Annotated in this window: 49 protein-coding genes (1 of these 49 only partly in view); 18 read left to right on the top strand and 31 right to left on the bottom strand. The window is 69.5% G+C overall.

Annotation, left to right across the window (positions count from 1 at the left end; translation table 11 throughout):
• The first annotated feature begins 145 nt into the window (after window positions 1-145).
• Genes asnB through nadE form a run of 4 tightly spaced genes read left to right on the top strand, consistent with a single transcriptional unit; the run spans window position 146 to window position 4,885 of the window.
• On the top strand, window positions 146-2,086 hold the full coding sequence (gene asnB, locus AC1Q9M_RS07745; RefSeq protein ID WP_382323546.1) for an asparagine synthase (glutamine-hydrolyzing): 1,941 nt from the start codon (window positions 146-148) through the stop codon (window positions 2,084-2,086).
• Complete coding sequence (locus AC1Q9M_RS07740) at window positions 2,083-3,612, top strand: class I adenylate-forming enzyme family protein (protein ID WP_492433167.1); 1,530 nt, start codon at window positions 2,083-2,085, stop codon at window positions 3,610-3,612. The genes asnB and AC1Q9M_RS07740 overlap by 4 nt, the downstream gene beginning before the upstream one ends.
• 44 nt (window positions 3,613-3,656) lie before the next feature.
• The gene (locus AC1Q9M_RS07735) at window positions 3,657-3,914 is read left to right on the top strand and encodes an acyl carrier protein (protein ID WP_492433165.1); all 258 of its coding nucleotides are present in this window, start codon (window positions 3,657-3,659) and stop codon (window positions 3,912-3,914) included.
• Entirely contained in the window at window positions 3,914-4,885 is a 972-nt protein-coding gene (gene nadE, locus AC1Q9M_RS07730) for an NAD(+) synthase (RefSeq protein WP_492433163.1), read from the top strand. Before AC1Q9M_RS07735 ends, nadE begins: the two co-directional genes overlap by 1 nt.
• Window positions 4,886-4,894: 9 nt before the next feature.
• On the opposite strand, the gene AC1Q9M_RS07725 is transcribed toward nadE, so the two are convergent.
• Window positions 4,895-5,989, bottom strand: a complete 1,095-nt coding sequence (locus AC1Q9M_RS07725) for a PA0069 family radical SAM protein (RefSeq protein ID WP_382327225.1) — start codon at window positions 5,987-5,989, stop codon at window positions 4,895-4,897.
• A 55-nt stretch (window positions 5,990-6,044) separates the two neighbouring features.
• On the opposite strand from AC1Q9M_RS07725, the gene AC1Q9M_RS07720 reads away from it, so the two are divergent.
• The 3 genes from AC1Q9M_RS07720 to AC1Q9M_RS07710 are packed head-to-tail and all read left to right on the top strand — an operon-like array spanning window position 6,045 to window position 8,229.
• On the top strand, window positions 6,045-7,013 hold the full coding sequence (locus AC1Q9M_RS07720) for an ABC transporter ATP-binding protein (protein ID WP_382160600.1): 969 nt from the start codon (window positions 6,045-6,047) through the stop codon (window positions 7,011-7,013).
• Between the two features lie 2 nt (window positions 7,014-7,015).
• Window positions 7,016-7,777: an ABC transporter permease gene (locus AC1Q9M_RS07715; protein ID WP_291116570.1), complete on the top strand. Its 762-nt coding sequence runs from the start codon at window positions 7,016-7,018 to the stop codon at window positions 7,775-7,777.
• A gap of 14 nt (window positions 7,778-7,791) precedes the next feature.
• Window positions 7,792-8,229, top strand: a complete 438-nt coding sequence (locus tag AC1Q9M_RS07710) for a VOC family protein (protein ID WP_492433160.1) — start codon at window positions 7,792-7,794, stop codon at window positions 8,227-8,229.
• 10 nt (window positions 8,230-8,239) lie between these two features.
• Here AC1Q9M_RS07710 and AC1Q9M_RS07705 read toward each other — a convergent pair whose 3' ends face one another.
• Together AC1Q9M_RS07705 and AC1Q9M_RS07700 are read right to left on the bottom strand one after the other, a co-directional pair.
• Window positions 8,240-8,887 (bottom strand): hypothetical protein, encoded by a 648-nt coding sequence (locus AC1Q9M_RS07705; protein ID WP_492433158.1) that lies wholly within the window; start codon window positions 8,885-8,887, stop codon window positions 8,240-8,242.
• Window positions 8,888-8,946: 59 nt separating this feature from the next.
• On the bottom strand, window positions 8,947-9,837 hold the full coding sequence (locus AC1Q9M_RS07700) for a LysR family transcriptional regulator (protein WP_382323538.1): 891 nt from the start codon (window positions 9,835-9,837) through the stop codon (window positions 8,947-8,949).
• 65 nt (window positions 9,838-9,902) lie between these two features.
• Here AC1Q9M_RS07700 and AC1Q9M_RS07695 point away from each other — a divergent pair, with 65 nt between their 5' ends.
• From AC1Q9M_RS07695 to AC1Q9M_RS07685, 3 genes are all read left to right on the top strand, one after another.
• Window positions 9,903-11,270, top strand: coding sequence for an acyclic terpene utilization AtuA family protein (locus tag AC1Q9M_RS07695; protein WP_492433156.1), 1,368 nt, complete (start codon window positions 9,903-9,905; stop codon window positions 11,268-11,270).
• A gap of 62 nt (window positions 11,271-11,332) precedes the next feature.
• Entirely contained in the window at window positions 11,333-11,698 is a 366-nt protein-coding gene (locus AC1Q9M_RS07690; RefSeq protein ID WP_492433154.1) for an AtuA-related protein, read from the top strand.
• A 38-nt stretch (window positions 11,699-11,736) separates the two neighbouring features.
• Window positions 11,737-12,714: a Bug family tripartite tricarboxylate transporter substrate binding protein gene (locus AC1Q9M_RS07685; RefSeq protein ID WP_492433152.1), complete on the top strand. Its 978-nt coding sequence runs from the start codon at window positions 11,737-11,739 to the stop codon at window positions 12,712-12,714.
• A 17-nt stretch (window positions 12,715-12,731) separates the two neighbouring features.
• On the opposite strand, the gene AC1Q9M_RS07680 is transcribed toward AC1Q9M_RS07685, so the two are convergent.
• A complete protein-coding gene (locus AC1Q9M_RS07680; RefSeq protein WP_444688322.1) occupies window positions 12,732-13,478 on the bottom strand; it encodes an SDR family oxidoreductase in 747 nt (248 codons plus the stop codon).
• Between the two features lie 103 nt (window positions 13,479-13,581).
• Between AC1Q9M_RS07680 and AC1Q9M_RS07675 the strand changes: the two genes are divergently transcribed.
• Window positions 13,582-14,532: an AraC family transcriptional regulator gene (locus AC1Q9M_RS07675; RefSeq protein ID WP_444688323.1), complete on the top strand. Its 951-nt coding sequence runs from the start codon at window positions 13,582-13,584 to the stop codon at window positions 14,530-14,532.
• Here AC1Q9M_RS07675 and serA read toward each other — a convergent pair.
• The 9 genes from serA to AC1Q9M_RS07630 form a co-directional block, all read right to left on the bottom strand.
• Window positions 14,463-15,725, bottom strand: coding sequence for a phosphoglycerate dehydrogenase (gene serA / locus AC1Q9M_RS07670; protein WP_492433149.1), 1,263 nt, complete (start codon window positions 15,723-15,725; stop codon window positions 14,463-14,465). The genes AC1Q9M_RS07675 and serA overlap by 70 nt on opposite strands.
• A 45-nt stretch (window positions 15,726-15,770) precedes the next feature.
• Window positions 15,771-16,565, bottom strand: coding sequence for an AadA family aminoglycoside 3''-O-nucleotidyltransferase (locus tag AC1Q9M_RS07665; protein ID WP_382323533.1), 795 nt, complete (start codon window positions 16,563-16,565; stop codon window positions 15,771-15,773).
• Between the two features lie 5 nt (window positions 16,566-16,570).
• Window positions 16,571-17,113 carry a DUF2894 domain-containing protein gene (locus AC1Q9M_RS07660; RefSeq protein WP_382328797.1) on the bottom strand — a complete coding sequence of 181 codons (543 nt, stop codon included), beginning with the start codon at window positions 17,111-17,113 and terminating at the stop codon, window positions 16,571-16,573.
• 1 nt (window position 17,114) lies between these two features.
• Complete coding sequence (locus tag AC1Q9M_RS07655; protein WP_291115632.1) at window positions 17,115-17,777, bottom strand: OmpA family protein; 663 nt, start codon at window positions 17,775-17,777, stop codon at window positions 17,115-17,117.
• Window positions 17,777-20,023 (bottom strand): DUF802 domain-containing protein, encoded by a 2,247-nt coding sequence (locus AC1Q9M_RS07650; protein WP_492433146.1) that lies wholly within the window; start codon window positions 20,021-20,023, stop codon window positions 17,777-17,779. Before AC1Q9M_RS07650 ends, AC1Q9M_RS07655 begins: the two co-directional genes overlap by 1 nt.
• A gap of 9 nt (window positions 20,024-20,032) precedes the next feature.
• Window positions 20,033-20,686: a DUF3348 family protein gene (locus AC1Q9M_RS07645; protein ID WP_382323530.1), complete on the bottom strand. Its 654-nt coding sequence runs from the start codon at window positions 20,684-20,686 to the stop codon at window positions 20,033-20,035.
• A gap of 97 nt (window positions 20,687-20,783) precedes the next feature.
• Window positions 20,784-22,109: a glycerate kinase type-2 family protein gene (locus AC1Q9M_RS07640; RefSeq protein ID WP_382160639.1), complete on the bottom strand. Its 1,326-nt coding sequence runs from the start codon at window positions 22,107-22,109 to the stop codon at window positions 20,784-20,786.
• Window positions 22,110-22,179: 70 nt separating this feature from the next.
• Entirely contained in the window at window positions 22,180-23,175 is a 996-nt protein-coding gene (locus AC1Q9M_RS07635; RefSeq protein ID WP_492433143.1) for a Bug family tripartite tricarboxylate transporter substrate binding protein, read from the bottom strand.
• Between the two features lie 46 nt (window positions 23,176-23,221).
• A complete protein-coding gene (locus AC1Q9M_RS07630) occupies window positions 23,222-24,439 on the bottom strand; it encodes a M20 aminoacylase family protein (protein WP_382160644.1) in 1,218 nt (405 codons plus the stop codon).
• A gap of 92 nt (window positions 24,440-24,531) precedes the next feature.
• Between AC1Q9M_RS07630 and AC1Q9M_RS07625 the strand changes: the two genes are divergently transcribed.
• Window positions 24,532-25,512, top strand: coding sequence for a LysR family transcriptional regulator (locus tag AC1Q9M_RS07625; RefSeq protein ID WP_492433140.1), 981 nt, complete (start codon window positions 24,532-24,534; stop codon window positions 25,510-25,512).
• Between the two features lie 2 nt (window positions 25,513-25,514).
• Here the strand turns inward: AC1Q9M_RS07625 and AC1Q9M_RS07620 are convergent, their stop codons facing one another.
• The 3 genes from AC1Q9M_RS07620 to gcl are packed head-to-tail and all read right to left on the bottom strand — an operon-like array spanning window position 25,515 to window position 29,056.
• On the bottom strand, window positions 25,515-26,423 hold the full coding sequence (locus AC1Q9M_RS07620; protein ID WP_382160650.1) for a 2-hydroxy-3-oxopropionate reductase: 909 nt from the start codon (window positions 26,421-26,423) through the stop codon (window positions 25,515-25,517).
• Window positions 26,420-27,238 carry a hydroxypyruvate isomerase gene (gene hyi / locus AC1Q9M_RS07615; RefSeq protein WP_492433138.1) on the bottom strand — a complete coding sequence of 273 codons (819 nt, stop codon included), beginning with the start codon at window positions 27,236-27,238 and terminating at the stop codon, window positions 26,420-26,422. The genes AC1Q9M_RS07620 and hyi overlap by 4 nt, the downstream gene beginning before the upstream one ends.
• 30 nt (window positions 27,239-27,268) lie before the next feature.
• Window positions 27,269-29,056 (bottom strand): glyoxylate carboligase, encoded by a 1,788-nt coding sequence (gcl, locus tag AC1Q9M_RS07610; RefSeq protein ID WP_382160656.1) that lies wholly within the window; start codon window positions 29,054-29,056, stop codon window positions 27,269-27,271.
• Between the two features lie 136 nt (window positions 29,057-29,192).
• Between gcl and AC1Q9M_RS07605 the strand changes: the two genes are divergently transcribed.
• Entirely contained in the window at window positions 29,193-30,107 is a 915-nt protein-coding gene (locus AC1Q9M_RS07605; RefSeq protein WP_492433136.1) for a LysR family transcriptional regulator, read from the top strand.
• Between the two features lie 6 nt (window positions 30,108-30,113).
• Here the strand turns inward: AC1Q9M_RS07605 and AC1Q9M_RS07600 are convergent, their stop codons facing one another.
• Complete coding sequence (locus AC1Q9M_RS07600) at window positions 30,114-30,593, bottom strand: Lrp/AsnC family transcriptional regulator (protein WP_382160664.1); 480 nt, start codon at window positions 30,591-30,593, stop codon at window positions 30,114-30,116.
• Between the two features lie 70 nt (window positions 30,594-30,663).
• On the opposite strand from AC1Q9M_RS07600, the gene AC1Q9M_RS07595 reads away from it, so the two are divergent.
• Complete coding sequence (locus AC1Q9M_RS07595) at window positions 30,664-31,623, top strand: EamA family transporter (RefSeq protein WP_382323523.1); 960 nt, start codon at window positions 30,664-30,666, stop codon at window positions 31,621-31,623.
• On the opposite strand, the gene AC1Q9M_RS07590 is transcribed toward AC1Q9M_RS07595, so the two are convergent.
• From AC1Q9M_RS07590 to AC1Q9M_RS07565, 6 genes are read right to left on the bottom strand one after another with little or no spacing between them, the layout of a single operon-like run.
• The gene (locus AC1Q9M_RS07590; protein ID WP_382323522.1) at window positions 31,586-32,287 is read right to left on the bottom strand and encodes an alpha/beta hydrolase; all 702 of its coding nucleotides are present in this window, start codon (window positions 32,285-32,287) and stop codon (window positions 31,586-31,588) included. The two genes, AC1Q9M_RS07595 and AC1Q9M_RS07590, sit on opposite strands and share 38 nt — an antisense overlap.
• Window positions 32,288-32,322: 35 nt before the next feature.
• A complete protein-coding gene (locus AC1Q9M_RS07585; protein ID WP_382323521.1) occupies window positions 32,323-33,624 on the bottom strand; it encodes a TRAP transporter large permease in 1,302 nt (433 codons plus the stop codon).
• On the bottom strand, window positions 33,614-34,120 hold the full coding sequence (locus AC1Q9M_RS07580) for a TRAP transporter small permease (protein WP_492433132.1): 507 nt from the start codon (window positions 34,118-34,120) through the stop codon (window positions 33,614-33,616). Before AC1Q9M_RS07580 ends, AC1Q9M_RS07585 begins: the two co-directional genes overlap by 11 nt.
• Window positions 34,120-35,151, bottom strand: a complete 1,032-nt coding sequence (locus tag AC1Q9M_RS07575) for a TRAP transporter substrate-binding protein (RefSeq protein ID WP_382160680.1) — start codon at window positions 35,149-35,151, stop codon at window positions 34,120-34,122. The genes AC1Q9M_RS07580 and AC1Q9M_RS07575 overlap by 1 nt, the downstream gene beginning before the upstream one ends.
• A gap of 53 nt (window positions 35,152-35,204) precedes the next feature.
• Window positions 35,205-36,785 carry an indolepyruvate oxidoreductase subunit beta family protein gene (locus AC1Q9M_RS07570; RefSeq protein WP_382323518.1) on the bottom strand — a complete coding sequence of 527 codons (1,581 nt, stop codon included), beginning with the start codon at window positions 36,783-36,785 and terminating at the stop codon, window positions 35,205-35,207.
• Window positions 36,786-36,788: 3 nt separating this feature from the next.
• Window positions 36,789-38,936, bottom strand: coding sequence for a thiamine pyrophosphate-dependent enzyme (locus AC1Q9M_RS07565; RefSeq protein WP_492433130.1), 2,148 nt, complete (start codon window positions 38,934-38,936; stop codon window positions 36,789-36,791).
• 122 nt (window positions 38,937-39,058) lie between these two features.
• On the opposite strand from AC1Q9M_RS07565, the gene AC1Q9M_RS07560 reads away from it, so the two are divergent.
• Both AC1Q9M_RS07560 and AC1Q9M_RS07555 read left to right on the top strand, forming a co-directional pair.
• On the top strand, window positions 39,059-39,991 hold the full coding sequence (locus AC1Q9M_RS07560) for a LysR substrate-binding domain-containing protein (RefSeq protein ID WP_382160689.1): 933 nt from the start codon (window positions 39,059-39,061) through the stop codon (window positions 39,989-39,991).
• A gap of 13 nt (window positions 39,992-40,004) precedes the next feature.
• The gene (locus AC1Q9M_RS07555) at window positions 40,005-40,805 is read left to right on the top strand and encodes a 2-keto-4-pentenoate hydratase (protein WP_492433127.1); all 801 of its coding nucleotides are present in this window, start codon (window positions 40,005-40,007) and stop codon (window positions 40,803-40,805) included.
• On the opposite strand, the gene AC1Q9M_RS07550 is transcribed toward AC1Q9M_RS07555, so the two are convergent.
• Genes AC1Q9M_RS07550 through xdhA form a run of 8 tightly spaced genes read right to left on the bottom strand, consistent with a single transcriptional unit; the run spans window position 40,802 to window position 51,085 of the window.
• Entirely contained in the window at window positions 40,802-41,305 is a 504-nt protein-coding gene (locus AC1Q9M_RS07550) for a nucleoside deaminase (RefSeq protein ID WP_492433125.1), read from the bottom strand. The genes AC1Q9M_RS07555 and AC1Q9M_RS07550 overlap by 4 nt on opposite strands.
• The gene (locus tag AC1Q9M_RS07545; RefSeq protein WP_492433406.1) at window positions 41,302-42,222 is read right to left on the bottom strand and encodes an ABC transporter permease; all 921 of its coding nucleotides are present in this window, start codon (window positions 42,220-42,222) and stop codon (window positions 41,302-41,304) included. Before AC1Q9M_RS07545 ends, AC1Q9M_RS07550 begins: the two co-directional genes overlap by 4 nt.
• The gene (locus tag AC1Q9M_RS07540; protein ID WP_492433123.1) at window positions 42,222-43,325 is read right to left on the bottom strand and encodes an ABC transporter permease; all 1,104 of its coding nucleotides are present in this window, start codon (window positions 43,323-43,325) and stop codon (window positions 42,222-42,224) included. Before AC1Q9M_RS07540 ends, AC1Q9M_RS07545 begins: the two co-directional genes overlap by 1 nt.
• Entirely contained in the window at window positions 43,315-44,904 is a 1,590-nt protein-coding gene (locus tag AC1Q9M_RS07535; protein ID WP_382323513.1) for an ABC transporter ATP-binding protein, read from the bottom strand. The genes AC1Q9M_RS07540 and AC1Q9M_RS07535 overlap by 11 nt, the downstream gene beginning before the upstream one ends.
• Before the next feature lie 36 nt (window positions 44,905-44,940).
• Entirely contained in the window at window positions 44,941-46,026 is a 1,086-nt protein-coding gene (locus AC1Q9M_RS07530) for a BMP family ABC transporter substrate-binding protein (protein ID WP_382327235.1), read from the bottom strand.
• 48 nt (window positions 46,027-46,074) lie between these two features.
• Complete coding sequence (xdhC, locus tag AC1Q9M_RS07525; protein WP_492433119.1) at window positions 46,075-47,196, bottom strand: xanthine dehydrogenase accessory protein XdhC; 1,122 nt, start codon at window positions 47,194-47,196, stop codon at window positions 46,075-46,077.
• Window positions 47,193-49,553: a xanthine dehydrogenase molybdopterin binding subunit gene (gene xdhB, locus AC1Q9M_RS07520; RefSeq protein ID WP_492433117.1), complete on the bottom strand. Its 2,361-nt coding sequence runs from the start codon at window positions 49,551-49,553 to the stop codon at window positions 47,193-47,195. The genes xdhC and xdhB overlap by 4 nt, the downstream gene beginning before the upstream one ends.
• Complete coding sequence (gene xdhA / locus AC1Q9M_RS07515) at window positions 49,550-51,085, bottom strand: xanthine dehydrogenase small subunit (RefSeq protein ID WP_492433115.1); 1,536 nt, start codon at window positions 51,083-51,085, stop codon at window positions 49,550-49,552. Before xdhA ends, xdhB begins: the two co-directional genes overlap by 4 nt.
• A 111-nt stretch (window positions 51,086-51,196) precedes the next feature.
• On the opposite strand from xdhA, the gene AC1Q9M_RS07510 reads away from it, so the two are divergent.
• Both AC1Q9M_RS07510 and AC1Q9M_RS07505 read left to right on the top strand, forming a co-directional pair.
• A complete protein-coding gene (locus AC1Q9M_RS07510; RefSeq protein ID WP_444688340.1) occupies window positions 51,197-51,988 on the top strand; it encodes a GntR family transcriptional regulator in 792 nt (263 codons plus the stop codon).
• Between the two features lie 107 nt (window positions 51,989-52,095).
• On the top strand, window positions 52,096-52,114 hold the 5' portion of the coding sequence (locus tag AC1Q9M_RS07505) for an AMP-binding protein (protein WP_492433113.1). It continues 1,676 nt past the right edge of the window; only the first 19 of its 1,695 coding nucleotides appear in the window; the start codon lies at window positions 52,096-52,098; its stop codon lies off the right edge, out of view.

The following is a 52,114-nucleotide window of genomic DNA, read 5'->3' as shown; positions in this document are numbered from 1 at the left end:
TCCCCCCCCCCTCTCCCCCCCCCCCCCCCCCCCCCCCCCCCCCCCCCCCCCCCCCCCCCCCCCCCAGGCCCGCTGGGGCCTGACCGACGCGAGCGACGACAGCGATGCGCTCTGACCCGCCACACCGCGCTGCGAGGGCCTGAACATGTGCGGCATCGCAGGCCTCTTCAGCCCCCGGCGCCCGCCCGCGCGGGCCGAGCTGGACGCCATGATCGGCACGCTGGGCCACCGCGGCCCGGACGGACGGGGCACCTGGGTCGATGGCCCGATCGGCCTGGCCCATGCGCGGCTGGCCATCATCGACCCTGAAGGCGGCGCCCAGCCCATGGGCAGCGCGGACGGCCGCGTGCAGCTGGTCTTCAACGGTGAGATCTTCAACTACATCGAGCTGCGCGAAGAGCTGCGCCAGGCCGGCCACCGCTTCGCCACCGACTCCGACACCGAGGTGCTGCTGCACGCCTATCAGGCCTGGGGCGATGCCTTTCTCTCGCGCCTGAACGGGCAGTTCGCCCTCGGCCTGTGGGACGGCCCGCGCCAGCGCCTGCTGCTGGCGCGCGACGGCGTGGGCATCCGCCCGCTGTTCTGGACGCGCGTGGGCCCGCGGCTGGCCTTCGCCTCCGAAGCCAAGGCCCTGTTCGCGCTGCCTGAGGTGCCGCGCGGGCTGGACCCCGCCGGCCTGGCCGCCAGCTTCGGCTGGTGGGCGCCGCTCGCGCCGCGCTCGGCCTTCGAAGGCATCCACTGCCTGCCGCCCGGCCACTGCCTGGTGGTGGACGCGCAGGGCGAAACGCTCACGCGCTGGTGGGACTGGGACTTCCCCGTCACCGACCCCTTCGCGCCGGTGGACGAAGACGCGCTGGCCGACGAACTGCACGCCCTGCTGGTGGACGCGGTGCGCCTGCAGCTGCGCGCCGATGTGCCGGTGGGCGCCTACCTCAGCGGCGGGCTGGACTCGTCCATCCTCACCACCATCATCCGCCGCCACACCGACACACCGCTGCGCAGCTTCTCGCTCACCTTCGACGACGCCGAGTTCGACGAAAGCGAGCACCAGCAGGCCATGGTGCGGCACCTGAACACGCAGCACTCGTCCATCGGCTGCGGCCGGCACCACATCGCCGCCGAATTCGCGCGCACCGTGTGGCACGCCGAGACCCCGCTGGTGCGCACCGCCCCCACGCCCATGCTGCGCCTGGCCGACAGCGTGCGCGCCGCCGGCTACAAGGTGGTGCTCACCGGCGAAGGGGCCGACGAGGTCTTCGGCGGCTACGACCTGTTCAAGGAAGCGAAGATCCGCCGCTTCGTCGCGCAACTGCCCGACTCGCCGCGCCGCGCCCGCGTGGTCGAGCGGCTCTACCCCTGGCTCGCGCGCTCGCCCGGCGGCTCCAACGCGATGTCGCAACGCTTCTTCACCGACAGCACCGTGCCCGGCGACGACGCGGTCTTCGCGCACCAGACCCGCCTGTCCACCACGCGGCGCGCCTGGGCCTTCTTCACGCCCGAACAGCAGCAGGCCCTGGCGCGGCACGACCCGGCCGCCCAGCTGCGCGCGCGCCTGCCGGACGGCTTCGGCCAGTGGCTGCCCATGGCGCGCGACCAGTACGTGGAAGCGCACACCCTCATGAGCGGCTACCTGCTCGCCGCGCAGGGCGACCGCATGGCCATGGCCGCGTCGATCGAAGGGCGCTACCCCTTCCTCGACCCGCGCGTGATCGCCTTCGCCAGCCGCCTGCCGCCGCGCCTGAAGATGCGCGGCCTGAGCGAGAAGCTGCTGCTGCGCGAGGCCTTCGCGCACGAGCTGCCGCCGCAGATCGGCCGCCGCACCAAGCAGCCCTACCGCTCACCCGACAGCGCCAGCTTCTTCGAGGCCGGTAAACCCCTGCCCTGGGTGGCCGAGCTGCTGAGCGAGGCCAGCGTGCGCGACGCCGGCCTGTTCGACGCGCCCGCCGTCGCGCGCCTGAGCGCCAAGTGCGCGGCCGGCCGCGCCATCGGCTTCGCCGACAACATGGCCTTCGTGGGCGTGCTCTCCACCATGCTGCTGCACGGGCAGTTCGTGCGGCCCGCCACCCCCGCGCTGGAGCTGGCATGAGCGCACTCGCCTTCCTGCCCGGCCCCTTCGTGCACAGCGCCTTCGATGCGCGCTGCCTCGAAGTGCCCGACAAGACCGCCGTGATCGTCGCCGACCGCGACGTCAGTTACCGCGAACTCAACGAGCGCGTGAACGGCGTCGCCAACGCGCTGCACGCCGCCGGCATCGGCGCGGGCGACCGCGTGGTGCTGCTGCTCGACAGCGGCGTGGACTACGTGGCCGGCCTGCACGCGGTCTGGCGCCTGGGCGCCGTGGTGGTGCCGCTGGGGCCGCAGACCAAGGCCGCCAAGCTCGCCCACGTGCTGGCCGACACCGGCGCGCGCGCCCTGCTCACTCAGGCCTCGCTGGCCACGGCGTGGGCAGCGGCCTTGGCCGACACGCCCCAGGCACCCCTGGTGTGGGCCCAGGGCGACACGAACGCCCAGCCCTGGCCGCAACCCACCACCACGGCCACGGCCCATGCCGGGCCCGGCAATCCGGGCGACCTCGCCGCGCTCATCTACACCTCGGGCACCACCGGCGTGCCCAAGGGCGTGATGCTCAGCCACGCCAACATGCTCGCGGCCTGGCGCGCGGTGCAGGCCTACCTGCACCTGGCGCACGACGACGTGATCGGCCTGGCCCTGCCGCCCACCTTCAGCTACGGCCTGTACCACGTGCTCATGGGCCTGGGCATCGGCGCCACGCTGGTGCTGGAGAACACCGCCGCCTTCCCCATGCGCTTGCTGCAGCGGCTCGCCGCGCAGCGCGTCACCGTGTTCCCCGGCGTGCCCACGCTGTGGGCCAGCCTGCTCGCGCTGGACCTGAGCGCGCACAACCTGAGCGCGCTGCGCCTCATCACCAACGCCGCCGCCGCCCTGCCCGCCGCGCACACCGCGCAACTGCGCGAGCGCCTGCCGCACGCGCGGCTGCTGCTGATGTACGGCCTCACCGAATGCATGCGCGCGAGCTACCTGCCGCACGAGGAAGTGGACACCCGGCCCGAGAGCGTGGGGCGCGGCATCCCGCACCAGGAACACTGGCTGGAAGACGAGAGCGGCCAGCGCCTGCCCCATGGCAGCACCGGCGAACTGGTGGTCTGCGGCGCGCACGTGAGCGCGGGCTACTGGAACGCGCCCGCCGGCCAGCCCAGCCGCCTCTCGCCCGGCCCGCGCCCGGGCGAGAACACCCTGCGCACCGGCGACGTCTTCCGCAGCGACGCCGACGGCTGGCTCTACTGCGTGGGCCGCACCGACGACATGTTCAAGTCGCGCGGCGAGAAGGTCTACCCGCTGGAGGTGGAACACGCCATCTGCGAACTGCCCGGCGTGCGCGAAGCCGCCGTCACCAGCACGCCCGACGAGCGCCTGGGCCTGGCCGTGAAAGCCTTCGTGCGCCTGCGCGAGGGCGCGACGCTGAGCGAACGCGAGATCATCCGCCATTGCCTGGCCCGGCTGGAGAGCTGGATGGCGCCCAAGACCGTGGCCTTCGTCGACGAGCTGCCGCTCACCGAGTCCGGCAAGCTGCGCCGCCGCGACCTGGCCTGATGTTTTCTTCTTTCAACCTTGCAACCCCCAACGGAACCCCATCCATGAGCACCATCAAAGCCGACGTGCGGCGCTACATCGAAGAGAACTTCCTGCTCGGCGCAGGCGCCGTCTCGCCCGGCGACGACGACTCCTTCCTGGAACACCAGGTGCTGGACTCCACCGGTTTCCTGGAGCTGGTGGCGCACCTGGAAGAGACCTACGGCTTCAAGATCGGCGACGACGAGATGGTGCCGGAGAACCTGGACTCGCTGAACGCCATCGAGGCCTTCGTGCAGCGCAAACAGCAAGGGGTGGCCTGATGAGCGCCGTGCCCCTGGGCCCCGAGTCCCTGGCGCTGGACTGCGAGGCCGAGCTGCAGCGCATCGCGCAATGGATCCCGCAGGTGCTCACGCAGAAGCTGCGCCGGCGCGGCCTGGTGGTGGCCATCAGCGGCGGCATCGACAGCTCGGTGTGCGCCGCGCTCTCCGTGCGCGCGCTGGGGGCGAAAAAGGTGTTCGGCCTGCTGCTGCCCGAGCGCGACTCCAGCGGCTTCAGCACCGAGCGCGGCCGCCAGCTGGCCGAGCACCTGGGCATCGAATACCAGGTGCACGACATCGCGCCCGCGCTCGAAGCCCTGGGCTGCTACGAGCAGCGCGACGAAGCCATCCGCCGCGTGGTGCCCGCGTACGGCGAAGGCTGGAAGAACAAGATCGTGATCGCCGGCGGTGTGGAAGGCGGCATCAACTTCTTCAAACTCGTCGTGCAATCGCCCGGCGGTGAACAGCAAAGCGTGCGCCTGCCGCTGCGCGAGTATTTGCAGATCGTGGCCGCCACGAACTTCAAGCAGCGCGTGCGCAAGACCATGGACTACTACCACGCCGACCGGCTCAACTACGCCGTGGTGGGCACGCCCAACCGGCTGGAATACGACCAGGGCTTCTTCGTGAAGAACGGCGACGGCTCGGCCGACCTCAAACCCATCGCGCACCTCTACAAAACCCAGGTCTACGCCATGGCGCGCCACCTCGGCCTGCCCGACGCGATCTGCAACGCCGTGCCCACGACCGACACCTACACCCTGCCGCAAGGCCAGGACGAGTTCTACTTCGCGCTGCCGTACGCGCAGATGGACATCGCGCTGTGGGCGCTGGAACACGGCCGCTCGGCCGAAGAACTCGCGCTCGCGCTGAAGATGACGCCGGCCCAGGCGCAGCGGGTGTACGACGACATCCGCGCCAAGCGCCGCGCGACGGAGTACCTGGCGGCGGCGCCGGAGCTCATGCCGGGCTGATCGCGCGGTTCAGAACAGCTCCTGCTGCGCCCGCAGCGCCTGCGGCTTGAACTGCGAGGTGTCCAGCGGCTCGCGCTCGGTGTTGAAACCCAGGCGCGCGCAGGTCTTGTTGAAGCGCTGGCGGATCAGGTCGGCCCAGATGCCGCTGCCGCGCATGCGCTGCGCGAAGTCCGCGTCGTAGTCCTTGCCGCCGCGCATTTCCTGCACGCGCGCCATCACGCGCAGGGCGCGGTCCGGGTAGTGCAGGTCCAGCCACTGGCGGAACATCGGGCTCAGTTCCCACGGCAGGCGCAGCACGGTGTAGAAGGCGCGGCGCGCGCCGGCGTCCCACGCGGCTTCGAGCACCTGCTCCATGTCGTCGGTGATGAAGGGGATCTGCGGCGCCACGCTCACGCCCACCGGAATACCCGCGTCGGCCAGCGTGCGCAGGATGCGCAGGCGCCGGTGCGGCGCGGCCGCGCGCGGCTCCAGCGCGCGGGCGAGCTTGCCGTCGAGCGAGGTGATGGTCACGTAGACCGCCGCCAGGCCTTGCGCGGCCAGGGGCGCGAGGATGTCGATGTCGCGCTCCACGCCGCTGCCCTTGGTGACGATGGCCAGTGGGTGTTTCGCCTGCGCCAGCACCTCGAGCGCGGCCCGGGTGAGCCTGAGTTCGCGTTCGATGGGTTGGTAGGCGTCGGTCACGGTGCCGATGGCCAGCAGGCCGGGCACGTGGCGCGGGCTGGCGAGTTCGCGCCGCAGCACCTCGGCGAGGTTGCGCTTGGCGATGATCTTGGTCTCGAAGTCCAGGCCCGGCGAGAGGTTGAGGTAGCTGTGCGTGGGCCGCGCGTAGCAGTACACGCAGCCGTGCTCGCAGCCCCGGTAGGGGTTGAGGCCGAGCATGAAGCCCACGTCGGGCGAGTCGTTCCTGGTGATCGCGCTCTTGCAGTTTTCCCAGGTCACCTGGGTGGCCGGGGGCGGCACCTCGCCCCGCGCGAGTGCGGCCTCGTCCAGCGCACCCCAGCCGTCGTCGAACGCCTGGCGCTCGTCGCGCAGGAAGCGGTGCGGCTGCTGGTGGCTGATCCCCCGGCCCTTGATGGCCTGAATCGGAATGTGGACGTTCGGCATGGGATGACCACTGTACACAAAAACAGTGCTAGAGTGTGGCGCTTCAGGAGGCTCCATGTCCCTTTCTTCCCAGGCGGTGAACACCGCCGACCCCATCGTGTCCGTGCGCGGCGTGAGCAAGACCTACGCGGGCGGTTTCCAGGCACTCAAGCGCGTCGATCTCGACATCCGCCGGGGCGAGATCTTCGCCCTGCTCGGCCCCAACGGCGCGGGCAAGACCACGCTCATCAGCATCGTCTGCGGCATTGCGAATGCGAGCGAGGGCGTGGTGATCGCCGACGGGCACGACACCGTGCGCGACTACCGCGCGGCGCGCGCCGCCATCGGCCTGGTGCCGCAGGAACTGCACACCGACGCCTTCGAATCCGTCTGGGCCACGGTGAGCTTCAGCCGGGGCCTGTTCGGCAAGGCGCCCGACCCGGTCTACATCGAGAAGGTGCTGCGCGATCTCTCGCTCTGGGACAAGAAGGACAACAAGATCCTCACGCTCTCGGGTGGCATGAAGCGGCGCGTGCTGATCGCCAAGGCGCTGTCGCACGAGCCCAAGATCCTGTTCCTCGACGAGCCCAGCGCGGGCGTGGACGTGGAGCTGCGGCACGACATGTGGCGCATGGTGCGCGAGCTGCGCGACCGCGGCACCACCATCATCCTGACCACGCACTACATCGAGGAAGCCGAGGACATGGCCGACCGCATCGGCGTCATCAACCAGGGCGAACTCATCGTGGTGGAAGACAAGGACGTGCTGATGCGCAAGCTCGGCAAGAAGCAGTTGGTGCTCACGCTGCAGCACCCGCTGGAGCGCGTGCCCGAGGCGCTCGCGCGCTGGCCGCTCGAACTCTCCGGCGCCGGCCACACGCTCACCTACACCTTCGACACCCAGAAGGACGAAACCGGCATCGCCGAACTGCTGCGCACGCTGCACGCGCAGGGCATCGACTTCAAGGACCTGCAGTCCAGTGAAAGCTCGCTCGAAGACATCTTCGTGAGCCTCGTCCACAAGAAACAGGAGGCCCGCGCATGAGCCTGAACATCCACGGCATCAAGGCCATCTACCGCTTCGAGATGGCGCGCACCTTCCGCACCATCACGCAAAGCATCCTCGCGCCGGTACTCACCACCTCGCTCTATTTCATCGTCTTCGGCACCGCCATTGGCTCGCGCATGGGCGACATCGACGGCGTCACCTACGGCGCCTTCATCATCCCTGGCCTGGTCATGCTCTCGCTGCTGAGCGAGAGCATCTCCAACGCCTCGTTCGGCATCTACATGCCCAAGTGGTCGGGCACCATCTACGAGCTGCTGTCCGCGCCGGTGTCGTGGATCGAGGTGCTGCTGGGGTACGTGGGCGCGGCGGCCACCAAGTCCGTGATGCTGGGCCTGTTGATCCTGCTCACGGCGCGCGTGTTCGTGCCGTACCACATCGCGCATCCGGTGTGGATGCTCGGCTTCCTGCTGCTCACCGCCGTCACCTTCAGCCTGTTCGGCTTCATCATCGGCCTGTGGGCCGACAACTTCCAGAAGCTGCAGGTGATCCCGCTGCTGGTGGTGACGCCGCTGACCTTTCTGGGCGGCGCGTTCTACTCCATCAACATGCTGCCGCCGCTGTGGCAGACGGTCTCGCTGGTCAACCCGGTGGTCTACCTCATCAGCGGTTTCCGCTGGGCCTTCTACGGCGTGGCCGACGTGCACATCGCCGTGAGCACGGGCATGACGCTGGTGTTCATGGCGCTGTGCCTGGGTTTCATCTGGTGGGTGTTCCGCACCGGCTACAAGCTGCGCCGCTGAAGGGAGCCCTGGCCATGAAGCCCCGCATCACCGTCATCACCCTCGGCGTGGACGACCTCGAACGCGCGGTGGCTTTCTACCGCGACGGCCTGGGCCTGGCCACCAAGGGCATCATCGGCACCGAGTTCGAGAACGGTGCCGTGGCCTTCTTCAATCTGCAGAGCGGCCTGAAGCTCGCGCTCTGGCCGCGCCGCAGCCTGGCGGCCGACACCGGCCTGCCGCTGCTCTCGCCCACCGCGCAGGCGTCGAGCGCGCTGGAACTCTCGCTGGGCCACAACGTGGACTCGCGCGAGGCGGTGAACGCCGTGATGCGGCAGGCCACCGAAGCCGGCGCGCGCATCGTCAAGCCCGCGCAAGAGACCTTCTACGGCGGCTACGCCGGCCACTTCCAGGACCCGGACGGGCACCTGTGGGAAGTGGTGTTCAACCCGGGGCTGGCGGAGCTGGGTTGACCGGACCGCCTCAGGGAAAGGCGTTCTCGCGAAGGCCGAGAACGTCGGAATGGTTGGGATTGGCCGTCGTGGACACGTTGGCGTTGTGGGCCGATGTCCAGGCATCGATGGGGTTGGTGCGGGCCACTTGATTGTGGTGGCCGTTGACGGTAATCTGGTTGCTGTGGCCGATGACATTCACGGTGTTGTGGTCGCCACCGACGTTCACGTTGTTCTGGTCGCCGATGACGTTCACACCACGCGAAAGATCGATCGTGCTCAGCTCGCGCCACACGTCTTCACTGGTCAGGCGCAGCGCAATCAGCTTCTGAATCCGGTCGGTGTGGGAAAGGCAGCAGGAGCCCGTCGTCTGGTGCTCTCTGAGCGCCCTGGCATACAGATGGAGTGTTTGAACGGCGGCCCACTTGTTCTGCGACAGCGCGGCGTCCATGCTTTCGCGGATGGCGCTTTCATCGCCACTGTCGATGCCCTTGAACCAATGGCCCTTGAGCGGGCCCCTGCCCAGGTTGGCGACGTGGTTCAACTGGTCGAAGAACAGCTGGTGCACGGCCAGCGTGGACCGCTTGTCCATCCGCACGTCGTCGGCGCTGAGCGAGGAGTTGCTGGGCCAGCCGACGCTGCTGGAATGCACGAAAGAATCTTGGGAACGGTTGATCATGGGCCGCTAAGTGCCCCCATCGTCCGGAAAGTTCGGAAGCCGCCTCGGGGGACACCGGCTCAGGGCCGGTGCTTCATCAGCAGGCTGTGAAGCCCCTGCGCCGCCGAGGACAGCGCGCGGTCCGCGCGGCGCACCAGGAACACCTGCCGCTTCAGCCCGGCCGACTTGATCTGGCGCGCGCCCAGGCCGGGCTGCTCGAAGTGGAACAGCGTGAGCGAGGGCACGATGGTGATGCCCAGTCCCGCGCGCACCATGCCGGCCACGGTGCTGAGCTGCTCCAGCTCCATCACCGTGCGCATGCGGTGCGGGTAGATCGCGGCCTCGACGTACTGGCGCACGCTGCTGGAACGGGCCAGCTGCACCATCGGGAAGGCATGCAACTCGGCCAGGCGCACCGCGCCCGCACCGGCCGCGAGCGCGTGGCCTTCGGGAAACACCACATGGAAATCGTCCGAGCAGAAACGCTCGGTGTGCAGCTCGGCCGCGTCGGTGCGCGATGAGGCCAGGGCGAAGTCCGCCCGGCCGGCCCGCACCCGCTCCAGGCATTCGTCGGACAGCACGTCGGCCACGTCGAGTTCGATGCCGGGGTGGGCCTGGTGGAAGCGCGCGAGCAGGGGCGGCAACCAGCCGGCCGCGAGCGAGGGCAGGATGGCGATCGCCACCCGGCCCCGGCGCCGCGCCACGTGGTCGCGCACCCCTTCGATGGCGGTGTCGGCGTCCTTGAGCAGGCGCAACGCGGCGTCCAGAAAGGCCTCGCCCTCGGCGGTGAGTTCCACGTGGCGCGTGGTGCGCTCGAACAGGCGGCCACCCAGGTTGGCTTCCAGCGACTGGATGAGCGCGGAGAACGCAGGCTGGGACAGGTGGCACAGCGAGGCCGCGCGGGTGAAGTTGCGCTGCTCGGCCAGCGCCACGAAGGCGCGCAGTTCGCGGGTGGACAGATTGATCTGCATTTCAGATCAATATATCTGAAGTTTGAGTTTCACAGGATGAGTGCCCGGCGCCTACAGTGCGCGGCATGGCAAACACAACGGTGATTCACGTGGGCTCGGCCGCCGGCTTCTCCGGCGACCGCACCGACGCCGCCGGGCCGGTGGTCGATGCGCTCATCCAGACCGGCGGCCCGACCTGCCTGATCTTCGAAACCCTGGCCGAGCGCACGCTGGCGCTGGCGCAACTGGCGCGGCTGCAGGACCCGGACGGCGGCTTCGAGCCGATGCTGGACGAGCTGGTGCGGCCCGTGCTCGCGCGCTGCCTGGCGCACCGCATTCCCATCGTGAGCAACTTCGGCGCGGCCAACCCGCTCGGCGCGGGCCGGCGCATCCAGGCCATCGCGCGCTCCCTGGGTCTGCGCGAGCCCCGGGTGGCGGTGGTGCACGGCGACGACGTGGCCCACCGCGTGACGGACACGCTGATGTCCGCCGACCTGGCGGCGCAGCTGGCGGGCCGCGCCGTCATCAGCGCCAACGCCTACATCGGCGCGCAGCCCATCGCCGATGCGCTGCGCGCGGGCGCCGACGTGGTGGTGACCGGCCGCGTCGCCGACCCGTCCCTGGTGCTCGGACCAGCCCTGGCCCACCATGGCTGGGCCCTGGACGACTGGGACCGGATCGCGGGCGCCACCATGGCCGGCCACCTGCTGGAGTGCGGCGCGCAGGTCACGGGCGGTTATTACGCCGACCCCGGCGTGAAGGACGTGCCGGACCTGGCGCGGGTGGGCTACCCCATTGCGGCCATCGCGCAGGACGGCAGCTGCACGGTCTTCAAACCCGAGGGCACCGGTGGCATGGTGGACGGGCACACCGTCAAGGAACAGCTGCTCTACGAGGTGCACGACCCGCGCGCCTACCTCACGCCCGATGTGGTGGCCGACATCACCGAGGCCCGCGTCGAACAGGTAGGCCGGGACCGGGTGCGGCTCAGCGGCGTGCGCGGCCATGGGCGGCCGGACACGCTGAAGGTGAACGTGTGCTTCGAGAGCGGCTGGCTGGCCGAGGGCGAGATCTCCTACGCAGGCGTGCGCGCGGAGCAGCGCGCCAGGCTCGCCGCCGAGGTGCTCACCCAGCGCCTGAACGGGCTGGGCCCGCTGCGCATCGACCTGATCGGCGTGGCCAGCGTGCTGGCCGACGACCAGGGCCGCTGGCTGCAGCACACCGATCCCGGCTCGGCCACCGACGTGCGCTTGCGCGTGGCCACGCGCCACGCGGACAAGGCCATGGCGCAGCGGCTGATGCGCGAGGTGACGGCGCTCTACACCTGCGGCCCGGCGGGTGGTGGTGGCGTGCGCACCGCGCTGCGCCCCACCCTGGGCACCGCCTCCTGCCCCATGGACCGCGCGCTGGTGCCCACCGGCTTTCGCCTGCTGGACGAAGGAGACGGCGCATGAGCGCAGCGCAGGGCCGCTCCCAAGCAAGCTCGCACCGCAGCCCACAGGGCGAAGGTACTCCAGTGAGCCCCACCGTCCTCACCGTGCCCCTCTGGCGCGCCGCCCACGGCCGCACCGGCGACAAGGGCAACCGATCCAACATCAGCGTGATCGCCTGGAGCGAGGCGCTTTACCCCTTGATCGTGGCGCAGATCACCGCCGAGCGCGTCGCCGCGCATTTCCGGCACCGCCAGCCCAGCCAGGTGGTGCGCCACCTGCTGCCCAGGCTGCACGCCATGAACTTCGTGCTGGACGACGTGCTCGACGGCGGCGTCAACGACGCCCTGAACCTGGACAGCCACGGCAAGGCCCTGTCCTTCCACCTGCTGGCGCTCGAACTCGAGGTCCCCGCCCACCTGGTTTCCCAACTGCACGGCCCCTCGGGCTGAGGCGCTTCTTCCTTCACCATCCACCCCAGGAGACAGACATGAACAACAGCCCCTTCACCCGCCGCCACGCCGTGGTCGCGCTCGCCTCGTTGCTGGCCCTGCCGGCCGCCTTCGCCCAGGCTTCGCTCACCACCAAGCCCATCACCTTCATCGTGCCCTTCGCCGCCGGCAGCGCCACCGACATCCTGGCGCGCGCGCTGGGCCAATCGGTCAGCGAGCAGACCGGGCAGCCGGTGGTGGTGGACAACAAGGCCGGCGCCAGCGGCATGATCGCGGCCCAGGCCGCGGCCAACGCGCCCAAGGACGGCCACACCGTGCTCATCACCACCAACACCACGCACGCGGCCAACCAGCACCTGTACAAGAAGCTCTCCTACGACCCAGTGAAGGACTTCGCCGCCATCACCGGCATCGGCAAGGGCGGCCAGATCATGATCGTGCGCGCGGACGCGCCCTACAAGAGCGTGGCCGACGTGCTGGCCGCCGCGAAGCAGGCGCCGGGCAAGCTGTCTTTCGGCAGCGGCAGTTCGTCCAGCCGCGTGGCGGGCGAGCTGTTCCAGCAAATGGCCAACGTCAACATCCTGCACGTGCCCTACCGCAGCAACCCCATGGGCATCACCGACCTGCTCGGCGGGCAGATCACCATGATGTTCACCGACGCCTCGACCGGCATGCCGCAGATCACCACCGGCAAGGTGCGCGCGCTGGGCGTCACCTCGGCCAGGCGCATGGCGTCGCTGCCCGACGTGCCCACCATCGCCGAAGCGGGCGTGAAGGGCTACGACATGGGTTACTGGTTCGCGGCCTACGCGCCGGCCGGCACCCCGGCGCCGGTCGTGACGCGGCTCAACGAGCTGTTGCACAAGGCCATCGAGAGCCCGGCGGTGCGCCAGTTCTTCGCCGGCAGCGGCGGCGAGGTGTTCCCCACCTCACCGGCCGAGCTGGTGAAGTTCCAGGCCAGCGAGACCGACATGTGGGGCCGCGTCATCAAGGCCGCCGGCATCGAGGCGGAGTGAGCCGCACCGGGCGCGCGTCAGGCGGCCTGCCGGGCCAGCGCCACCGCGTCCGCGCCCGCCGGGTAATGCAGCCGGGGTGAGGCGTCGTTCGCGGCCAGCCACACGGCCTCGGCCACGTCCGACTCCACGGTGAAGGCCGAGGCCGAGCCCAGGCTGGCGAAGACACTCTGCGCATAGGGCGCGTAGGCCTCGGGGATCAGCCCCTGCATGCGCTGCGCGCCGTTCTCGGTGAAGCGCGTGGTGGGCGCGTAACCCGGCTCGACCAGCTTCACGCGCACGTTGAAGGCCTGCAGCTCGTGCGCGAGCGAGGCGGTGAAGCCTTCGATGGCGGTCTTGCTCGCGGTGTAAGCCGCCACCAGCGGCATGGGCGCGAGCGTGGCACTGGAAGTGACGTTGACCACCCTGCCCGCGCGGCGTTCGCGGAACTGCGGCAACACGGCCTGCGTCATCGCCATGGTGCCGAAGGTGTTGGCCTCGAAGATCTCGCGCACCGTGGCCAGGGGCGTGGCCTCGAAGGCCCCGAACAGGCCCAGGCCGGCGTTGTTCACCAGCACGTCGATGGGCCCGGCGGCCTGCAGGGCGCTGGCGATGCTGGCCGGGTCGGTCACGTCCAGCGGCAGGACGGTCAGGCGCTCCGAGGCCGGCAGCAGGTCCCAGCGCGGCGTGCGCATGGTGGCCACCACGTGCCAGCCCTGGGCGAGAAAGTGGCGCGCGGTTTCGAGGCCGTAGCCAGACGAGCAGCCGGTGATCAGAACGGTTTTCATGGAGAGATCCTTGCAAATGAAGTGGAGAAGGTCGCCACGATATCGCGACAAAAACGGACTTACTACAATCAAAAGTCCATAAATCATTCGCCAAAGTCCAATCATGGTGGATCCACTTGCCGACGTCATCGCCTTGCTGCGGCCCCGCGCGGTGTTCTCGAAAGTGATCAGCGGCGCCGGCGCCTGGGGCGTGCGCTACTCGGCCTTCGGGCAGCCCAGCTTCTGCACCCTGCTCGAGGGCCGCTGCCTGCTCGCCGTCCAGGGCCAGGAACCCATCACCCTGGAAGCGGGCGATTTCGTGTTGATGCCGGCCACGCCGGGCTTCACGCTCTCGGGTTTCGAGCCGGTGGAGCCGGTGGCGATCGACGCCCTGCAGGCGGCCGGCGCGCAGGGCGACCTGCGCCACGGCCGGCCCGACGGCCCGCCGGACGTGCGCATGCTCGGCGGTTACTTCGCCTTCGGCTCGCCCGACGCGGCCCTGCTGGTCTCGCTGCTGCCCGCTTTGTTGCACGTGCGCGGCATCGAGCGGCTCTCGGTGCTGGTGCGGCTGGTGCGAGAGGAATCGACCGAACAGCGCGCCGGCCGCGAGCTGGTGCTGGGCCGGCTGGTGGAGGTGCTGCTGATCGAGGCGCTGCGCTCCACCACCGGCGAAGGCGCCCCACCCGGCTTGCTGCGCGGCCTGGCCGATGCGCGGCTGGCGGCGGCGATGCGCCTCCTGCACGGCGAGCCCGCGCGCGCCTGGACGGTGGACGAACTCGCCCGGCAGGCGGCGCTGTCGCGCTCGGCCTTCTTCGACCGCTTCTCACGCGCCGTCGGTCTGCGCCCCATGGAATACCTGCTGGCCTGGCGCATGGCGCTGGCCAAGGACCTGCTGCGCCGCGACGGCATGGCGTTGGTCGAGGTGGCCGAGCGCGTGGGCTACGGCTCGGCCAGCAGCTTCAGCACCGCCTTCAGCCGCCATGTGGGCCAGGCGCCGGGCCAGTATCAGAACAGCACGCGGCAACGCAGCGTGCCCGGCACATCGAGCAGGCGGGCCAGCGCGATGTCCGAATAAGCCGCATCGACATCGATCACGACATAGCCCACCTCGCCCCGGGTCTGCAGGAACTGCCCGGCAATGTTGATGTGGTTGTCGGAGAACACCTGGTTGATGCGGGACATGACGCCCGGCACGTTCTGGTGCACATGCAGCAGTCGGTGATGCCCGGGGTGGGCCGGCAGCGCCACCTCGGGGAAGTTGACCGACGAGGTCGTGGTGCCGTTGTCGCTGTACTTCACCAGCTTGGCCGCCACCTCCACGCCGATGCTTTCCTGCGCCTCCTTCGTCGAGCCGCCGATGTGCGGCGTCAGAATCACGTTGTCCAGACCCCGCAACGGCGACTCGAAGAGGTCGTCGTTGCCGCGGGGCTCCTGGGGAAACACATCGATCGCCGCACCCAGCAGGCGTTTCTGTCGAATGGCTTCGGCCAGGGCCTCGATCACCACCACCTGGCCGCGCGCCGCATTGATCAGCACCGCCTCGGCTTTCATCAGGGCCAGCTCGGTCGCACCGATCATCCATTGTGTCGCGGCGGTTTCCGGCACGTGCAGGCTCACCACGTCGGCCTGCCTCAACACATCGGCCAGGCTCGGCACCTGGCGCGCGTTGCCCATCGGCAGCTTGGTGACCACATCGAAAAACACCACCTGCATGCCCAGCGCTTCCGCCAGCACCGACAACTGCGCGCCAATGGAGCCATACCCCACGATGCCCAGCGTCTTGCCCCGGATCTCGTAGGAATGGCTGGCCGATTTGAGCCAGCCACCCCGGTGGGACACCGCGTTTTTCTCGGGGATGCCGCGCATCAGCAGAATCGCCTCGGCCAGCACCAGCTCGGCCACCGACCGGGTGTTGGAGAACGGCGCATTGAACACCGCCACGCCCCGCGCGCTGGCCGCGCTCAGGTCGACCTGGTTGGTGCCGATGCAGAAGCACCCCACCGCCGCCAACCGCTGGGCATGGGCCAGCACCTCGGCGCTCAGCTGGGTGCGGGAACGGATGCCCAGGAAATGCACGTCGGCGATCCGGTGCTTGAGCTCGTCCTCGGGCAGCGCGCCGGGCAGGCTCTCGATCTGGCTGTAGCCAGCGGCACGCAGCACCTCCACCGCAGAGGGGTGCACGCCCTCCAGCAGCAGGAATTTGATCTTTTTCTTGTCGATCGAGGTCGGGCTGGCGACCCCGGCAATGGGCGATGCGGGCAGGTTCATGGGTGAAAAATATAGGCGGATTTGATCGGCACAGTGGGCGTAGGCTCAATCCGTCGAACCCACGCGCTCGATCTCGGCCCGGACATGCCGCACGAACGCCGCCACGCCTTCCGCGTGTTCGGCCAGATCGTCTCGCGCGTGGCCCAGGTAGGCCGAGCGCGCCTTGGCCAGGACAGGCCGATGCCTTTCGGGCAGGCGCTCGAGCGCCCAAGTGGCGGCGGCGTCCTTGGAGGCAATCCCGCCGGTGACCGCGCTGAACCAGATGCGCGCCAGGGCGAGCACCACGTTGCGTTCGTCGCCCACCCAGTCGGGCGCCTCGTTCCACTGCGCCACGGTGTCGAGCAGCGCCTGCGCGAAATCGGCGGGAGGCACGGGCTCGAACAGCTCGGCCGCGGGCGGTCCCATCAGCGCGGCGCTGTGTTGCCGCAGCTTGCTCAGCAGGATCGCCAGGTCGTGGTCCTCCATGGCGGGCTCGATGGTGCCGGCCAACAGGTCGTCGCGCAGCCATTCGCCGAACTGCATTTCGCGCCGCGCGGGATGCCGCCAGGGCACCACGTCGCCGCGCGCGAGCACCGTGACTTCGAGCGCGCGCAGCGGCCCCTCGGTGCCGGGTGGCGCGGAGACGGACAGCAGATCCACCATCAGCGCGCGACGCACCGGCTCCGCCAGGGGCGCGCTCACCGTGACCATCAGGTCCACGTCGCTGAAGATTTGCAGTCCACCGTCCAGGGCCGAGCCGAACAGGTGGATCGCCTCCAGTGTGTCGCCCAGGTGGCGCTCCAGCACGGCGCGGGTGGCCGCGAGTTGTCCGGCGATCCCGGCGGGCACGGGGTGGGTCATGGCGTTCATTTCTTCTGCCGCGCCGCCTTGGGCTTGCCGGCCGGCTGCTTGAGCTGGGCGCTCGCCTGCTCCAGCCACAGCAGGGTGTCGGCGTGCGCCATGAAACGGCGCAGGTAGTCCGGCGAGAGTTCGCGCAGCAGGCCCAGGGTGCGCAACACCAGCATGTGCGAGTTGAGCGGGCCGGCGTTTTCGGGACCGCGCTGCACGGCCTGCACCACCTCGTCTTCGGCGCACAGGCGCGACCAGGTTTCGCGAAACGCCTGCGCGCTGCGCAGTTCGGGGCGGCCCGCGGCGGTGCCCGGCGCCTGCGTGGCGGTGGCGATGTGCTGGTGGAGCCGGCCCAGCGGGGTGAGCGGCTTGGGCGGTGGCGCGCGCGGGCGCCGGGGCGGTGCGGCGGGCGCCACCGTGTCCTGGGCAAGCTCTTCGGCGGGCGCCACCACCGGCAGCTTCGCGCGCAGCAGGCGTTGCACGGCCTCGGGCGCGGCCTCCAGGCGGCGCGCCAGGGCGGCCAGGTAATGGGCGTGCACGGCGTCGGCGTCGTGGCTCATCTCAGGGCTTCGGGGTGGGCGCCGGGGCCGTCTTGGGCACGGGTGCCATCTCCACGCGGCGGTTGAGCGCGCGGCCCTTCTCGCTGCCGTTGGAAGCCACGGGCTGCTCGGCGCCGAAGGCCGCGCTGAACACGCGCTGCGGCGGCATGCCTTCCTGGATCAGCGCGCGCGTGACGGTGAGCGCGCGCTGGGCCGAGAGTTCGAGGTTGTCGGCGAAGCGCTGGTTGGTGGCCTGCACCGGGCGGTCGTCGGTGAAGCCGCTGACCATCAGCATCTCGTCGCGCTCGCCCAGGTAGACCTGCAGCGGCGGCACCAGGCTCTGCAGGATCTGCCGGCCTTCGGGGCGCAGCTCGTCGGAGTTGAGCGCGAACAGCACGCTGCCGCTGATGCCGATGCGGCCGTTGTCCAGCGTCACACGGCCGTTCTGCAGCGGAATGGCCAGGGCTTTTTCCAGGGCCATGCGGCGCTGCTCTTCCTGCTGGCGCTTCTGCACCTCGGCCTGCAGGCTGGCCACCAGGTCCATCTGCACCACGAGCACGCCGACCAGGATGAGCACGAAGGCGCCCACCAGGCCGGACATGAGATCGCCGAACACGGCCCACACCGGCGCGGTGTGGTCGGTGCCGTCCTCGTCCTCGATGTGGCGGTCGTCCAGGCCGATCATCACGCGGCCTTCTTCTCGGCGGGCCGCGGCTCGCGCAGGCGGCGCAGGTCTTCCACGATGCCTTGCTGCGAGCTGATGCTGAGGTCGATCACCTCGCGCGCCTGCGCCACGTAGTAGGCCAGCTGTTCGTCGCTGCGCGCCATGGACTGCGTGACGGCGCTTTCGATGCGCTGCAGGTTCTCGATCAGCTTCTCGTTGGTGGTGCTGAAGAGCTGCACGCCGTGGCCGAAGGCCTCGCCCAGGGCGGCGAGTTCGATGGCACTGCCGTTGACCTGCGCGGCCACCTCTTCGGCGCGCACGGCCTGCACGCCCACGGTGTCGGCGAACTGGCGCCCCACCTGGTCGAGCACCGCGCCGGCGGAGGTGACGAGCGATTCGACGGCGGCGCGCTGTTCGCCCGTGGCCTGCTGCACGGACTGCAGCAGCGCGTCGATGTTGTGCATGAGCGCGGCGCGTTCCTGCAGCGCCGTGTTGTCGCGCGCGGTGAGCTGGCTCATCTCCTGGCGCAGCTGGGCGATCACCTCGGCCGCGGCCTTGGGCGCCTCGGCGGCGGTGTCCAGCAGGCGCGCCATCGGCGCTTCGAGCGCGGTGCCCAGCGTCGCGAGGTGGGTCGCCACCTGGTCGTTCAGCGAAGCCTGCAGCTCGCCCACGCGCTGCGCGCTGGCCTGGTCGCGCGCGGCTTCTTCGCGGCGCAGGCTGGCGAGTTCGTCGCGCCAGAGGGTCGCGGTCCGTTCCAGCGTCTGCGCCACGGTCTGTTGCTGGGCCAGGGTCTGCGCGCCGAGCTGTCGCCATTCGTTTTGCAGTGTGGCCGCCAGGGTCTGCAAGGTCTGCGCCCACGCGGCGTGCTGCTGCTGGTCGGCCGTGGTCTGCTCGGCGTGCGAGCGGCTCACGGTTTCCTGCACGCCGGTGATCAGCGCGGCGCAACGCTGTTCGAAGCTGGTGGTGAAGGCGGTGAGCGCGCGGTCCAGGCCCTGCGCCTGCTGTTCGCTGGTGTGGGCGTGCTGCTGCAGGGCAGCCGTCCAGCCGTCGGCCACGGTGCCCGCGGTGGCGCCGAAGCGCTCGGAGAGCTGGTTCATCTGCGCCTGCACCGCCGCGCTCACGCGCTCGTGCAGTTGCGTCGACTCCCGCGCGAGCGCGCCCATGGCGTTCTCCACCACCGGCTGCAGGCTCTCGCCGGCCGCGCGGGCGGTGGCGCTCAGGCTGTCCTTGAGCGTCTTCTCGACCGAGTTCGCCAGGCCCTGGTAGGCCTCGCTGGCCTCCCGGTGGAACTGCGTCTGCCGCGCCAGCAGCTGTTCGTCCAGTTGCTGGCCGCGCTGCTCGATCTGCGCCATCAGCGCGATGGTGCCCTTGGCGCTGTCCACCACGGGCCGCAGGCTCTCACCGGCGGCCTGGGCGCTGGCGCTCACGCTGTCCTTGAGCGACCGCTCCACGGATGTCGCCAGGCCCTGGTAGGCCTCGCTCGCCGCCTGGTGGAACTGGGTCTGGCGGGTCAGCAGCTGCTCGTCCATCTGCTGGCTGCGGCGTTCGAGCTGCGCCATGAGCGCCTGCAGCTGGTTCACCACGGCGGGCAGCGCACCGGCCTGCTGCTGCAGGGCGTCGAAGGTGGCCTGGCGCTGGTGGGCCAGCGAGAACGGGCGGAACACGGTGGCGGTGTGGGCTTCGAGCTGGCGAGCCACGTCGGCGCGCTCGCGCCGGGCGATGGCGGACATCAGGCCCAGCATGGCCGAGGTGGCCACGCCGACCACCGAGGTGCCGAAGGCCAGGCCCAGGCCCTTGATGGGCGCGGCCAGCGCCGAGCGGATGGCCTGCAGGTCGGCCGAGCCTTCGAGCGTGAACACCACGCCCTTGAAGGTGACCACCATGCCGAGGAAGGTGCCCAACATGCCCAGCATCACCAGCAGGCCGATCAGGTAGGGCGTGAGCGCCAGCCCGGGCAGCGCGCCGCGCTCGCCCTCGATGCGCTGGCGCACGGCGTTCTGCAGGCCGGGCGGCACGCGCGCGAGCCAGTCGCCCAGGGTGGCCAGCGGCTGCGGCACGTTGGCCAGCGCCTCGGCGAGCGAGGCGGTGGTCTGCCGGTAGCGCCGGATCTCCTGCGCGCCCAGCAGGTAGACCGCGCCGATGACCGCGGTCATGGCGAGCGCGAAAAGGCTGGAGCCGACAAAACCCGCGCCCACCCAGGCGATGGCCAGCAGGCCCAGGACGAAGGCGGCGGTGAAAAACAAACGGTTCAGGGAAGGGCTGTTCATGGATTCAATTCAATGCGGCTTCGCGGGCGCCTGGGCCAGCGCTTCGATCATGCCCAGCACCGGCTGCAGCCGCAGGTCGAGCTCGGCCAGCAAGGCCTGCTGGAGGTCCTGCTCGAACAGGGGGGGCCAGGTGTCGGGGTGGGTCTGGCGCTGGTGTTCGAACCGCGCCTTGAGGAAGGCCGGCAGGCCGGCGAGCAGTCGCTGCTCGCGCCCGCCCAGCATCTGGTCCAGCGTGGCGTCCAGCGCGGCGAGCTGCGCCAGGCGGGGCGAGGTGGCGGCCAGGGTCTGGCGCAGGTGGCCGCGCAGCGCGTCGATGCCCATCTCCATGCGGCGCTGCTGGTCGAGGCAGCGCTGGTGGTGGGGGGCGAATTCGGCGTCGCTGGCGTCCACCGGCGGTTGGGGTGGCGTGGTGATGGACTGGCTGAGCGTGGCGCGCAGGCGCTGCAGCTCGGCCTGCGCATCGGCGGCGTTGTTCTTGACGGCGGCGCGCCGGGCCGTCACCGAGGGCAGGGTCTGGTGGGCCGAATGCAGGGCGATGGCGTCGGCCACGTTCAACCACTCGCCCAGGCGCTCGGCCATGTCCTGGCGCGGCACATCCGCCGACACGGGCAACCACCCGGCGAGCTGACGCACCAGGGCGGAACGGTTGAAATGGCTGCGCAAAAGACTTTCCTAGGGCGCCCTTTCGGGCGCGATCGACATCAAGCGGGTTGTGGGGGCTCCGCCGGCGGGGTTCACCGCCGGGCGGAACGCGCCGGTGTCACACCACCAGCACGGCCCGGAAGTCGTTCACGTTGGTGTGCGTGGGCCCGGTGATCACCAGGTCGCCGATCGGCTCGAAGAAGCCGTAGGCGTCGTTGCGGGCCAGGTGGTCGGTGAGCTTGAGGCCCTTTTCGCTGGCTCGGGCCAGGGTGTCGGGCGTCACCAGCGCACCCGCATTGTCCTCTACCCCGTCGATGCCGTCGGTATCGGCCGCCAGGGCCCACACGCCGGCCTGTCCGCCCAGGGCCTGCGCCAGGCCCAGGCAGAACTCGCCGGCCCGCCCGCCGCGGCCCTTGGCCTGGCCGGGCGCGCGTGGGCGCACCGTGACGGTGGTTTCGCCGCCGCTGAGGATCACGCAGGGCGTCTGGAAGCTGCTGCGGCCCAGCGCGGTGGAGCGCGCCATCGCGCCGTGCACCTTGCCCACCTCGCGCGACTCGCCTTCGATCTCGTCGCTGAGGATCACCACGTTCAGGCCCAGGGCGCGCGCCGCCTCGGCGGCGGCTTCCAGGCTTTGCTGCGGGGTGGCGATGAGTTCCACCGCGTGGCCCTGCAGGCGGGTGTCGCCGGGTTTGGGGGTTTCGAGCGCGCCGCTTTCCAGCTGCGCGCGCACCGCCGGCGGCACCTCGATGCCGTAGCGGCGCAGGATGTCCAGCGCCTCGGCGCAGGTGGAGGCATCGGCCACGGTGGGGCCGCTGGCGATCACGCTGACGTCGTCGCCGGGCACGTCGCTGATGGTGAGCGTGACCACGCGCGCGGGCGCGCAGGCCGCCGCCAGGCGCCCGCCCTTGATGGCCGAGAGGTGCTTGCGCACGGTGTTCATTTCGCCGATGTGCGCGCCGCTCTCCAGCAACTGGCGGTTGATGCGCTGCTTGTCTTCCAGCGTGAGGCCTTCGCAAGGCAGCGTAAGCAGGGCCGAGCCGCCGCCGGAGATCAGGCACAGCACCAGGTCGTCGGCCGTGAGGCCATCGGCGAGTTTCAGGATGCGCTGCGCCGCGTCGAGCCCGGCCGCGTCGGGCACCGGGTGGGAAGCCTCCACCACCTCGATGCGCTGCGGCAGGCCTTCAGGCCGGGGCGGTGTGTGGTGGTAGCGCGTGACGACCAGGCCCGAGAGCGGCGCGTCGGCCGGCCACAGGGCTTCCACCGCCTGCGCCATGGCCCCGCCGGCCTTGCCCGCGCCCAGCACCAGGGTGCGGCCTTTGGGCGGTTTCGGCAGGCTCGCGGCCGTGTTGTGCAAAGGCAGCGCGCGCTGCACCGCCACGTCGTACAGGTGGCGCAGCAGGGCGCGGGGGTCGTTCAGACTGGGTGGGGTGGTCGGCTCGTTCATGAGGGGGAAGTCTAGCGACCCCAGGGACCATCGGGTTACAGACTGGTAACACCCGAAACCCACCCCCGACTCACTCGCGCATGTTCGCGAATTTCACCAAGCCCGCGTACTTCTGGAGGTCGGCGCGCATGATCTGCGCCAGGTCTTCGTTGCCGGCCGGCGGAATGGCGCCGCCCGCCTCCAGGCGCTGGCGGAAACCCGGCTCCGCCAGCCCCGCCTTGAGCGCGGCCGAGAGGCGCTGCGCGATCTCCGGCGGCAGTCCGCGCGGCGCGGCGAGCGCGAACCAGCCGACCAGGTCGTAGCCCTTGAGCTGCGGGTGCTCGCCCAGCGCGGGCACCTGCGGCAAGGTGGGAAAGCGCTGCGCCGAGGTGATGCCCAGCGCGGTGATGCGCCCACCCTGAAGGAAAGGGGCCGCGGCGGTGGGCGAGACGATGGCGAAGTCCAGCGTGCCGCCGGCCAGATCGCTGGTGAGCGCGCTGGTGCCGCGGTAGGGAATGTGCGTGATGAACAGGCCGGCGCGCTGCTTCACGAGTTCGCCCGCGAAGTGCAGCGTCGAGCCCACGCCCGAGCTGCCGTAGCTGTACTTGCCGGGGTTGCGCTTGACCAGCGCGATGAACTCATCGAGGTTCTTCACCGGCATCCCGGATCCGGCCACCAGCAGCACCGGCGCGGTGGCGATGAGGCCGATGGGCGTGAGGTCCTTGATCGGGTCGTACTTCTGCGCCGGGTTCACCAGGCCGGTGGCGGCCATCTCGTTGCTCGAACCGGCCAGCAGGGTGTAGCCATCGGCCGGGCTGTTGACCACGCGCTGCGCCGCGACGATGCCGGCCGCGCCCGAGACGTTCTCCACCACCACCGTGGTGCCGAGCTTGGCGGTGAGCACGTCGGCGACCACGCGCGCGGCCATGTCCACCGAACCACCCGGCGCGTAACCCACCACGATGCGGATCGGCTTGGTGGGGTAAGCGCCCTGGGCCAGGGCCGGGGAAGCCACACCGACGAGGGCGGTGGCACCGAGGGCGGCGATGGCCGCGCGCCGGGAGATCGAGAGGAGCGGGTGGGACATGGTGGCGGTGCCTTCGTGGGTTGCGGGACAGGAGATGCGGCGCCGCTCAGCTCGCGGGCGCCAGGAAACGGCGCGCCAGCTGCACCCAGTAGCTCGCGGCGATGGGCAGCATGGCGTCGTTGAAGTCGTAACCGGGGTTGTGCACCATGCAGCCGCCGCTGCCGTGGTGCTCGCCCACGCCGTTGCCGACGATGAGGTAGCTGCCCGGGCAGTGCTCCAGCATGAACGAGAAGTCTTCGCTGCCGGTGAGCGGCTGCAGCTCGGGCAGCAGGCCCTCGTCGCCCAGCCAGTCGCGCGCGACCTCGCGCGCGAAGCGCGTGCTCTCCACGTGGTTGACCAGCGCGGGGTAGCGCCAGTGGTAGTCCACCTCGGCGCGCACGCCCAGCGTGGCGGCCTGCGCCTGCACGAGCGCGGTGATGCGCTCGCGCAGCATGGCGCGGATCTCGGGGCGGTAGGCGCGCACCGTCAGGCGCATCTGCACGCTGCCGGGGATCACGTTGGGCGCGTCGCCGCCGTGGATCGCCCCCACGGAGATCACCGCCATCTCGCGCGGGTCCACGTTGCGCGAGACGATGGTCTGCAGCGCCACGATGATGTGGGCGGCGGCCACCACCGGGTCGGCCGCGAGGTGCGGCGAGGAACCGTGCCCGCCCTGGCCATGCACCGTCACCATGACCGAATCGGACGAGGCCATGAACGGCCCTTCCTTGAAACCGAACTGGCCGACGGGAAAGCCCGGCATGTTGTGCAGCGCGTACACCGCGTCGCAGGGGAAACGCTCGAACAGGCCTTCTTCGACCATGCGGCGGGCGCCGCCCAGGCCTTCTTCGGCCGGCTGGAAGATCAGGTTCAGCGTGCCGTCGAAGCCCCCTTCCTGCGCCAGGCAGCGCGCGGCGGCGAGCAGGATGGCGGTGTGGCCGTCGTGGCCGCAGGCGTGCATCTTGCCGGCCACGGTGCTCGCGTAGGGCAGGCCCGTGGTTTCCTGGATGGGCAGCGCGTCCATGTCGGCGCGGATGCCCAGGCGGCGCGTGCCCTGCCCCCGGCGCAGCGTGCCCACCACGCCGGTGCCGGCCAGGCCCCGGTGCACCTCGTAGCCCCACTCGGCCAGGCGGGCGGCCACCAGGTCGCTGGTGGCGAACTCTTCGTAGGCGAGTTCGGGGTGGGCGTGGATCTGGTGCCGCAGGGCCACCATCTCGGCGGCGGTCTCGCGCACGGCGGGCAGCACTTGGTGAATGGCGGCAGCGTTGTCGATGCAGAAGTTCATGCCGGCGAGTCTATGAACCGCCCCCCGCGCGGGGTAGACAGGTCAAACTGCTCGACGCTCGCCGCTGCCTGTCGTGGACATAATGCCGTCATATGAAAGTGCACCAGCTCCGCTACCTCGCGACGGTGGCCGCCGAAGGCAGCATCCGCGCGGCGGCGCGCTCGATGGGGCTGAGCCAGGCCACGGTGACGCAGGGGCTGCGCGAGCTGGAGACGCACGCCGAGATCGCGCTGCTCACGCGGCACGGCCACGGCATCGCCCTCACGCCGGCGGGCCAGGAGCTGCTGGTCCACGCCCAGCGCGTGACGGCCCAGCTGCGCGAGGCCGAGGAGGCGCTGGCGCGCCACCGCGACTCGGGCGCCACGCAGCGGCTGTCGGTGGGCGTCACGCCCTGGGTCGCGCAGACGCTGCTCGCGCGCGTGGTACCGGCCTTCCGGGCGGCCCTGCCGCACGTGCAGCTCGAGTTCTTCGACGGCCTGTCCGCCCTGGCCTACCCCAAGCTGCGCGAAGGCAGCCTGGACCTCATGATCGGGCGCATCGCCCCCGACGACGCGATGCAGGGCCTGCAGGCCATGCCCCTGTTCAGCTACGACATGACGGTGGTGGCGCGCCTGGGCCACCCGCGCAGCGCCGCGCGCTCGCTGGCCGAGCTGCTCGAGGACGACTGGATCCTCAACTTCGCGCCGATCGAGCGCGCGATGATCCTGGACAACCTGTTCGGGCAGCACGGTATCGAGCCGCCGCGCCAGCGCATCCACCTCGCGCATTCGGCCTCGCTCATGCTCACGCTGGTGCAGCAGACCGACATGCTCAGTTTCTGCCCCTGGCCGCTGGTGGAAACCGCCAGCCTGCGCGACCGCCTGGTGGCCCTGCCCCTGCGCGAACGCTTCCGCTCCCACCTGGTGGGCGTGGTGCGCCGCGCGCAGGAAACGCCCTCGCCCGCGGCGCGCAGCTTCATCGCGCTGTTCCTCGACGCGATGCGCCACTGGGCGGCCTCCCCCGACCACCCCGAGTGGCGCCATGTGCTGCGCTCGGTCGAATTGATCGACCCCGGCGCCGCCCCGGACGCCTGACCTCAGGCCGCCGGTTCGGGGGCGATCTCGTGCTTCGCCATCAGCTCCAGGCTGCGGCACAGGGCCGAGTGGTCCAGCCCGGCCATGCCGTGGGCGGCGCAGCTTTGCATGAGCTGGGCCGCGCTCGCGGTGTGCGGCAGGCTCAGGCCCAGTTCCTTCGCGCCCTGCAGCGCGAGGTTCAAGTCCTTCTGGTGCAGCTCGATGCGGAAACCCGGGTTGAAAGTGCGCTTGACCATGCGCTCGCCATGCACCTCCAGGATGCGGCTGGCCGCGAAGCCGCCCATCAGCGCCTGGCGCACCTTGGCCGGGTCGGCGCCGGCCTTGCTGGCGAACAGCAGGGCCTCGGCCACGGCCTCGATGTTGAGCGCCACGATGATCTGGTTGGCCACCTTGGTGGTCTGACCGTCGCCGTTGCCGCCCACCAGGGTGATGTTCTTGCCCATGGCGGCGAACAGCGGCTGGGCGCGGTCGAACGCGGCCTGCGGGCCACCCACCATGATGGTCAGGCTCGCGGCCTTGGCGCCCACCTCGCCGCCGCTGACCGGCGCGTCCAGGTAATCGCAGCCCAGCGCGTTGATCTTCCTGGCGAACTCCTTGGTCGCCATGGGGCTGATGGAGCTCATGTCGATCACCAGCTTGCCCGCGCTCAGGCCCTTGGCCAGGCCGGTCTCGCCGAACAGCACGTCGTCCACGTGCGGTGTGTCGGGCACCATGGTGATGACGATGTCGGCGCGCCGCGCCACCTCGGTGGCGTTGGTGCACACGGTGGCCCCCGCTTCCGCGAAGGCCGCCGGGATCTTGCCGCGGCTGGCCACGAACAGCGCATGCCCGGCCTTGAGCAGGTTGAGGGCCATGGGCGCGCCCATGATGCCCAGGCCGACGAAGCCGACCTTGAGTCCGTCCTTGGTCATGCCGGTTCTCCTTGCAGTTCGAGCGTCTGGCCGTGCGCGGCCACCCACGAGAGGCCTTTGTCCGTGCCACCGGGGCCGGGGTCGCGTGGCTTGTATTCACAACCGATCTGGCCGGTGTAGCCCAGGTCGTCGATGGCGTCGAACAGGTAGCGGTAGTTGATTTCGCCGGTGCCCGGCTCGTGGCGGCCGGGCGTGTCGGCCAACTGCATGTGGGCGATGCGCGGCAGCAGGTCCTTGATGGTGCTGGTGAGCTCGCCCTCCATGCGCTGCGCGTGGTAGATGTCGTACTGCAGGAAGAGGTTGTCCGAGCCGACCTCGTCCATCAGGGCGATCGCCTGGCGCGGGCGGTTCACGAAGAAGCCGGGGATGTCGAAATGGTTGATGGGTTCGAGCAGCAGGCGCACCCCTTGCTGCTTCGCGGCCTCGGCCGCGAAGCGCAGGTTGCCCACCAGCGTGGCCTGCGCCTGCGCGGTGCCCGTGCCCTTGGGCGGAATGCCGGCCATGCAGTGCAGGTTCGGCGCGCCCAGTGCGGTGGCGTACTGCAGGGCGCGCGCCACGTTGGCGCGGAACTCGTCTTCGTGACCGGGCCAGCAGGCCTTGCCGCGTTCGCCGGCGGCCCAGTCGCCCGCCGGCATGTTGTGCAGCACCAGTTGCAGCTGGTGCTCGGTCAGGCGCTGCCTGATCTCGTCGGGCTGGAAGTCGTAGGGGAACAGGAACTCCACCGACTTGAAGCCCGCGCGCGCGGCGGCGGCGAAGCGGTCAAGAAAGGGCAGCTCGTTCCAGAGCATGGAGAGGTTGGCGGCGAAGGTCGGCATGGGAAGGTGTCCTTGTCTCTGTTCTCGGGTTCAGTCCAGCAGGCCCACCGTCTCCAGGCCCTGCGGGGCGCGGCAGTCGATGGCCTCGAATTCGTTGATCTTGTCGATCTCGGTGCCCATGGCGATGTTGGTGACGCGCTCCAGTATGCATTCCACCACCACCGGCACGCGGTGCAACGCGGCGAGTTGCTGCGCTTCGCGCAAGGCGCCCTGCAGCTTCTCGGGGTCGGTCACGCGCAGGGCCTTGCAGCCCAGGCCCTCGACCACGGCGACGTGGTCCACCCCGTAGCCGCGCAGCTCGCCCGCGCCCTCGTCCAGGTTCTGGTTGTCGAAGGCCAGCTGCACGCAGTAGTCCATGTCGAAGCCGCGCTGGCTCTGGCGGATCAGGCCGAGGTAGGAGTTGTTTACCAGCACGTGCACGTACGGCAGGCGGAACTGCGCGCCCACCGCGAGTTCCTCGATCAGGAACTGGAAGTCGTAGTCGCCCGAGAGCGCGACCACGTTCTTCGTCGGATCGGAGGCCACCACGCCGAGCGCGGCCGGCATGGTCCAGCCCAGCGGGCCGGCCTGGCCGCAGTTGATCCACTGGCGCGGGCCGTAGACGTGCAGGAACTGCGCGCCCGCGATCTGCGACAGGCCGATGGTGCTCACGTAGACCGTGTCGCGGCCGAACACCTGGTTCATCTCTTCGTAGACGCGGTGCGGCTTCATCGGGATCTGCTCGAAGTGCGTCTGGCGCAGCATGAGGCGCTTGCGCTCGGCGCAGCGGCCGGCCCAGTTGGCGTAACTCGGCCAGTGGCCGGCGGCCTTGCGCTCGCGCGCCACGTCCACGAACAGCTGCAGCGCGGCCTTGGCGTCGGAGACGATGCCGTAGTCGGGATCGAACACGCGGCCGATCTGCGTGGGCTCGATGTCCACGTGCACGAACTTCCGGCCCTTGGTGTAGGTCTCCACCGAGCCGGTGTGGCGGTTGGCCCAGCGGTTGCCGATGCCGAGCACGAAGTCGCTCGCGAGCATGGTGGCGTTGCCGTAGCGGTGGCTGGTCTGCAGGCCCACCATGCCGGCCATGAGCGGGTGGTCGTCGGGGATCGTGCCCCAGCCCATGAGGGTGGGGATCACCGGCACGCCGGTGAGCTCGGCGAACTCCACCAGCAGGTCGGCCGCGTCGGCGTTGATGATGCCGCCGCCGGCCACGATGAGCGGCTTGGTGGACGCGGCCAGCATGTCCAGCGCCTTCTCGATCTGCCGGCGGTTCGCGGCGGGCTTGTAGACCGGCAGGGGCTCGTAGGTGTCGGGGTCGAATTCGATTTCGGCCATCTGCACGTCGAACGGCAGGTCGATCAGCACCGGGCCCGGGCGGCCCGAGCGCATGAGGTGGAAGGCCTGCTGGAACACGCGCGGCACCAGCGCGGGCTCGCGCACCGTCACGGCCCACTTGGTCACCGGCTTGGCGATGCTCTCGATGTCCACCGCCTGGAAGTCTTCCTTGTACAGCCGCGCGCGCGGCGCCTGGCCGGTGACGCAGAGGATGGGGATGCTGTCGGCCTGCGCCGAGTACAGGCCGGTGATCATGTCGGTGCCGGCCGGGCCGCTGGTGCCGATGCACAGGCCGATGTTGCCGGCGCGCGCCCGGGTGTAGCCCTCGGCCATGTGCGAGGCGGCTTCCACGTGCCGCGCCAGGATGTGGCTGATGCTGCCGCGCTGGCGCATGGCGGCGTAGAACGGGTTGATGGCGGCGCCGGGCACACCGAAGGCCTGCGAGATGCCTTCTTTCTCCAGCACACAGATGGCGGCTTGCGCCGCGGTCATTCGGGCCATGATGCGATTCCTTACCTGGGTTGAGGGACTGGGTTCGATGCTAGGGAGAACCCTTCCTCTTGGGAATGGCAGCGGCGGTACGCTGATTCGATACTCCAGGTATGCAATGAGCGGCCGGCGGCGTTAACATGCCGCCATGGACCGCTTCAAGGAAATCGAGGCCTTCGTGATGGCGATGGAGCATGGCAGCCTGGCCGCCGCCGCGCTGCACGCGGGCATCACGCCGGTGATGATGGGCCGGCGCATCGACGCGCTGGAGCGCCGCCTGGGCACGCAGCTGATCCACCGCTCCACCCGGCGCCTGGCGCTCACCGAGCAGGGCGCGGGTTTTCTGGACGAGTGCCGCACGCTGCTCACGCAGTGGTCGGCCGCCGAGGCCACGGTGTCGGCGCAGAAGCACCGCGCCAGCGGCCACCTGGTGGTGTCGGCCCCGGCGGCCTTCGGGCGACTGCACGTGGCACCGCACGCCAGCGCCTTTCTCAAGGCCAACCCCGAGGTCAAGCTCTCGTTCAACCTCACCGACCGCGTGGTGGATCTGGTGCGCGAGGGCTACGACCTGGGCCTGCGCATCGGCGGCGCGATCGACCCCAACTTCGTCGCCGTGCACCTGGCCACCAACCAGCGCGTGGTCTGCGGCACGCCAGCCTACTTCCGCAAGCACGGCAAGCCGCGCACGCTGGACGACCTGAAGGAACACAACTGCCTGGCCTTCAACCTGCAGGGCGGCCAGCAGCGCGGCTGGTACTTCCAGCAGGGCGATCGCACGGTGACGGTGCGCGTGGAAGGCAACCTGGACTGCAACGACGGCGAGCTGCTGCACCGCTGGGTCAGCGAGGGCATGGGCCTGGGCTGGCGCTCCACCTGGGAGATCCAGGCGCAGCTGCAGCGCGGCGAGCTGGTCACGGTGCTCGATGAGTTCGCCCTGCCCGCCTACGACATCCTGGCCGTCTACCCGCAGCAGCGGCACCTGCCGGCCAAGGTGCGCTTCTTCATCGACCACCTCAAGAAGGTCTACGCGCGGCCCGGCTACTGGCTGCGCGAGACACCCTGAGCCGCCTCAGGCCTCGCGGTCGGCGGGCAGCTGCAGCGGGCGGTCTTCGAACTCGGTGTTGAGCACCACGGTGCTGGTGGTGCGCGCCACGCCGGGAATGGCCTTGATCTTGTAGAGCACCTCTTCCAGCGCGCGCGCGTGGGTGGTGCGGATCTTGGCCAGGAAGTCGTGTTCGCCGGCCACGCTGTGCAGCTCCAGCACCTCGGGCAGCTCGCGCAGGCGCGGCGCCACGTCGCGGCAGTGCGCGCCGCCGTCGTTGCGGATCGCCACGAAGGCGGTGAAGCGCAAGCCCACGCGGTCCGGGTCCACGCGCAAGGCGAAGCGTTCGATCACACCGCGCTCGGCCATCTTCTTCACGCGCTCGTGCACGGCCGCCGTGGACAGGCCCACCTCGGCCGCCACCTCGGCGTAGGAACGCCGGCTGTCGGCGCTCAGAACCGTAAGAATTCTGGCGTCCGTGTCGTCGATATTGATATTTGCTTGCATACGGCCGATATTGTGATCAAAATACAGTCATGAAGCGATCTGCCGAATAATTTCCGCCAATCAACTCGCGATGCCTGCCATTTTCAACCTGAATCGCCTGGACCGCCAGACCCTGCGCCTGGGTGGCGCCCTGCTGATCGTCTACCTGGTCTGGGGCACGACCTACTTCGCGCTCGACGTGGCCATGCAGTCCCTGCCGCCCGTGCTCATGAACGGCGCGCGCTTCGTGCTCGCGGGTGTGTTGATGCTCGGCATCGCGCGCTGGCAGGGCCAAGCCTGGCCGACGGCGGCGCAGTGGCGCGCAAGCGCCCTCATCGGCGGCCTGATGGCTTTCGCGGCCATGGCGCTGGTGGTGCTGGCGCAGAAGGCCGGCATCGGCTCGGGCCTGATGGCCACCGTGGTGACCACCATGCCGATGTGGCTCGCGCTGTGGACGCGCTGGGGCGGCGAGCGCGTGCCCCTCACCAGCTGGATCGGCCTCGCGCTGGGCGCGGGCGGCGCGCTGCTGCTGGCGCTGGAGGGCGATTTTTCGACCACGTTGATGGGCTCGCTGTGCGCCTTCGGCGCGCCCTTGGCCTGGAGCCTCGGTTCCTACGCCTCGCGCCGCATGGCCCTGCCGCCACCGGCCATGGCCTCGGCCGCGCAGTGGCTGCTGGGTGGCCTGCTCGGGCTGGTGGTGGCCGCGCTGTGGGAGCCGGGCGCGCGCACCGTGGCCTGGCAACAGGTGTCGCTGGCCTCGGTGCTGGCCTGGTTGTACCTGGTGGTCATGGGCACCATGGTCACGCTCAACGCCTACCTTTGGCTGCTGAAGAACACCACGGCGGCGCTGGCGGGCAGCTACTCCTTCGTGAACCCCGTGGTGGCGCTGTGCGTGGGCGTTTGGCTGGGCGGCGAGCGGCTCACCGGCTGGGTGTTCGTCGCGATGCCGGTGATCGGCCTGGCGCTGGCGCTGATCCTCTACGGGCGCGACATGGCGCGCCTGGCCGGCACGCTCATGCGTCGGCCAGGACCTTCAACAACCACACGTTGAGGTCGTCCACCTCCTGCGTGCTCACGGTGTGTTCCATCGGGTAGCTGTGCCATTCCACCGCATACCCCAGGCGCTGCAGCTCGTCGCGCGAAGCGATGGCTCGGTCGATGGTGACCATGGGGTCGTCTTCGCCGTGCGCGAGGAAGATGGGTGTGTCGCGGTTGGCCTCACCGCGCTCGGCGGCGGTGGTTTCGGCGATCGGCAGGTAGCCTGAGAGCCCCGCCAGCCCGGCCAGGCGCTGCGGCGCGCGCAGGCCGGTCATGAGCGTCATCGCGCAGCCCTGCGAAAAGCCCATGAGCACGATGCGGTGGGCCGGCACGCCACGCGTGACCTCGCGGTCGATCAGGCCCTGCACCAGGCCTTGCGCGGCGCGCAGGCCGGCCTCGTCTTCGAGGCGCGGCACGGCCGGGTTCGCACTGGGCGGGTGGATGTCGTACCAGGCGCGCATGCGGTAACCGCCGTTGAGCGTGACCGGCAGCACCGGGGCGCTGGGGAACACGAAGCGCACCGGGCCGAGCGCGCGCAGGTCGAGCTCGCGCGCGATCGGCACGAAGTCGTTGCCGTCGGCGCCCAGGCCGTGCAGCACGATGATGGAGGCAGCGGGCTGGGCGGCGGCGTCGCCGCCGCTCACCGCTTCAAGGGTTTCGAGGAAAGGGGTGTTCATGAACGGCAGCATAGCGCCACGCGGGCGCCATGCCGCTATTCAATGAACCCTGGCAGCCACAGCGACAGGGCCGGGAACGCGCACAGGATCAGCAGGCGCACCACGTCCACCGCGATGAAGGGCATGGTGCCCTTGTAGATCGCGCCCAGCGGCACGTCGCGCGCGATGGAGTTGATCACGAACACGTTCATGCCCACGGGCGGGCAGATCATGCCGAAGGTCACCGCCATCACCACGATCACGCCGAACCACACCGGGTCGAAACCCAGCTGCATCATCGCGGGGAACACGATGGGCACGGTCAGCAGGATCATCGCGAGCTCGTCCATCACCGCGCCGAGGATCAGGTAGCCCACCATGATGAGCGCGAGCACGCCATACGGCCCCACCGGCAGGTGCACCAGGAACTCCACCGCGTTCTGCGTGAACTGGGTGATGGTGAGGAAGTAGCCGAACAGGTAGGCGCCGACCACGATCATCATGATGGCCGAGGACACGCGCAGCGCACCGATGAGGGCGGCCTTGATCTGTTTCCAGCCCAGGCGCCCGCGCAGCATGCCGATGGCCAGCGTGCCGATCGCGCCCACGCCGGCCGCTTCCTGCACGGTGAAGATGCCACCGTAGATGCCACCCAGCACGAACACGAACAGCACCACCACCGCCCAGAGCGGGCGCAGCGAGGCGAAGCGCTCGCCCCAGCCCAGGCGTTCGCCGCGGGGCATGGTGTCGGGCCGCAGGCGCGCCACGATGGCCACCACCACGCTGTAGAACCCGATCGCCATGAAGCCGGGGATGATGCCGGCCGCGAACAGCTTGGTGATGTCGGTCTCGGTCATGATGCCGTAGAGCACCATGATCACCGAGGGCGGGATCATGATGCCCAGCGTGCCACCGGCCGCGATCAGCCCGGCCGAGAAGCCCGGGTGGTAACCCGCGCGGCGCATCTCGGGCAGGGCCACCTGCGTCATGGTGGCCGCGGTGGCGACCGACGACCCGTTGATGGCCGAGAAGCCGCCGCAGGCCGCGATGGATGCCAGCGCCAGGCCGCCGCGCCGATGGCCCAGCCAGGCCCGCCCCGCCTTGAACAGCTCGGTGCTCATGCCCGAATGCGAGGCGAAAGCCCCCATCAGGATGAACATCGGGATCACGATGAGGTTGTAGTCGGTGAGCACCGACAGCGGCACGTTGGCCAACAGGTTCAGCGCGGGCGTGGTGCCCGAGAGCAGCGCGAAACCGCCCACGCCGGCGATGCCCATGGCGACGCCGATCGGCACGCGCACGGCCATGAGGGCGAACATGCCCACGAAGCCCAGCAGGGCCACCAGATCACGATCCATGGGCCGCTCCTGGCACGTCGTCGTCCACCGGCTCGGGGCTGGCCGCGCGGCCCTGCCACAGGTGCACCAGGCGCACCAGCGCCAGCACCCCCGCCACGCTGGCGCCCACGGCTGCCACGCTGTAGAACCACTGCAGCGGCAGCCGCAGGTCCATGGTGCCCTGGCTGCCGGTGCCACCCACCTTGACCCACACCATCCACGCCAGGGGCACGAGGAAGGCGGCGCTCAGGGCGGTGGCCAGCAGGTCCATGCGGCGCTGGCCCTTGGGGCTCAGGTGCTCCCACACGATGTCGACCCCGATGTGGGTGCCGTAGTAGGTGGCCAGGGCGATGCCCCAGAACATCGCGATGCCCTGCAGCATCTGCGTGCCGTCGAACCAGTCGGGGATCTGCATGCTGAACGCGTAGCGCAGCAGCACGTTGCCGGCCGTCAGCAACGCGATCAGCAGCAGGAACAGCGCGGCCACCGTCTCGATGGCCGAGAACAGGCGCTTCATCAGCTGCCGGCTTTGCGGTTGGCCAGTTCCTTGCGCAGGTCATCCAGCGCGGCCTGGCCCTTGTTGCCGGCGGCGTCGGCGGCCTTCACCCACTGGGCGTACACGGGATCCACCGCCTTCTTCCACACGTCGAGCTGCGCGGGCGAGATCTTCACGATGGTGTGGCCCGGCGTCTTCTCCAGCTTGGCCTGGCCCGAGTCTTCCTCATCGCCCCAGGCGCCGCCGACCTTGCCGGCCCATTCGTTGTTGCAGTGGTCGTCGATGACCTTCTTCTGGCCGGCCGCCAGCTTGTCGTACCAGGGCTTGTTGAGCACCCACACGAAGTCGGAGGCGTAGAAGCGCATGTCGCTGTGGAACTTGACGGCCTTGTCGATGCCGAAGGACACGATGGAGTTCCAGGGGAAGGTGATGGCATCGGCCACGCCCTTGTCGAGCGCGTCGCGCGACTCGGGGGCCGAGACCTGCACGTTGGTCGCGCCCAGCAGCGTCATGGTCTGGGCCACGGTGCCGTTGGCCGAGCGGATCTTCATGCCCTTCAACTGGCCGGGTTCGGTGATCGGCTTCTTGGCGTGGAAGGTGCCGATGTGCACGTGCGCGAAGCAGAACTTCACGTCCTTCATTTCGGTGGCGGCGTAGGAGCGGTACCACTGGTCCAGCGCGGCCGAGCCGGGGCCGGGCTTGCCGATCAGGAAGGGCAGTTCACCGGCGGCGATCATGGGGAAGCGGCCGGCCTGGTAACCCGGATTCACCCAGGTCATCTCGGCGATGCCGTCGCGCGCCATGTCGTAGTGGTCGGCGGCCTTGCCGAGCTGCTGCGCCGGGAACAGGGCGACCTTGATCGAGCCCTTGGACGCCGCTTCCACCGACTTGGCCCAGGGCTCGAAACCGAGCTTGGCCAGCGGGTGCGAGGCCGGCAGCCAGTGCGCGAACTTCAGCTCGACCGCCTTGTCCTGCGCCTGCGCGATGGCCGCGCCCAGCAGAAGGGTTGCCATGGCAACAGCGCGCAAGGAAGTCTGGATCGGGTTCTTCATCTTTGTCTCCTGGTTGTTGAGGTTTTTCAAGAAAGGTCGCATGGTGCAGGCATTCATGCGTGAGGGGTGACCGTGGTTTCCCGGGGTGGGGCCTTCGCGGCCCAGAACACGGGCTGCGCCTTGGGGCCGGGCGCGGCGCGGTGCGCCTGGTTGAGCTTGCCTTCGGGATCGGCGAGCGTGGTCCGCAGGGCCTCGCGCAAACGGGGGGCGACCTGCTCGGCGTCGGCGGTGCCACCGAGCACCGGCGCCACGTGCATGGCCCACAGGCGCGCGTAGTTCTCGCGGCCGCGCACCTGCGTGTCGCCATAGCCCTTGAGCACCTGCGGCAGGCCCGCGAGCACCAGCGCCAGCGCGGGCGACTGCCGCAGCACCTGGCGCATGGCGGCGAGCCACACGCCCAGCGTTTCGTGCTCCTGCGCGTAGCGCAGCGAACGCGGCCGCAGCGGGCGCAGCCAGGCCAGGCTGCGCAGCATGAGATAGCCCCAGAGGCTGGTGGAGCGGATGTGCAGGCCCACATGGGCCTTGCCCATCCAGCCGCGCTTCGTGGCCAGCGCCACCAGCCACTGCCCCAGCGCACGCGGCAGCACCGCCGCCACTTCGTCCACACCCGGCTTGAAGTGCTCGGTGACGCGCACGATGTCGCCCGGCTTGGCCTGGGCTTCGCTCGCCACGCGCGCGTAGCGGCTGCGCCGCGTCTTGAGGTCGGCGACGCGGATCACGTCCTCGAAGCACATCCACAGCGCGAGGTGGCGCACCGCCTCTTCCAGGGCCTCGCTGGCGGCAGGTGGCGTCGCGTCCACCAGGCCTTGCACATGGTCGAAGAAGGTCTGGGCGTAGCGGTCGTTCTGGTAGTCGCGGCAGCGCAGCGCGCCGTGCGCGGCGAGCAACTGCACGGCGGGCGGCCAGGTCTGCAGGCGCACCATCCACTCGCCCTGCAACACGGACGGCAGCTGGGCATCGGCCAGCACCTGCAGCGCGTCTTTCGACACTTCGGCGGCGGGAATCGAAGGTTGCGCGGCCTCGTCGAACGCAGCGGCAAAACCGGCCAGGCTGGCCTGCACGCCCTTGCCGGATTCGCGGATCACGTCCTCGCACACGCTGCGCGGCCAGGGCAGCACACCGGCGCCGGCGAGCGCGCCGAACATCACGGCGGAGACCACGGTGCCGGTCTTCACTGTCACGGCTTCCATGTCGAACAGCACCGCATGGCGCGCCAGCGCACGCGCGGCATCGGCCAGGCACTGCGGGTCCTGCCGGCCGTCGGCCATGTGCATCTTCTCCACCGTGGTGTAGACGCGGTGCGTGGACGCGATCAGCGTGGTGCGGCCGGTCACGAAGCCGCGCTCGACCATGCGAGCGGCTTCCAGCAGCTCGCTGGCCACCAGCACGTCCACGCGGCCGGCCACCGGTGTGAGGCCGAACACGGGATGGGCCGACCCGCTCACGGGTTCGCGCAGCAGCTCGATGTAGTAGCTGGTGGCGCCGGTGCGCTGCGCCACGCCGGGCACCGAGGTGGCCTGCACCGGCAGGCCGTGGCGGCGCGCGCACTGCACCAGCCAGTCGGCCAGCACACCGCCGCCTTCGCCGCCGAGCGCGGCGATCAGGATGCCGTAGGAGTTGTCTTGTGGGGTCATGGCTCAGGCCGGCTGCAGCAGGCCGATGAAGAAGCGGTTGAAGCGGTCGGTGAGGCGGTCCCACCAGCTGGGGTGCGTGACGATCTCGATCTTGTGGAACGAGGGGCACAACACGGCGGCGTCGGCCACCTCGCCGCACAGGCCGCAGCCCACGCAGCCGTTGGTGACGTGCGCCACGGGTTCGCGCCGCAGCGGATCGTTCGTGGGTTTGACGGTGAGCGTGGGGCAGCCCGAGAGGCGGATGCAGGAGTGGTCGCCGGTGCAGGTGTCCTCGTCCACACCGTAGCGCGTGCGCACGCTGCGCAGGCCTTCCTTGAGGCGGCGCGCGCGGATCGGCTTGAGGCGGCGCTGGCGTTCGAGCTGGCACTCGCCTTCGGCGATCACCACCTTGAGGCCCTTGAACGGCGAATTCACCGCCTCCTTCAAGACATCGCGCACCTTGGAGACGCGGTAGTTGTGCACCGTCTTGACCCACTTCACGCCCATGCCCTGCAGCGTGTTCTCGATCGTCATCTCGTCGGCCGTGGCGCTGGAGCCTTCGGCCACGCGCTTGGCTTCGGAGGCCGGCGTGGACATGGTCTCCTGCGTGCCGGTGGCCGAGGTGTAGCCGTTCTTCATGATCACCAGCACGCCGTCGCCCTGGTTGAGCAGGGTCGAGCTCACGCCCGAGAGCAGGCCGTTGTGCCAGAAACCGCCGTCGCCCATGATGGCGATCGGCCGCTTGGCCGAGAAGTTCTTCACCGCCGCGCTGGACGCCATGCTCATGCCGTAGCCGAGGATGGAGTTGCCGAACGAGAACGGTTCGAAGGTGGCGAAGGAATGGCAGCCGATGTCGGTGGAGATGTGCAGCTTGCCCACCTCGCGCTCGACCAGCTTGAGCGCGGCGAACACCGGGCGCTCCGGGCAACCGGTGCAGAAATTGGGTGGGCGCGCGGGCAAGCCGCCGCCGAGTTCGGCCAGCGCGCGCTCGCGCACCTCGGCCAGCTCGGTGCTGAAGGTGGTCGCCGCGGTGGTGTCCAGCGTGGGCAGGTGCTCGCCCACGAAGGCCGTGAGGCCTTTCAGCAGGATCTCGGCCGTGTACTCGCCGCCCATGGGCAGCAGGTCCTTGCCGTGCAGGCGCGTCTGCAGGTCGGCGCGGCGCAGCTGCGTGGCGATGTCCTGCTCGATGAACTCGGGCTGGCCCTCCTCGATCACCAGCACCGCGCGCTTGCCGGCGCAGAAGGCGGCGATCTGCTCGGGCACCAGCGGGTACACCACGTTGAGCACCAGCATCGGAATGTCGCTCTCGCCCGTGCCATTGGCCAGGCCGGCCTGCTGCAGCGCGCGCATGGTGGTGTTGTAGAGCCCACCCTGCACGATCAGGCCCACCTCGCCGTGGCGCCCGTCGAAGTGCTCGTTCAGGCCCGCTTCCTCGATGAACTTGCGCGCCGCCGGCATGCGCACTTCGTACTTGTGCTTCTCATGGCGGAAGGTGGACGGCGGGTGCGAGAGGCGGTCGTAGCTGAACGAGGCCGCCTCCTGTTGCAGCAGGCGGCTGGAGATGGCGGGCGCGATGTTGTCGCTGGCCACGAAGCTGCCCTGCACGTGGCAGGCGCGGATGCGCAGCTCCATCATCACCGGCGTGTTCGAGGCCTCGGAGAGTTCGAAGCCCTTCTCGACCATGCGCACGATGGTCGGCAGGTTGGGGCGCGGGTCCATGAGCCAGAGCGCGGACTTCATCGCGAAGGCGTGCGTGCGCTCCTGGATCACGCTGGCGCCTTCGCCGTAGTCCTCGCCCACCACGATCAGCGCGCCGCCCATCACCCCCGGCGAGGCCAGGTTGGACAGCGCGTCGGACGCGACGTTGGTGCCGACCACCGATTTCCAGGTGACCGCACCGCGCACCGGGTACATGATGGACGCGGCCAGCATCGCGGCCGCCGAACTCTCGTTCGTGCAGGCCTCGACGTGCACGCCGAGTTCGTCCATGTAGGGCTTGGCCTGCACCATCACATCGAGCAGATGGGAGATGGGTGAACCCTGGTAGCCGCCGACGTAGGTGACGCCGGACTGCAGCAGTGCCTTGGTCACCGCCAGAATGCCTTCGCCGTGGAAGGTCTCGCCGTGGCCCAGCTTGAGGGCCTCGATTTCGCTGTGGAATGAACGTTCCAACCGTGGGTCTCCTGTCGTTATGCCCGGCAATGTAGGCGCCCCATCCCCATCTGACAAATGGATTGATCTGATGTGGTGTATTCACGGCATGGATAATCAGGGCCAACCCTGAGAGGCTCGCCATGAACTTCCGCCAACTCGATCTCAACCTGCTGCGCGTGCTCGGCGCGATCCACCGCACCGGTTCGGTGACGGCGGCCGGCAAGGCGCTCGCGCTCTCCCAGCCCGCCACCAGCAACGCCCTGGCGCGCCTGCGCGACTACTTCAAGGACGACCTGTTCGTGCGCTCGCCCAGCGGCCTGCAGCCCACGCGCCTGTGCGAGCGCGTGGCACCCGAGGTGCAGGCGCAGTTGCAGATGCTCGAAGCCCTGGTGAGCGTGCGCGACGACTTCGACCCCGCGCGCAGCGAGATGCGCTGGCGCCTCTCGCTGTCGGACCTGGGCGAAATGATGTTCCTGCCGCCGCTGGCGGCGGCCCTGCGCCAGCAGGCGCCGCAGGCGCACGTGACCAATGTGTCGGTGGCGGCGGAGGACGTGCCGGCCGCGCTCGAATCGCGCGACATCGACTTCGCCATCGGCATCCTGCAGCCGCGCCACCGCGGCGTGCGCGCCGAGCTGTTGTTTCGCGAGCACTACGTGGCGCTGACCTCCTCGAGCTGGCGTCCCGCCTCGGGGCCGGCGGGGCGCACGCTGAGCGCCCGCCAGTTGTCCGAGGCCTCGCTGGTCGTGGCCTCGCCCACCGCCACCTTCCACGGCAGCGTCGAAAAGATGCTGGTGCGCATGAAGCTCTCTGAGCGCATCGTGCTGCGCGCGCGGCACTTCGGCGCCCTGCCCGAGCTGGCGCTCAACACCGACCTGCTGACCATCGTGCCGCAGATGTACGCCGCCAACCTCGGCCAGCGCCACGACCTGCGCGTGTGGGAACTGCCGCGCGCGGCCGCGCCCAGCTACGAGGTGCGCCTGGTCTGGCATGCCAGCACCGCGCAGGACCCGGCGCACCAGTGGATCCGCGCCCAGGTGCACCGCCTGTTCGGGCGCGCCGACACCAGCGCCTGACTATGATGGGCCCATGAACCCGCAGACCCTGCTCGACCACCTGGACCAGGGCCGCCTCTGGCCCGCCCCGCTCAGCGCGCAAGCCGGCTTCGATCTGGACGCCGCCTACGCACAGGCCCTGGCGGTGCGCGACCTGCGCCTGGCGCGGGGCGAGCGGCCGCGCGGCTACAAGGTGGGCTTCACCAACCGCACGATCTGGGCACGCTACAACGTGTTCGCGCCGATCTGGGGCACGGTGTGGGACACCACGCTGACGTTCTGCGAAGGCGAAGGCCGCGTGTCGCTCGCGCACACCTGCCAGCCCCGCCTGGAGCCCGAGACCGTGTTCGGCCTGAAGGCCACGCCCGCGGCGAACGCCACACTGGACGATCTGTTCGACGCCCTCGACTGGATCGCTCCGGGCTTCGAGATCGTGCAGTCGCACCTGCCCGACTGGAAGTTCCTGCCGGTCGACACCGTGGCCGACGGCGCACTGCACGCGCATTTGCTCGTGGGCCGGCGCGTGGCCTTGAGCGGGCTCGCGAGGAACGCCGACGAACTCGATGCGCTGCTGGCCAACGCCGGTGTCACGCTGCTCAAGAACGAAGAACCGGTCGAACTGGGCCAGGGCAGCAACGTGCTCGACAGCCCCTTGCGCGCGCTCAAGCACTTTGTCGACACCCTGCGCGCCTGCCCCGGCGCGCCCGATCTGCGGCCCGGCGACGTGGTCACCACCGGCACCTGGACCGACGCCTGGGCGGTGCGGCCCGGCGAGCGTTGGTCGGCGCGCTTCACACCGCCCCTGCCCTCCCTCACGGTGGATTTCACCGCTTAGGACGGCGCGTCCCAGAAGCCGGCATGCGGTGCAGCTGCCTCTTCTTCCAGCAAGGGGCCGATCACCTCGATGGCGCGCTGGCCGCGCGCGAACACCTCGCGGCAAGGCAGCGAGAAAGTGGGGTTATCGGGGTGGTCACCGGTCAGCCCCAGCAAGGCGTGCTCGGACAGCGCGTACACCACCCGGCCGATGCCGGTCCAATAGACCGCGCCGGCGCACATGCAGCAGGGCTCGGCGCTGGTGTAAAGCGTGCATTGCGCCAGTTCCTGCGGCGTCAGTTGCCGCGCGGCCAGGGCGGCGGCGGCCAGCTCGGCGTGCTGGGTCGGATCGCCTTCGGGTGGCATGGAATTGTTGCCCGCGCTGGAGACGACCCGCCCCTGGGCATCGGCCACCAGGGCCGCGAACGGGTGGCGCCCGCGCGCACGCGATTGCGCCGACAAGGCGATCGCCTGGCGCAGCAACTCGATGTCGGCTTCAGAGGGATTCGTGTTCGGGTTCATGACGCGGGACGGAAGGACAGGCCCAGCGAAGCGGGCGTGTTGAGGCGGATGCGCAGCGCATTGCTGGAGATGACGACCAGCACCACCACGGTGGCCAGGTAGGGCAGCATGGACAGGAGCTGGGACGGCACTGCGACGCCTCGGCTCTGCGCAAAGAGCTGGGCCACGGTGATGCCGCCGAACAGGTAGGCGCCCAGCAGGATGCGGCCCGGCCGCCAGGTGGCGAACACCACCAGCGACAGGGCGATCCAGCCCCGCCCCGCGGTCATGCCCTCGACCCACATGGGCGTGTACATGACGGCGAGAAAGGCACCCCCCAGGCCGGCCATGGCACCACCGAACAGGGTGGCGAGATAACGCACCCGGTTCACCGGCAGGCCCAGGGCATGCGCGGACGAAGGCGATTCGCCCACCGATCGCAGCTTCAGCCCGGCACGGCTGCGGTAGAGAAACCACCACACGGCAGCGAACAGCATCCACGACAGGTACACCAGCGGCTGGTGCTGGAAGAACAAGGGGCCGATCACCGGCAGCGCCGCCAGGCCGGGCAGCGCCCAGACCGGCTGGGTGGGCAGGACGATGTTGACGTAGCTCAGGCCCGCGTAAGCGCTCAGGCCGACGCCGAAAATGGACAACGCCAAGCCGCAGGCCACCTGGTTGGCCATCAGCGTGAGGGTGAGAAAGGCAAACAACAGGGACAGCACCATGCCGGCGAGCACACCGGCCACGACGCCGATCCACAGGTTGCCGCTGGACGAAGCCGCCGCGAAGGCCGCGATGGCGCCCACCAGCATCATGCCTTCGACACCGAGGTTGAGCACACCCGATTTTTCGGTCACGAGCTCCCCCAGGGCCGCGAAGGCGATGGCGGTTCCCGCACCGATGGTGGCGACCACCACGGGCAACAGCAAGTCGATCATGCAGGGACTCCTTCACCCGCCGGCCGAGGCGCCGGCAGGACCGGACGGACCACACGCAGGCGGTAGTTGATGAACACATCCGTTCCCAGCAGGATGAACAACAGCATGCCCTGGAACAGACCGGTGATGGCGGCGGGCAACCCCAGGCTCATCTGCGCGGCTTCTCCGCCCAGATACAGCAGGGCCATGAGCAGGCTGGCCAGCACGATGCCCACCGGGTGCAGCCGGCCGACGAAGGCCACGATGATCGCGGCGAAACCGTAACCGGGCGAGACCACGGGCAGCAGCTGCCCGATCGGTCCCGCCACCTCGCCAACGCCCGCCAGGCCAGCCGCCACGCCGCCCGCCAGCATGCCCACCCACACGGTGCGCTTCGGATCGATGCCCGCGAACAGGGCCGCAGCGCCCGACAGGCCCGCCACGCGCATCTGATAGCCCAGGATGCTGCGGCTCATGAAGATCCACACCAGGCCCACCACCGCCAGCGCGACGAACAGGCTGGCGTTGAAACGCGTGCCCTCGATCAGGATGGGAAACAGCGCGCTCTCGCCGAACATGATGGTCTGCGGGAAGTTGAAGCCGTCGGGGTCGCGCCACGGGCCATAAACCAGGAAGCTCAGCACGAGTTGCGCCACGTAGGTCAGCATGAGGCTGGTCAGGATCTCGTTGGCGTTGAAGCGGGTGCGCAACACGGCCGGGATGGCGGCCCAGAGCGCCCCGCCCACGGCGCCGGCCAGCATCATGGCCGGCAGCAGCCACACACCCTGAGCGCCATGGAAAAGAACCGCCAGCCCCCCACCCGCGATGGCGCCCATCACCAATTGGCCTTCGGCGCCGATGTTCCAGATGTTGGCGCGAAAGCCCACGGTGAGGCCGGTGGCGATCAGCATGAGCGGCGACGCCTTGAGCGCCAGCTCACCCAGGCCGCCCAGGCTGCTGACGGGTGTCACGAACAAGGCCTGGAACGCCGCCAGCGGGCTGTGCCCGAGGTACAGGAACATCAGGCTGCCGATGACCGCCGTCAGCGCCAGCGCCACCAGCGGAGAGCCATAGCGCATCACCGCCGATGGTGCCGCGCGCGATTCGAGCTTAAGCCGCATGGCGTTGCTCCTCCCATGAGGTGTTCAAGGCGGCGGGGGCCTCGGCGCCGGGCCACAGCCCGCTCATCCACAAACCCACCTCTTCCACGTCGGTCCCGTCGCGCGCACGGACGGGCGAAAGCCGGCCCCCGGCCATCACGCACAGCGTGTCGCAGATCTCGAACAGCTCGTCGAGATCGTCCGAGATCACCAGCACGCCCACACCGGCGTCGCGCAGCGCGATCAGCGAACGCCGGATGAAGGCGCAGGCCTGCACGTCCACCCCCCAGGTGGGCTGCGCCACCACCAGCAGGCGGGGCGACAGCAGGATTTCGCGGCCCACGATGAACTTCTGCAGGTTGCCGCCCGACAGGCTCTCCGCCGGGGCCTGTCCACCGCCGCACTTGACGTTGAAGTCCACGATGCAGCGCCGCGCGAACGCCGTGATCGCAGGGGTGTCCACCAGACCGTTCCGGACGAAGCCCTTGGCATGGGCGGTCAACAAGGCGTTTTCGGTCAGCGACATGGCGGGCACGGCGCCCCGCCCCAGCCGCTCCTCCGGCACGAAACCGAGGCCGGCGCGGCGGCGCTCGGCCGGTGGCAGGTGCCCGGCCGGCGTGTCCAGGATGCGGATCGCGTCGGCGCGCCGGCACAGGGCTTCGCCCGAGAGCAGGCGAAGCAACTCCTGCTGCCCGTTGCCCGAGACGCCGGCAATGCCCAGGATTTCTCCGGCGTGGACCGTCAGGCCAACGTCGCTGAGGTCGGTGCCGAAGGGGTCGTCTGCGGGCTGGCTGAGCTGGTCCACCACCAGCACGGGGGCGCCGCGCACCGCCGACCGGGTGCCAGGCTGGCACGGGCTGACGTCCTCGCCCACCATGAGGCGCGCCATCGTGACCTCGGTTTCGCGGCGGGGGTCGCACCGCCCCACCACGCGGCCGGCCCGCAGCACGGTCGCGCCATGGCACAGCGCCCGGATCTCGTGCAGCTTGTGGCTGATGTAGAGGATGCTGCAGCCGCCCTCGGCCAGCTGCCGCAGCGTCTCGAACAGCTTGTCCACCGCCTGCGGCGTGAGCACCGACGTGGGCTCGTCCATGATGAGCAGCTGCGGGTTCTGCAGCAGACAGCGGATGATCTCCACCCGCTGGCGCTCCCCGACCGAGAGCGAATGCACATGGCGCCCGGGATCGACCGCCAGCCCGTAGCGCTGCGAGATCGCTTCGATGCGCCGTGCCAGGTCCACCAGATCGGGCCGGCCGGGCAGACCGAGCGCGGCGTTTTCGGTCACGGTCAGCGTCTCGAACAGCGAAAAGTGCTGGAACACCATGCCGATGCCGAGCGAACGGGCGTGCGCCGGATGGGCGATCCGCACCTCCTCGCCGTTCCACCACAGGGTGCCGGCGTCCGGTTTCACCGCCCCGTAGATGCACTTCATGAGCGTGCTCTTGCCAGCACCGTTCTCGCCGAGCACGGCATGGATCTCACCGGGTTCGACGGTGAGATCCACCTTGTCGTTGGCGACGATGGCCGGATAGGCCTTGGTCAGGCCGCGCAGCTCCAGACGGGGCGCGCGGGCACGGACGATGGTTTCGAGTGGGGTCATGGGTCTTTGTGTCCTTGGGGCAGCGAGGCGGTCGCGTCAGCGCCGCGTGGGCAGGCGGCCCTGGATGCCGGCACCGAGCCAGTCGATCTTGCGCAGTTCGTCGTCGCTGGGCACCACGCCGGCGGCCACGCGTTCCTTGCCATCCTGGTCAAGAATCGGCCCCACGAAGGGATGGAAGCTGCCCGCCTTCATCTCCGCTTCCTTGCGCACCAGCAGCGCCTTGAGGTCGGTCGGCAACGAGGGGTTCAAGGCCACCATGCGGATCACCCCCTCCTTCGCACCCAGCCATGCATTGCCGGGCTTCCAGCTTCCGTCGATCACCGCCCTGGTGATGTCCACATAGGGATTCGACCAGTCCAGCAAGGCACAGGAGAGTTGCGCCTTCGGCCCGTACTTGGACATGTCGCTCTGCCAGGTCACCGCACCCACGCCGCGCTCTTCGGCCACCTGCACGGCGACGGGCGAAGACAGCACCGAGGTCAGGATGTCCGCCCCGTCGCTCAGCAGGGCGTTGGCCGCCTCGCGCTCGCGGCCCGGGTCGTACCAGGTGTTGAGCCAGACGATGCGCACCGTGCCTTTGGGGTTCACGCTGCGCATGCCCTGGATGAAAGCGGTCAGGCCGAGCACCACCTCGGGCACGGGCAGCGAGGCGATGTAGCCCACCACGCCGCTCTTGCTCATGTGCCCGGCCACCACGCCGTTCAGGTAGAAGCCTTCGTACACGCGCGCCGAGTAGACGCCCATGTTCTTGCTCGTCATGAAACCCTGCGCGTTCATGAAGACCGTGTCGGGGAACTGGGCGGCCACCTTGGCCATGGGGTTCATGTAGCCGAAGGACACGCCGTAGATCAGCTTGGTGCCGCTTTGCGCCAGTGTGCGCATCACACGCTCGGAGTCGGCGCCCGTGGGCACCTGCACGTACTTGGTCTTCACCTGCGCACCGAGCTTCTGCTCGATCGCCAGGCGCCCGTTTTCATGCTGCCGCACCCAGCCCACATCGCCGATGGGGTTGTCGTAGAGGAACGCGACCTCCAGGGGCGCCTTGCCCTGTGCGCGAAGAAGTCCAGGCGCGGCCGCCAGGGATGCGAGCGAGAGAACGGCCGATCTGCGGGATGGGTTCATGATGGGTCCTTGGTGTCGTTGAAGTTCCATGGGCGAGAGCGTCACCCGTCAGCACTGGGTCTCGGCGATGCGCGCGCTTGCCGCGCCCGCGTTCCGCCATCCCATCGGTTCGGGGCCGCGCGCGATCTCCTCGCGCAGGCCCAGCAGTTGAGCGGCGACCGCGACAGCGATCACACCGGGCTCCTTGCCACTCACACCGTCGATGCCGATCGGGCACCGCATGCGGCACAACATGGCGCGGTCGATGCCGCGATCGGCCAGGCGGTGCTCGAAGCTGCGGCGCTTGGTGGCCGAGCCGATGAGCCCGAAGTACCGGAAATCGGCCCGGCGCAGGAGGCGCAGACTCAGCTCGAAGTCAAGCGCGTGGCTGTGGGTCATGACCAGATGGCAAGCCCCTGGCGGCGCTTCATCCACCTCGTGCTCGCCGTCGTCCGAACACAGCACGCGCACGTTGGGCGGCACCTCGCTGGGAAATTCATCGGGCCGGCTGTCCACCCAGGTCACGCGGCAAGGCAGCAGGCCCAGCACGGCGACCAGCGCTCGGCCCACGTGGCCCGCGCCATGGACCCACACGTCCAGCCCGGGAGGTTCGATGCGCTGCACGAAGCGCCGCGGCCCGTTCTTCTGCGGGGATGGCGGCCCTTCGGGTGCCGTCAAGGCCGGCGTGGTGAGCAGGTCGCGCGCCAGACGCCACGTGGTGGCATCCGCCTCGCCGCGTTGCCAGGCGCCCGACGAGGGCGCCAGGACCAGTCGGGTGTGGGAGACCCCATCGACCACACTGGCGATCACGGCCGCTTCGCCGCGCTGCAAGGCTTGCTGCAACACATCGATCCAGTCCAGCGCGGCGCCGACTTCGAGTTCGAACATCAACTCGACCGCGCCACCGCAGCATTGCCCCAGGCGCGCGCCGAGCGCGAAGGCCTGCCAGTGCGCCCCGGTGACAGCCAACCGCAGGTGCCTCCTCGCAATGGCCATGGCTTCGTGCTCCAGGTGCCCACCACCGATCGTCCCCTCCGTGCCCTGCGCGGTGACGAGCATGCGCGTGCCGGTCTCGCGCGGCACCGAGCCTCGCGTCTGGACCACCGTGACCAGCACGAAGGGCGTGCCGCTGTCGCGCAACCGCGCCGCGCCATGGAGCCAGCCGCTGTCCACGGTGGAGGTGCCGTTCATGCCAGGACCGCTTCTTCGAGCCGGGGCTGGAGCGCATCGGCGCGCTCCCGCAGGTCGAGCACGCTGAACAGGATGCGCTCCGCGGTGGCGGGCGCATCAAGCTGGGGCGACAGGCGATGCCCGGCCACGCTGGCGATCGCATCGCGGATCGCATGGAACACCGAGATGCCATGCAGCAGAGGAGGCTCGCCCACCGCCTTGGACCGGTGGATCGAGTCTTCCACGTTGCCGGCCGATTCGTAGAGCGCGACGCGGAAATCACGAGGCATGTCGCTGGCCACCGGGATCTTGTAGGTCGAGGGCGCATGCGTCGTGAGACGCCCTTGGGCATTCCAGCAAAGCTCTTCCATGGTGAGCCAGCCCATGCCCTGGGCAAACGCCCCTTCTACCTGGCCCCGATCGAGCGCCGGGTTGAGCGACCGCCCCACGTCGTGCAGGATGTCGGCGCGCAGCACGCGGCACTCGCCGGTCAGCGTGTCAATCACCACCTCCGTCACGGCCGCGCCATAGACGAAATAGTAGAAAGGCCGGGTACCGCTCAGCGTCGAGCCGTTCCAGTCGAGCGTGGGGGTGCGGTAAAAGCCGGTGGCCGACAGCGAGATCTGGTGGAAGTACGCGAGCTTGACCAGTTCGGTGAACGCCACCGTGCGCTCCCCCACCTGCACCGCATTGCGCACGAACCGCACCTGCTCCTGCGGCACGCCGAAATGCTTCGCCGCGAAGTCGATCAGCCGCTCGCGGATCTGCCGCGCGGCCGCCTGAGCGGCCTTGCCATTGAGGTCGCTGCCCGAGGAAGCGGCCGTGGCCGATGTGTTGGGCACCTTGCTGGTGTCCGAGGAGGTGATGCGGATGCGGTCGACATCGATCATCAGCTCCTCGGCCACCACCTGCGAGACCTTGGTGAACAGGCCCTGCCCCATCTCGGTGCCGCCGTGGTTGAGCATCACGCTGCCGTCGGTGTAGACGTGCAACAGCGCGCCCGCCTGGTTGAGGTGCGGCGAGGTGAACGAGATGCCGTACTTCAAAGGCGTCAGCGCGATGCCCTTTCGCAAGTGGGCGTGGGTGGCATTGAAGGCACGCACGCGGGCCTTGCGCTCCCGGTAGTCGGCGCTCTTCTCCAGCGTGGCGACCAGATCCTCGATCACGTTGTCCTGGAGCGTCTGGCCGTAGTGCGTGACGTTCCTCGACCCGGTGCCGTAGAAGTTGGCGCGCCGCACGTCCAGCGGCTCCCTGCCGAGGTGAAAGGCGATCTCGTCGATGACCTGCTCGATGCCCAGCGCCCCTTGAGGCCCGCCGAAACCCCGGAACGCGGTGGCCGACACGGTGTTGGTCTTGCAGCGGTAGGAGTGGATGGCCACGTGCTCCAGGAAATACGTGTTGTCGCTGTTAAGCACAGCGCGGTCGTTCACGCCGGCCGACAGATCGGCCGAATAACCACAGCGGCCTGCCAGGTCCATCTCCAGGCCGAGGATGCGGCCATCGCCGTCGAAACCGACGTCGAAGCAGGTCTCGAAGTCGTGGCGTTTTCCGGTCATCACCATGTCGTCGTCGCGGTCCACCCGGAGCTTCACCGGCCGGCCTGTCTTCTGGGCCAGCAGCGCGGCGTTGCAAGCGAACAGCACGGAACCGCTCTCCTTGCCGCCAAAGCCACCCCCCATGCGGCGGCATTCGGCCACCACGTCCTTTTCGTCCAGGCCCAGCGCATGCGCGACGTGGTGCTGCGTCTCGGTCGGGTGCTGGGTCGAGGTGTAGACGTGCATGCCCCCGTCGTCGCGCGGTACCGCGTAAGCCACATGGCCTTCGAGGTAAAACTGCTCCTGCCCGCCCATGCGGAACCGCTTGCTCAGCCGATGGGGGGCCTGCTCGATGGCCTGGCGCGCATCGCCACGCACGACATGGCGCGTGGGCAGCACGAAGCTCTGGTTCGCCATCGCCTGCTGCACGGTGAACACCGGCTCCAGGTCTTCGTACTCCACCACCGCCAGGCGCAGCGCCCGCCGCGCGGCCTCGATGGATTCGGCGGCCACCGAGAACAGCGCCTGCCCCACGCATTGCACGATGCCCTGCGCGAGGATGGGTTCGTCCGCCACCACCGGCCCGCAGTCGTTGGTGCCGGGGATGTCTTCGGCCACCATGGCGGCCACCACACCCGGCGCGGCGCGCACCGCGGAGAGATCGATGGAGCGGATGCGGGCGTGGGCCCGCGTGCTCTGACCCACCGCCGCGTAGAGCGTGCCGCGCAGCTCGGGCAGATCGTCCGTGTAGTTGGCCCGGCCCGTGACATGCAGCGCACCACTGTCATGCCCGATGGATTGGCCGACACCCCCGAGCGGGTTGGGCCGTGCATCCTGGTTCATGCGAACACCTCCTCGTCAAGCACACTGATCCGGGTGTCGCCCGTGGTTTCGAAATGGAATTTGCGCAGGAGGTTGCGCGCCACCAGCCGGCGGTAGGACTTGCTGGCGCGCATGTCATCGATGGGCTCGAAGTCTTGGTCGAGCGCGGCGATGGCCTGGCGCACCGCCGCCTCGTCCCAGCGGCCCTGCAACAGGGCCGCCTCGCAGCGGGGCGCGCGGCTCGGCGTGGCGGCCATGCCGCCAAAGGCCACCCGGACGCGCTGCACCGTGCCGTCATCACCACACACCAGAGAGAACGCCCCGCACACCGCGGAAATGTCCTGATCGAAGCGCTTCGAAATCTTGTAGGCACGAACCTGCAGGCGCGGGTCGCGCAGGGGGATGCGAATGCGCTCGATGAATTCGCCGGCGGCCAGCACGTTGCGCTGGTACCCGGTGTAGAACGCGTCCAGAGGTACCTCGCGGGTGTGCGGCCCGCGCCGCAGCACCAGACTGGCATCGAGCGCCATCAGCACAGGCATCGAGTCGCCAATGGGCGAACCATTGCCGATGTTGCCGCCCAGCGTGCCCGCATTCCGGATCGGCACCGAGGCAAATCGGCGCGCCCATTCGGCCAGCTCCGGGTACTGCTCGACCAGGGGCTCGAAAGCATCCGTCAACGCCACCGCCGCACCGATCTCGAGGTGGCTGGCGCTGCGCTCGACGCGGCGCAAGGCCTCCACCCGCCCGACGTACAGCAAGGCCGGCAGGTCCTGGCGCTTCTTGGTCAGCACCAGACCAAGGTCCGTCCCGCCAGCGAGGATGCGCGCATCGGGGTGGGCCATGCGAAGCGCGGCGAAATCGTCCAGTTCCACCGGTGCCCAGAACTGCCGGCCGTGGGCATCCAGCGCCACGCTTTCACCCGCATCCGCCACCGATGAAACCGGGGTAAGACACGCCGCGCCCCCCTCCGCACATTGCGGGCCGGCCTTTCTTGCCGCATCGACGATGGGCCGGTAACCGGTGCACCGGCAGAGGTTGCCCGCCAACGCGCATTCGATCTCGTCGCGGCTGGCATCGGGCCTCGACACCAGCAGCGCATGCAGCGACATCACGAAACCCGGCGTGCAGAAACCGCACTGCGAAGCGTGGACATCGACCATGGCCTGCTGCACCGGGTGGAGATCGGCACCCGGTTTGGCCAGCCCCTCCACCGTCAGGACCTCCTTGCCGTGCAAGGTCGGCAGCAACTGGATGCAGGCATTGACCGCGCGGCGGCGCACGCCCTGACCATGCGGCTCGCTCACGACCACGGTGCAGGCGCCGCAATCGCCTTCGGCGCAGCCCTCCTTGGTTCCGGTGAGCGCGAGCGCCTCGCGCAGGTGATTGAGCAAGGTGCGGTTGGGATCGGGGTTGTCCAACCGGTGGGGCTGGCCGTTCACCACGAAGTGGATGCGCGACGGCGCCGCGGGTGGCAACGATGGCTGGTTCTCGCTTGGCATGGATTCCTCGTGGCTGAAACGACAGGCGTTCGATGGCGGCAAGTCTTTCACTGTCAACAATTAATGTCAACATAGTAAAAACGCTAGTGTTAACATTTTTTGGCCGCATAAAATCCGGCACCACCCTGACGGGTGCAAGCAGCCCTCACCAGAGAACACACCATGGCAACGAGGAAGACGAGCGCTGGAGACACCACGACCGGTGGCCCGGCGACACCCCCTTTCAAGAAGTCGGCCCGGACCGCCGTCGAACCGGCGAAGCCTGCGGGCAAGGCACGCGAGCCGGAGGAGTCGCCCGAGGAGCGCGTTTACAGAACCCTGTACGACGGCATCCTGGATCGACGCCTCGCCCCCGGCACCAAACTCAAGGAGATACCGCTGGCGCAGGCTTTCGGCGTCACGCGTGGCGTCGTGCGAAAGACGCTGGCACGGCTCGCCACCGCCAAGGTGGTCACCCTTCGATCGCAGCACGGCGCCAGCGTGGCCAGCCCTTCGCTGGAGGAAGTCGGCCAGATCTTCGCGGCCCGGCGGCTGATCGAGGGTTTCGTGATCGAGCGGCTGGCCGAGTCGATCGACGCGGACCAGCTCAGGACCTTGCGTGAGCTCATGAAACAGGAACGGGACACCTACCGCGCAGGTGACATGCGCACCGGCATCAAGTTGTCGACCGACTTTCACGTGCAACTCGCGCAATGCGCCGGCAACACGGTGCTCACCGAATTCCTGCAGCAGCTGGTGGCCCGCACGCCCTTGATCTTTCTCGCGCACGGTGACCCTGGCAAGAGCGTCTCCTGCTCGGACCAGGAGCACGCGAACATCATCGCGGCGGTGATCGCGGGCGACACCGAGCGGGCAGTCAAGGCGATGCGCGCGCACCTGGACCATCTCGAAAGCCACGTCGTGCCGGCGGAGCGCACAAAGCCATTGGACCTCGCGCAATTGCTGGGGCTGTGACTCCGCCGGGATCCGCCGGTGGCGCCCCAACAGGTGAAACCCTCTAAACAGCGTGCGGAGGGCTTGGTAGATTCCCCCTTCGCACACACACAACGGAGACACGTCACATGACCCAAGTCGCGCCCG

The sequence above is a fragment of the Hydrogenophaga sp. GW823-FHT04C09 genome (assembly GCF_058796355.1).
Note: the sequence above shows the minus strand (reverse complement) of the source record. Positions and strands in the feature narration are given on the sequence as shown.

Excerpts from the sequence above, each read along its gene's own strand:
- xdhB (WP_492433117.1), bottom strand. The coding sequence starts at position 49,553 with ATGAACCAGGATGCACGGCCCAACCCGCTCGGGGGTGTCGGCCAATCC.
- AC1Q9M_RS07640 (WP_382160639.1), bottom strand. The coding sequence starts at position 22,109 with ATGAACGAGCCGACCACCCCACCCAGTCTGAACGACCCCCGCGCCCTG.
- AC1Q9M_RS07625 (WP_492433140.1), top strand. The coding sequence starts at position 24,532 with ATGAAAGTGCACCAGCTCCGCTACCTCGCGACGGTGGCCGCCGAAGGC.
- AC1Q9M_RS07675 (WP_444688323.1), top strand. The coding sequence starts at position 13,582 with ATGGTGGATCCACTTGCCGACGTCATCGCCTTGCTGCGGCCCCGCGCG.
- AC1Q9M_RS07695 (WP_492433156.1), top strand. The coding sequence starts at position 9,903 with ATGGCAAACACAACGGTGATTCACGTGGGCTCGGCCGCCGGCTTCTCC.
- AC1Q9M_RS07735 (WP_492433165.1), top strand. The coding sequence starts at position 3,657 with ATGAGCACCATCAAAGCCGACGTGCGGCGCTACATCGAAGAGAACTTC.
- xdhC (WP_492433119.1), bottom strand. The coding sequence starts at position 47,196 with ATGAACGGCACCTCCACCGTGGACAGCGGCTGGCTCCATGGCGCGGCG.
- AC1Q9M_RS07635 (WP_492433143.1), bottom strand. The coding sequence starts at position 23,175 with ATGTCCCACCCGCTCCTCTCGATCTCCCGGCGCGCGGCCATCGCCGCC.
- gcl (WP_382160656.1), bottom strand. The coding sequence starts at position 29,056 with ATGGCCCGAATGACCGCGGCGCAAGCCGCCATCTGTGTGCTGGAGAAA.
- AC1Q9M_RS07680 (WP_444688322.1), bottom strand. The coding sequence starts at position 13,478 with ATGAAAACCGTTCTGATCACCGGCTGCTCGTCTGGCTACGGCCTCGAA.
- AC1Q9M_RS07685 (WP_492433152.1), top strand. The coding sequence starts at position 11,737 with ATGAACAACAGCCCCTTCACCCGCCGCCACGCCGTGGTCGCGCTCGCC.
- AC1Q9M_RS07575 (WP_382160680.1), bottom strand. The coding sequence starts at position 35,151 with ATGAAGAACCCGATCCAGACTTCCTTGCGCGCTGTTGCCATGGCAACC.
- AC1Q9M_RS07630 (WP_382160644.1), bottom strand. The coding sequence starts at position 24,439 with ATGAACTTCTGCATCGACAACGCTGCCGCCATTCACCAAGTGCTGCCC.
- AC1Q9M_RS07560 (WP_382160689.1), top strand. The coding sequence starts at position 39,059 with ATGAACTTCCGCCAACTCGATCTCAACCTGCTGCGCGTGCTCGGCGCG.
- AC1Q9M_RS07740 (WP_492433167.1), top strand. The coding sequence starts at position 2,083 with ATGAGCGCACTCGCCTTCCTGCCCGGCCCCTTCGTGCACAGCGCCTTC.
- AC1Q9M_RS07570 (WP_382323518.1), bottom strand. The coding sequence starts at position 36,785 with ATGACCCCACAAGACAACTCCTACGGCATCCTGATCGCCGCGCTCGGC.
- AC1Q9M_RS07530 (WP_382327235.1), bottom strand. The coding sequence starts at position 46,026 with ATGAACCCATCCCGCAGATCGGCCGTTCTCTCGCTCGCATCCCTGGCG.
- AC1Q9M_RS07550 (WP_492433125.1), bottom strand. The coding sequence starts at position 41,305 with ATGAACCCGAACACGAATCCCTCTGAAGCCGACATCGAGTTGCTGCGC.
- AC1Q9M_RS07710 (WP_492433160.1), top strand. The coding sequence starts at position 7,792 with ATGAAGCCCCGCATCACCGTCATCACCCTCGGCGTGGACGACCTCGAA.
- AC1Q9M_RS07720 (WP_382160600.1), top strand. The coding sequence starts at position 6,045 with ATGTCCCTTTCTTCCCAGGCGGTGAACACCGCCGACCCCATCGTGTCC.
- hyi (WP_492433138.1), bottom strand. The coding sequence starts at position 27,238 with ATGCCGACCTTCGCCGCCAACCTCTCCATGCTCTGGAACGAGCTGCCC.
- AC1Q9M_RS07585 (WP_382323521.1), bottom strand. The coding sequence starts at position 33,624 with ATGGATCGTGATCTGGTGGCCCTGCTGGGCTTCGTGGGCATGTTCGCC.
- AC1Q9M_RS07700 (WP_382323538.1), bottom strand. The coding sequence starts at position 9,837 with ATGCAGATCAATCTGTCCACCCGCGAACTGCGCGCCTTCGTGGCGCTG.
- AC1Q9M_RS07595 (WP_382323523.1), top strand. The coding sequence starts at position 30,664 with ATGCCTGCCATTTTCAACCTGAATCGCCTGGACCGCCAGACCCTGCGC.
- AC1Q9M_RS07510 (WP_444688340.1), top strand. The coding sequence starts at position 51,197 with ATGGCAACGAGGAAGACGAGCGCTGGAGACACCACGACCGGTGGCCCG.
- serA (WP_492433149.1), bottom strand. The coding sequence starts at position 15,725 with ATGAACCTGCCCGCATCGCCCATTGCCGGGGTCGCCAGCCCGACCTCG.
- AC1Q9M_RS07605 (WP_492433136.1), top strand. The coding sequence starts at position 29,193 with ATGGACCGCTTCAAGGAAATCGAGGCCTTCGTGATGGCGATGGAGCAT.
- asnB (WP_382323546.1), top strand. The coding sequence starts at position 146 with ATGTGCGGCATCGCAGGCCTCTTCAGCCCCCGGCGCCCGCCCGCGCGG.
- AC1Q9M_RS07600 (WP_382160664.1), bottom strand. The coding sequence starts at position 30,593 with ATGCAAGCAAATATCAATATCGACGACACGGACGCCAGAATTCTTACG.
- AC1Q9M_RS07535 (WP_382323513.1), bottom strand. The coding sequence starts at position 44,904 with ATGACCCCACTCGAAACCATCGTCCGTGCCCGCGCGCCCCGTCTGGAG.
- nadE (WP_492433163.1), top strand. The coding sequence starts at position 3,914 with ATGAGCGCCGTGCCCCTGGGCCCCGAGTCCCTGGCGCTGGACTGCGAG.
- AC1Q9M_RS07620 (WP_382160650.1), bottom strand. The coding sequence starts at position 26,423 with ATGACCAAGGACGGACTCAAGGTCGGCTTCGTCGGCCTGGGCATCATG.
- AC1Q9M_RS07650 (WP_492433146.1), bottom strand. The coding sequence starts at position 20,023 with ATGAACAGCCCTTCCCTGAACCGTTTGTTTTTCACCGCCGCCTTCGTC.
- AC1Q9M_RS07655 (WP_291115632.1), bottom strand. The coding sequence starts at position 17,777 with ATGATCGGCCTGGACGACCGCCACATCGAGGACGAGGACGGCACCGAC.
- AC1Q9M_RS07660 (WP_382328797.1), bottom strand. The coding sequence starts at position 17,113 with ATGAGCCACGACGCCGACGCCGTGCACGCCCATTACCTGGCCGCCCTG.
- AC1Q9M_RS07705 (WP_492433158.1), bottom strand. The coding sequence starts at position 8,887 with ATGATCAACCGTTCCCAAGATTCTTTCGTGCATTCCAGCAGCGTCGGC.
- AC1Q9M_RS07665 (WP_382323533.1), bottom strand. The coding sequence starts at position 16,565 with ATGACCCACCCCGTGCCCGCCGGGATCGCCGGACAACTCGCGGCCACC.
- AC1Q9M_RS07725 (WP_382327225.1), bottom strand. The coding sequence starts at position 5,989 with ATGCCGAACGTCCACATTCCGATTCAGGCCATCAAGGGCCGGGGGATC.
- AC1Q9M_RS07540 (WP_492433123.1), bottom strand. The coding sequence starts at position 43,325 with ATGCGGCTTAAGCTCGAATCGCGCGCGGCACCATCGGCGGTGATGCGC.
- AC1Q9M_RS07555 (WP_492433127.1), top strand. The coding sequence starts at position 40,005 with ATGAACCCGCAGACCCTGCTCGACCACCTGGACCAGGGCCGCCTCTGG.
- AC1Q9M_RS07580 (WP_492433132.1), bottom strand. The coding sequence starts at position 34,120 with ATGAAGCGCCTGTTCTCGGCCATCGAGACGGTGGCCGCGCTGTTCCTG.
- AC1Q9M_RS07590 (WP_382323522.1), bottom strand. The coding sequence starts at position 32,287 with ATGAACACCCCTTTCCTCGAAACCCTTGAAGCGGTGAGCGGCGGCGAC.